The sequence below is a fragment of the Pseudomonas sp. IT-P44 genome, from assembly GCF_949768225.1.
Lineage (GTDB): Bacteria > Pseudomonadota > Gammaproteobacteria > Pseudomonadales > Pseudomonadaceae > Aquipseudomonas > Aquipseudomonas migulae.
Genome location: NZ_CATKQM010000068.1, coordinates 172,396 through 229,765, shown reverse-complemented (window position 1 = coordinate 229,765; position 57,370 = coordinate 172,396). Strand labels below are relative to the sequence as shown.

Annotated in this window: 51 protein-coding genes and 1 pseudogene (1 of these 52 cut by a window edge); 25 read left to right on the top strand and 27 right to left on the bottom strand. The window is 61.3% G+C overall.

Going from position 1 to position 57,370, the window contains the following annotated elements:
• The 23 genes from ACM6IO_RS26525 to gspM form a co-directional block, all read left to right on the top strand.
• Positions 1-474, top strand: the 3' portion of a protein-coding gene (locus ACM6IO_RS26525; protein ID WP_008041859.1) for a PilN domain-containing protein. The gene continues 93 nt to the left of window position 1, outside the view; only the last 474 of its 567 coding nucleotides appear in the window; its start codon lies beyond the left edge, outside the window; the stop codon is at positions 472-474.
• Positions 471-1,094, top strand: a complete 624-nt coding sequence (pilO, locus tag ACM6IO_RS26520; RefSeq protein WP_008041857.1) for a type 4a pilus biogenesis protein PilO — start codon at positions 471-473, stop codon at positions 1,092-1,094. The genes ACM6IO_RS26525 and pilO overlap by 4 nt, the downstream gene beginning before the upstream one ends.
• The gene (locus tag ACM6IO_RS26515) at positions 1,091-1,618 is read left to right on the top strand and encodes a pilus assembly protein PilP (RefSeq protein ID WP_008025197.1); all 528 of its coding nucleotides are present in this window, start codon (positions 1,091-1,093) and stop codon (positions 1,616-1,618) included. The genes pilO and ACM6IO_RS26515 overlap by 4 nt, the downstream gene beginning before the upstream one ends.
• A gap of 13 nt (positions 1,619-1,631) precedes the next feature.
• Positions 1,632-3,716, top strand: coding sequence for a type IV pilus secretin PilQ (gene pilQ, locus ACM6IO_RS26510; protein WP_414912524.1), 2,085 nt, complete (start codon positions 1,632-1,634; stop codon positions 3,714-3,716).
• A 4-nt stretch (positions 3,717-3,720) separates the two neighbouring features.
• Positions 3,721-4,239, top strand: coding sequence for a shikimate kinase AroK (gene aroK, locus ACM6IO_RS26505; protein WP_032828585.1), 519 nt, complete (start codon positions 3,721-3,723; stop codon positions 4,237-4,239).
• Between the two features lie 151 nt (positions 4,240-4,390).
• Complete coding sequence (aroB, locus tag ACM6IO_RS26500; RefSeq protein ID WP_008041853.1) at positions 4,391-5,491, top strand: 3-dehydroquinate synthase; 1,101 nt, start codon at positions 4,391-4,393, stop codon at positions 5,489-5,491.
• 10 nt (positions 5,492-5,501) lie between these two features.
• A complete protein-coding gene (locus ACM6IO_RS26495; RefSeq protein WP_414912523.1) occupies positions 5,502-7,115 on the top strand; it encodes an AAA family ATPase in 1,614 nt (537 codons plus the stop codon).
• Between the two features lie 350 nt (positions 7,116-7,465).
• On the top strand, positions 7,466-11,911 hold the full coding sequence (gene gltB / locus ACM6IO_RS26490; RefSeq protein ID WP_008025189.1) for a glutamate synthase large subunit: 4,446 nt from the start codon (positions 7,466-7,468) through the stop codon (positions 11,909-11,911).
• Between the two features lie 33 nt (positions 11,912-11,944).
• On the top strand, positions 11,945-13,363 hold the full coding sequence (locus tag ACM6IO_RS26485) for an FAD-dependent oxidoreductase (RefSeq protein WP_192226859.1): 1,419 nt from the start codon (positions 11,945-11,947) through the stop codon (positions 13,361-13,363).
• A gap of 241 nt (positions 13,364-13,604) precedes the next feature.
• Positions 13,605-14,672, top strand: coding sequence for a uroporphyrinogen decarboxylase (gene hemE / locus ACM6IO_RS26480; RefSeq protein WP_008025187.1), 1,068 nt, complete (start codon positions 13,605-13,607; stop codon positions 14,670-14,672).
• A gap of 292 nt (positions 14,673-14,964) precedes the next feature.
• Positions 14,965-16,431, top strand: a complete 1,467-nt coding sequence (gene gbpA, locus ACM6IO_RS26475; protein WP_414912522.1) for an N-acetylglucosamine-binding protein GbpA — start codon at positions 14,965-14,967, stop codon at positions 16,429-16,431.
• Positions 16,432-16,508: 77 nt separating this feature from the next.
• On the top strand, positions 16,509-17,051 hold the full coding sequence (locus ACM6IO_RS26470; protein ID WP_192226861.1) for a cytochrome b: 543 nt from the start codon (positions 16,509-16,511) through the stop codon (positions 17,049-17,051).
• Positions 17,052-17,212: 161 nt separating this feature from the next.
• Entirely contained in the window at positions 17,213-17,557 is a 345-nt protein-coding gene (locus tag ACM6IO_RS26465; protein WP_414912521.1) for a hypothetical protein, read from the top strand.
• Between the two features lie 7 nt (positions 17,558-17,564).
• On the top strand, positions 17,565-19,493 hold the full coding sequence (gene gspD, locus ACM6IO_RS26460) for a type II secretion system secretin GspD (RefSeq protein ID WP_414912520.1): 1,929 nt from the start codon (positions 17,565-17,567) through the stop codon (positions 19,491-19,493).
• Positions 19,490-20,971: a type II secretion system ATPase GspE gene (gene gspE / locus ACM6IO_RS26455; RefSeq protein ID WP_414912519.1), complete on the top strand. Its 1,482-nt coding sequence runs from the start codon at positions 19,490-19,492 to the stop codon at positions 20,969-20,971. Before gspD ends, gspE begins: the two co-directional genes overlap by 4 nt.
• Positions 20,972-20,974: 3 nt before the next feature.
• Positions 20,975-22,183: a type II secretion system inner membrane protein GspF gene (gene gspF, locus ACM6IO_RS26450; RefSeq protein ID WP_414912518.1), complete on the top strand. Its 1,209-nt coding sequence runs from the start codon at positions 20,975-20,977 to the stop codon at positions 22,181-22,183.
• A gap of 3 nt (positions 22,184-22,186) precedes the next feature.
• Entirely contained in the window at positions 22,187-22,642 is a 456-nt protein-coding gene (gspG, locus tag ACM6IO_RS26445) for a type II secretion system major pseudopilin GspG (RefSeq protein ID WP_414912517.1), read from the top strand.
• Between the two features lie 3 nt (positions 22,643-22,645).
• Positions 22,646-23,113, top strand: a complete 468-nt coding sequence (gene gspH, locus ACM6IO_RS26440; RefSeq protein ID WP_192226867.1) for a type II secretion system minor pseudopilin GspH — start codon at positions 22,646-22,648, stop codon at positions 23,111-23,113.
• Complete coding sequence (gene gspI, locus ACM6IO_RS26435; RefSeq protein WP_192226868.1) at positions 23,106-23,489, top strand: type II secretion system minor pseudopilin GspI; 384 nt, start codon at positions 23,106-23,108, stop codon at positions 23,487-23,489. The genes gspH and gspI overlap by 8 nt, the downstream gene beginning before the upstream one ends.
• Complete coding sequence (locus tag ACM6IO_RS26430; RefSeq protein ID WP_192226869.1) at positions 23,482-24,024, top strand: type II secretion system protein GspJ; 543 nt, start codon at positions 23,482-23,484, stop codon at positions 24,022-24,024. Before gspI ends, ACM6IO_RS26430 begins: the two co-directional genes overlap by 8 nt.
• Entirely contained in the window at positions 24,021-24,872 is an 852-nt protein-coding gene (locus ACM6IO_RS26425; RefSeq protein WP_192226870.1) for a type II secretion system protein GspK, read from the top strand. The genes ACM6IO_RS26430 and ACM6IO_RS26425 overlap by 4 nt, the downstream gene beginning before the upstream one ends.
• Positions 24,869-25,975, top strand: a complete 1,107-nt coding sequence (gene gspL / locus ACM6IO_RS26420; RefSeq protein WP_414912516.1) for a type II secretion system protein GspL — start codon at positions 24,869-24,871, stop codon at positions 25,973-25,975. Before ACM6IO_RS26425 ends, gspL begins: the two co-directional genes overlap by 4 nt.
• Positions 25,972-26,403 (top strand): type II secretion system protein GspM, encoded by a 432-nt coding sequence (gene gspM, locus ACM6IO_RS26415; protein WP_414912515.1) that lies wholly within the window; start codon positions 25,972-25,974, stop codon positions 26,401-26,403. The genes gspL and gspM overlap by 4 nt, the downstream gene beginning before the upstream one ends.
• On the opposite strand, the gene ACM6IO_RS26410 is transcribed toward gspM, so the two are convergent.
• Complete coding sequence (locus ACM6IO_RS26410) at positions 26,396-27,628, bottom strand: MFS transporter (protein WP_225609813.1); 1,233 nt, start codon at positions 27,626-27,628, stop codon at positions 26,396-26,398. The two genes, gspM and ACM6IO_RS26410, sit on opposite strands and share 8 nt — an antisense overlap.
• A 167-nt stretch (positions 27,629-27,795) precedes the next feature.
• On the opposite strand from ACM6IO_RS26410, the gene ACM6IO_RS26405 reads away from it, so the two are divergent.
• On the top strand, positions 27,796-28,698 hold the full coding sequence (locus ACM6IO_RS26405; protein ID WP_414912514.1) for a LysR substrate-binding domain-containing protein: 903 nt from the start codon (positions 27,796-27,798) through the stop codon (positions 28,696-28,698).
• Positions 28,699-28,810: 112 nt separating this feature from the next.
• Here ACM6IO_RS26405 and ACM6IO_RS26400 read toward each other — a convergent pair whose 3' ends face one another.
• From ACM6IO_RS26400 to ACM6IO_RS26305, 20 genes are all read right to left on the bottom strand, one after another.
• Positions 28,811-30,037, bottom strand: coding sequence for a beta-ketoacyl-ACP synthase (locus ACM6IO_RS26400; protein WP_414912513.1), 1,227 nt, complete (start codon positions 30,035-30,037; stop codon positions 28,811-28,813).
• Complete coding sequence (fabG, locus tag ACM6IO_RS26395) at positions 30,037-30,765, bottom strand: 3-oxoacyl-ACP reductase FabG (protein ID WP_414912512.1); 729 nt, start codon at positions 30,763-30,765, stop codon at positions 30,037-30,039. The genes ACM6IO_RS26400 and fabG overlap by 1 nt, the downstream gene beginning before the upstream one ends.
• Positions 30,762-31,238 (bottom strand): hotdog family protein, encoded by a 477-nt coding sequence (locus ACM6IO_RS26390; protein ID WP_226298446.1) that lies wholly within the window; start codon positions 31,236-31,238, stop codon positions 30,762-30,764. Before ACM6IO_RS26390 ends, fabG begins: the two co-directional genes overlap by 4 nt.
• The gene (locus ACM6IO_RS26385; RefSeq protein WP_223480703.1) at positions 31,235-32,431 is read right to left on the bottom strand and encodes a beta-ketoacyl-[acyl-carrier-protein] synthase family protein; all 1,197 of its coding nucleotides are present in this window, start codon (positions 32,429-32,431) and stop codon (positions 31,235-31,237) included. Before ACM6IO_RS26385 ends, ACM6IO_RS26390 begins: the two co-directional genes overlap by 4 nt.
• The gene (locus ACM6IO_RS26380; protein WP_032828583.1) at positions 32,428-32,910 is read right to left on the bottom strand and encodes a hypothetical protein; all 483 of its coding nucleotides are present in this window, start codon (positions 32,908-32,910) and stop codon (positions 32,428-32,430) included. Before ACM6IO_RS26380 ends, ACM6IO_RS26385 begins: the two co-directional genes overlap by 4 nt.
• 134 nt (positions 32,911-33,044) lie before the next feature.
• The gene (locus ACM6IO_RS26375; protein WP_414912511.1) at positions 33,045-33,770 is read right to left on the bottom strand and encodes a class I SAM-dependent methyltransferase; all 726 of its coding nucleotides are present in this window, start codon (positions 33,768-33,770) and stop codon (positions 33,045-33,047) included.
• Positions 33,767-35,014 (bottom strand): NAD(P)/FAD-dependent oxidoreductase, encoded by a 1,248-nt coding sequence (locus ACM6IO_RS26370; RefSeq protein ID WP_414912510.1) that lies wholly within the window; start codon positions 35,012-35,014, stop codon positions 33,767-33,769. Before ACM6IO_RS26370 ends, ACM6IO_RS26375 begins: the two co-directional genes overlap by 4 nt.
• Positions 35,001-36,158, bottom strand: coding sequence for a sodium:proton antiporter (locus ACM6IO_RS26365; protein WP_414912526.1), 1,158 nt, complete (start codon positions 36,156-36,158; stop codon positions 35,001-35,003). The genes ACM6IO_RS26370 and ACM6IO_RS26365 overlap by 14 nt, the downstream gene beginning before the upstream one ends.
• Positions 36,158-38,497 (bottom strand): MMPL family transporter, encoded by a 2,340-nt coding sequence (locus ACM6IO_RS26360; protein ID WP_414912509.1) that lies wholly within the window; start codon positions 38,495-38,497, stop codon positions 36,158-36,160. The genes ACM6IO_RS26365 and ACM6IO_RS26360 overlap by 1 nt, the downstream gene beginning before the upstream one ends.
• A complete protein-coding gene (locus tag ACM6IO_RS26355) occupies positions 38,481-39,083 on the bottom strand; it encodes an outer membrane lipoprotein carrier protein LolA (protein ID WP_223450412.1) in 603 nt (200 codons plus the stop codon). Before ACM6IO_RS26355 ends, ACM6IO_RS26360 begins: the two co-directional genes overlap by 17 nt.
• Complete coding sequence (locus ACM6IO_RS26350) at positions 39,080-39,505, bottom strand: acyl-CoA thioesterase (protein ID WP_414912508.1); 426 nt, start codon at positions 39,503-39,505, stop codon at positions 39,080-39,082. Before ACM6IO_RS26350 ends, ACM6IO_RS26355 begins: the two co-directional genes overlap by 4 nt.
• Positions 39,498-41,042, bottom strand: coding sequence for an HAL/PAL/TAL family ammonia-lyase (locus ACM6IO_RS26345; RefSeq protein WP_008039899.1), 1,545 nt, complete (start codon positions 41,040-41,042; stop codon positions 39,498-39,500). Before ACM6IO_RS26345 ends, ACM6IO_RS26350 begins: the two co-directional genes overlap by 8 nt.
• Positions 41,023-41,970: a glycosyl transferase gene (locus ACM6IO_RS26340; RefSeq protein WP_192226881.1), complete on the bottom strand. Its 948-nt coding sequence runs from the start codon at positions 41,968-41,970 to the stop codon at positions 41,023-41,025. Before ACM6IO_RS26340 ends, ACM6IO_RS26345 begins: the two co-directional genes overlap by 20 nt.
• Complete coding sequence (locus ACM6IO_RS26335; RefSeq protein ID WP_008025129.1) at positions 41,967-42,701, bottom strand: glycosyltransferase family 2 protein; 735 nt, start codon at positions 42,699-42,701, stop codon at positions 41,967-41,969. The genes ACM6IO_RS26340 and ACM6IO_RS26335 overlap by 4 nt, the downstream gene beginning before the upstream one ends.
• A 131-nt stretch (positions 42,702-42,832) precedes the next feature.
• On the bottom strand, positions 42,833-44,515 hold the full coding sequence (locus ACM6IO_RS26330; RefSeq protein ID WP_414912507.1) for an AMP-binding protein: 1,683 nt from the start codon (positions 44,513-44,515) through the stop codon (positions 42,833-42,835).
• Positions 44,512-45,057 (bottom strand): hypothetical protein, encoded by a 546-nt coding sequence (locus tag ACM6IO_RS26325; RefSeq protein ID WP_008025126.1) that lies wholly within the window; start codon positions 45,055-45,057, stop codon positions 44,512-44,514. Before ACM6IO_RS26325 ends, ACM6IO_RS26330 begins: the two co-directional genes overlap by 4 nt.
• Complete coding sequence (locus tag ACM6IO_RS26320) at positions 45,054-45,308, bottom strand: acyl carrier protein (protein WP_008025124.1); 255 nt, start codon at positions 45,306-45,308, stop codon at positions 45,054-45,056. Before ACM6IO_RS26320 ends, ACM6IO_RS26325 begins: the two co-directional genes overlap by 4 nt.
• A gap of 9 nt (positions 45,309-45,317) precedes the next feature.
• On the bottom strand, positions 45,318-45,578 hold the full coding sequence (locus tag ACM6IO_RS26315) for a phosphopantetheine-binding protein (protein WP_008025122.1): 261 nt from the start codon (positions 45,576-45,578) through the stop codon (positions 45,318-45,320).
• Positions 45,559-46,368 carry a lysophospholipid acyltransferase family protein gene (locus tag ACM6IO_RS26310; protein WP_008025119.1) on the bottom strand — a complete coding sequence of 270 codons (810 nt, stop codon included), beginning with the start codon at positions 46,366-46,368 and terminating at the stop codon, positions 45,559-45,561. Before ACM6IO_RS26310 ends, ACM6IO_RS26315 begins: the two co-directional genes overlap by 20 nt.
• The gene (locus tag ACM6IO_RS26305; protein ID WP_008042032.1) at positions 46,344-47,069 is read right to left on the bottom strand and encodes a beta-ketoacyl synthase chain length factor; all 726 of its coding nucleotides are present in this window, start codon (positions 47,067-47,069) and stop codon (positions 46,344-46,346) included. Before ACM6IO_RS26305 ends, ACM6IO_RS26310 begins: the two co-directional genes overlap by 25 nt.
• Before the next feature lie 355 nt (positions 47,070-47,424).
• Here ACM6IO_RS26305 and ACM6IO_RS26300 point away from each other — a divergent pair, with 355 nt between their 5' ends.
• Positions 47,425-48,195: a ParA family protein gene (locus tag ACM6IO_RS26300; RefSeq protein WP_008025116.1), complete on the top strand. Its 771-nt coding sequence runs from the start codon at positions 47,425-47,427 to the stop codon at positions 48,193-48,195.
• 129 nt (positions 48,196-48,324) lie between these two features.
• Here the strand turns inward: ACM6IO_RS26300 and trxC are convergent, their stop codons facing one another.
• The 6 genes and pseudogenes from trxC to ACM6IO_RS26270 form a co-directional block, all read right to left on the bottom strand.
• Positions 48,325-48,759, bottom strand: a complete 435-nt coding sequence (gene trxC, locus ACM6IO_RS26295; RefSeq protein WP_008042033.1) for a thioredoxin TrxC — start codon at positions 48,757-48,759, stop codon at positions 48,325-48,327.
• An 85-nt stretch (positions 48,760-48,844) separates the two neighbouring features.
• A complete protein-coding gene (selO, locus tag ACM6IO_RS26290; protein WP_414912506.1) occupies positions 48,845-50,308 on the bottom strand; it encodes a protein adenylyltransferase SelO in 1,464 nt (487 codons plus the stop codon).
• 48 nt (positions 50,309-50,356) lie between these two features.
• Entirely contained in the window at positions 50,357-53,707 is a 3,351-nt protein-coding gene (gene mscK, locus ACM6IO_RS26285) for a mechanosensitive channel MscK (RefSeq protein ID WP_223480696.1), read from the bottom strand.
• Between the two features lie 34 nt (positions 53,708-53,741).
• Positions 53,742-55,484 carry a potassium/proton antiporter gene (locus ACM6IO_RS26280; protein ID WP_008025108.1) on the bottom strand — a complete coding sequence of 581 codons (1,743 nt, stop codon included), beginning with the start codon at positions 55,482-55,484 and terminating at the stop codon, positions 53,742-53,744.
• Between the two features lie 263 nt (positions 55,485-55,747).
• Positions 55,748-56,611: a methyl-accepting chemotaxis protein gene (locus ACM6IO_RS26275; protein ID WP_407013414.1), complete on the bottom strand. Its 864-nt coding sequence runs from the start codon at positions 56,609-56,611 to the stop codon at positions 55,748-55,750.
• A pseudogene (locus ACM6IO_RS26270) lies at positions 56,603-57,358 on the bottom strand (MCP four helix bundle domain-containing protein); the annotation flags it as partial. The pseudogene ACM6IO_RS26270 and the gene ACM6IO_RS26275, both read right to left, overlap by 9 nt.
• Positions 57,359-57,370 lie beyond the last annotated feature (12 nt).

Below are 57,370 nucleotides of genomic sequence, written 5' to 3'. Positions count from 1 at the left end.
GCTGTGGCAGTGGTGCTGGTCGCGGATCGGGCCATCAACGGCGCCATCGACCGACAGGTCGCCCGAAACGATTACATCGGTAAACAGATTGCGGTGGTCGACGAGCGGATCAAACAGATCAGCGACCTCAAGGCCCGGCGTCAGCAACTGGTCGAACGCATGCGCATCATTCAGGACCTGCAGGGCAATCGTCCGATCAGCGGGCGGATCTTCGATCAGTTGGCGCGAACCCTGCCGGACGGGGTCTATTTCACCGAGGTGAAAATGGAAGGTAAAACCCTGTCCATCACCGGCGCGGCAGAATCCAATAACCGTGTTTCCGACTTGATGCGCAATCTGGATGCATCGGACTGGTTCGATGCGCCCACCCTGACAGAGGTCAAGGCGACCACCGCAGGCCAACTGGATCAGGCCAACGTCTTTCAGTTGACCGTGCGCCAGACCCAGCCTGCTGCCGTGGAGGCCGTTCAATGAGGCCGGCCGAATGGATCGAAGGGCTGCGCAAGATCGACATCAACGATCTGGACACCAACAACATGGGGTCCTGGCCGCCCGCCATCAAAGCGCTGGCGGGTCTTCTATTGATGATTCTGGTGTTGGCGCTGGGCTACAGCTTTTCCATCAGTGACCTTGAGAGCCAGCTTGAACTCAAGCGCGAGGAAGAGTCGACCCTCAAGGAGCAATTCGCCACCAAGGCCCACATGGCGGCGAATCTTGAGCTGTACACCCAGCAGATGAAGGAAATGGAGAACTCCTTCGGCGTACTCCTGCGGCAATTGCCCAGCGACACCGAAGTGCCCGGTCTGCTGGAGGACATTACCCGTACCGGCCTCGGAAGCGGGCTGGAGTTTGAAGAGATCAAACTGCTGCCAGAGGTGACCCAGCCTTTCTACATCGAACTGCCGATCCAGATCACCGTCACTGGTGCCTATCATGACCTCGCCACGTTCGTCAGTGGCGTGGCGGGGCTGCCACGGATCGTCACCCTGCATGATTTCGACCTTGCCCCGGCCAACCCCGAAGGCGGCGCTAAATTGCGCATGAGCATCCTCGCCAAGACTTACCGCTACAACGACAAGGGGCTGCAAAAATGAGCCCGGTTCGTATTTTTCCGATGATCGGGATGTTGGCCGCCCTGGCCGGTTGTGATGGCAGCAATGACTTCAGTGATCTCGACGCTTACATGAACGAAATGCGTCTGCGTGCGCCCGGCAGGATTGAACCAACGCCGACATTCCGGTCTTACCCAACGTTCACCTACAGCGCGGCTAACTTGCGAAGCCCGTTTTCCCGGCAGCTCAGAGTTGATCTGGCGGGCCAAAAACATGGCGCACGCAATGTCAAACCAGACCCCAGCCGGGTCAAGCAGTACCTCGAAGGTTTCAACATCGAGCAGTTTGAAATGGTCGGCACGATCTCCAATGCGGCGGGCTCCTTTGCGCTGTTGCGCGGGGCGGGCGGTGTGCATCGGCTGAAAGTCGGCGATTACCTGGGGCGCAACGATGGCCGGATCGTCGCCATCAGCGGCTCGCAAGTCGATGTGGTCGAAATCGTTCCTGACGGCGAAGGCGCCTGGCTGGAGCGGCCACGGACTATCCCTTTGAAAGAGCACTCATAGTGGAACTCGAATAATGAACAGGATTTTCGCAACCTTCGGTATTTCGCTATGGATAGCGTTGCTGTCGCCGATGGTACAAGCGGCCAACCTCAAGGCGCTGGATGTTGCCGCGCTGCCGGGAGACCGCGTCGAGTTGAAGTTGTCATTCGATGGCGCGCCGCCGGCGCCCCACGGTTACACGACGGAGCAGCCTGCGCGGATTGCGCTGGATCTGCCTGGCGTGGTCAGTCAGTTGGCGAGCAAGACCCGTGATCTTGGTGGCGGCAACGCCCGCAGCGCCACAGTGGTGGAAGCCAAGGACCGCACACGGCTGATCATCAACCTGACTCAATTGACCCCGTACACCGCACGGGTCGAAGGCAACAACCTGTTTGTTGTGGTCGGGCGGGGAGGCAGTAACGCTGCCGCGCCTGCCGCCAGGCCTTCGCGGGTCGCCACGGCAACTGTGGCGCCGGCCAAGGCTTATGCGCCGGCGAGCAAGGCCATTCGCGGCGTGGATTTCCAGCGTGGAACCCAGGGCGAAGGCAACGTGGTCATCGACCTGTCGGACCCTTCCATCGCCCCGGACATTCAGGAACGCGATGGCAAGATCGTCCTTAATTTTGCCAGAACCCAATTACCAGAACCTCTGCGAGTGCGCCTGGACGTCAAGGATTTCGCCACGCCGGTGCAGTTCGTCAACGCCAGTGCCACCGGGGACCGGGCGACCATCAGCATCGAGCCCAGCGGCACCTTCGATTACTCGACCTACCAGACCGACAACAAGCTGACCGTCAGCATTCGCCCGATGACCGTCGATGACCTGCAAAAGCGCAACGCCGAACGTTTTGCCTACACCGGTGAAAAGCTCTCGCTGAACTTCCAGGACATTGACGTGCGCTCGGTGCTGCAACTGATCGCCGACTTCACCAACCTCAATCTGGTGGCCAGCGACACGGTGCAGGGCGGCATCACCTTGCGCCTGCAAAACGTGCCATGGGATCAGGCGCTGGACCTGGTGCTGAAAACCAAGGGGCTGGATAAGCGCAAGATCGGCAACGTGCTGCTGGTAGCGCCGGCCGACGAGATTGCCGCGCGCGAACGTCAGGAGCTGGAATCGCAGAAGCAGATTGCCGATCTGGCGCCATTGCGTCGTGAGCTGCTGCAGGTCAATTACGCCAAGGCGGCGGATATCGCCAAGTTGTTCACGTCGGTGACCAGTGCCGAGGCAAAAGTGGATGAGCGGGGTTCGATCACTGTCGATGACCGGACCAACAACATCATTGCCTATCAGACCCAGGATCGCCTCGACGAACTTCGCCGGATCGTCGCGCAACTGGACATCCCGGTGCGTCAGGTGATGATCGAGGCGCGAATCGTCGAAGCCAACGTCGACTACGACAAAAGCCTCGGCGTGCGCTGGGGTGGTTCGTTGCAGAACAAGGGCAACTGGAACACGTCCGGGGTCAGCAACGGCGCCGATGCTTCGTCGACCATCGGCACGCCTGGCAGCACCAGTACCAACTCGCCGTTCGTCGATATGGGCGCCGCCGCCAATACCTCGGGGCTCGGCATCGCCTTCATCACCGACAATGTGCTGCTGGATCTTGAACTGACCGCCATGGAGAAAACCGGTAACGGCGAAATCGTCTCACAGCCCAAAGTGGTCACGTCCGACAAGGAAACCGCAAAAATCCTCAAGGGCACCGAGATCCCGTACCAGGAGGCCAGCTCCAGCGGGGCCACATCGGTGTCCTTCAAAGAGGCCTCGTTGTCGCTGGAAGTGACGCCGCAGATCACCCCGGACAACCGGATCATCATGGAGGTCAAGGTCACCAAGGACGAACCGGACTACCTGAACAAGGTCCAGGATGTACCGCCGATCAAGAAAAACGAGGTCAACGCCAAGGTCCTGGTCAATGACGGCGAGACCATCGTAATCGGTGGCGTTTTCTCAAATACTCAGAGCAAGGTTGTAGATAAGGTGCCATTTCTCGGCGATGTGCCGTATCTTGGCCGCCTTTTCCGGCGTGACGTGGTTTCGGAGAAAAAATCCGAGCTGCTGGTATTTCTCACTCCGCGTATCATGAACAACCAGGCGATTGCTGTGAGTCATTGATTCTGTGCGAAATTTGATTCTTGTTGGACCGATGGGGGCTGGAAAAAGCACCATCGGCCGGTTGCTGGCCAAAGAGCTGCGCCTGCCATTCAAAGATTCCGATAAGGAAATTGAATTGCGCACGGGCGCCAATATCCCATGGATTTTTGATAAGGAAGGCGAACCGGGCTTTCGCGACCGCGAGCAGGCGATGATTGCCGAACTGTGCGATTGCGACGGCGTGGTGCTGGCGACTGGTGGCGGTGCAGTCATGCGCGAAGCCAATCGTCGGGCGCTGCGTGCCGGTGGTCGGGTGGTTTATCTGCACGCTTCCGTGGAGCAGCAGGTCGGCCGCACTGCCCGCGACCGCAATCGGCCACTGTTGCGTACTGCCGACCCGGCCAAGACCCTACGGGATCTGCTGGAGTTGCGCGACCCGCTTTATCGGGAAATCGCCGACCTGGTGGTTGAAACGGATGAGCGGCCGCCGCGTATGGTGGTGCTCGATATTCTCGAGCGCTTGCAGCAGCTGCCTCCCCGTTAAAGCGCAGCGCGAAATGCGCTATCCTCGGCGTCCTGCCACGACCGCTCAAGGTTGTGGCGGATGGCTACCGAACGGCGTCACACCATCAGATGCCCTGGATACTCGATAACTCAAGGCGGGATGCCTGATTTCATCTTCACTGTGGGGACACATGCAGACACTCAAGGTCGATCTAGGCGAGCGCAGCTACCCGATTCATATTGGCGAAGGTTTGTTGGATCAGCCTGAGCTGCTGGCCCCGCATATTCGCGGACGGCAAGTGGCGATCATCTCCAACGAAACCGTTGCGCCGCTCTATCTTGAACGTCTGACCCGCAGCCTTGCGCAGTATTCGGTGATTTCCGTGGTGCTGCCCGACGGTGAAGCCTTCAAGACCTGGGAAACCCTGCAACTGATTTTCGACGGCTTGCTGACCGCACGACACGACCGTCGCACGACCGTGATCGCCCTCGGTGGCGGCGTGATTGGCGACATGGCCGGTTTTGCCGCCGCCTGTTACCAGCGTGGCGTCGATTTCATCCAGGTTCCAACCACTCTGCTTTCGCAAGTCGACTCCTCGGTGGGCGGCAAGACCGGGATCAATCATCCGCTGGGCAAAAACATGGTCGGCGCCTTCTATCAGCCGAACGTGGTGCTGATCGATACCGCCTCCCTCAATACCCTGCCGGCCCGCGAGTTGTCCGCCGGGCTTGCTGAAGTCATCAAATACGGCTTGATCTGCGACGAGCCCTTCCTGACCTGGCTCGAAGAAAACGTCGATCGCCTGCGCGCCCTGGACCAGGTCGCCCTGACCTATGCCATCGAGCGCTCCTGCGCGGCGAAGGCGGCGGTGGTCGGCGCCGATGAAAAGGAAACCGGCGTTCGCGCCACGTTGAACCTGGGCCACACGTTCGGCCACGCCATCGAAACCCACATGGGCTATGGTGTCTGGCTGCATGGTGAGGCGGTCGCTGCCGGTACGGTAATGGCGTTGGAAATGTCCACGCGTCTGGGCTGGATCAGTGAGCAAGAGCGTGATCGCGGCATTCGCCTGTTCCAGCGTGCCGGCCTGCCGGTCATCCCGCCTGAAGAGATGACTGAAGCCGATTTTCTCGAACACATGGCAATTGACAAGAAAGTGATCGACGGTCGTTTGCGCCTGGTGCTGCTGCGCCACATGGGCGAAGCAGTGGTGACCGACGATTATCCGAAAGAGGTTCTACAGGCCACGCTGGGAGCGGATTACCGCGCCCTGGCTCAGCTTAAAGGTTAATAAGATCCCGATGACTAGTTTGCACGCCGACGAGGCTTTCCTCGGCCATTACCAGTTGAGTCATGACCCTTTTGCTCCACGGGTGCCTGGCTTCAAATTCTTCCCGGCCCAGCGCAAACCTGTGCTGGGTCAGCTGCACCACCTGGCTCGTTACAGCCAGTTGCTGCTGGTGGTCACCGGCCCGCAAGGCAGTGGCAAGACCCTGTTGCGTCAGGCCCTGGTGGCCAGCACCAATAAACAGTCCGTTCAAAGCGTGGTGGTTTCCGCCCGTGGCGCCGGTGATGCGGCGGGCGTGCTGCGTCAAGTGGCTCAGGCGCTGAACGTCGCCGAGGCCGAGACCGGCGCGATTCTGGCTCAGGTCGTGCAGCTCGCGCTGACCGGTCAGGAAGTCTATTTGCTGGTGGACGACGCCGAGCAGCTCGACGAGTCCGCGCTCGAAGCCTTGATGGAGCTGGCCGCCGGTGCGCCGGAAGGCCGCCCGCACGTGTTCCTGTTCGGCGAATCCTCGCTGATCGCTCAACTTGAGGCGCTGAGCCTTGAAGAAGAGCGCTTCCACGTCATCGAGCTGCAGCCTTACACCGAAGAAGAAACCCGCGAATATCTGGACCAGCGGCTCGAAGGTGCTGGACGGGGTATCGAACTTTTCACCGCAGAACAGATCTCTGATATTCACGAAAGCTCCGACGGCTGGCCTGGCAACATCAACCAGGTTGCCCGCGATGCAATGATCGAAGCCATGATTGCCAGCCGCTCAGCGGTCAAGCGTCCAAGTATGGGGTTCAACATGCCGAAGAAACACGTATTGGCGATTTCCGCCGTCGTCGTGGTCGCGGTAGCCGCCGCCTGGTTGATGCCGGGTCGCAGCAAAGCACCGACCACCGGCGCACCTGCCAACGAACAGGCGCAACTGCCGCTTGGGCAGGGCACGCCACAACCTAACAGCGGCGGCGCACCTGCCGTGGAATTCGCCGGTAATTCGCAACCGATGCCATTGCCGTTGGTCGGCAACTCGCAGCCGGTCATGCGTGGCCCGCTGGCTGAAGCCGCCGGTGGCATCACCGAGGGCGATGATGGCGTGCCGGTAGAGGGTTCCAGCGCTACACCGCCGACCGTAACCACCATCGCGCCTCCTGCGGGCATCCAGGCCGGTCCTGCGCCAACGCCTGCCGCCAAGCCGACGCCAGCGCCTGCACCAGCGCCGACTCAGGTCGCGACGGCCAAACCGGTTCCGACTACGCCTGCAGTGAAGCCGGCACCAGCGCCTGCGCCAGCCAAGCCAGCGGCTGTCGCAACCGCCAAGCCTGCCGAGAAACCAGCGGCTGCGGCCAAGGCTGCCGGCGGCACCTGGTACGCCGGTCAGGCTCCGGGTAACTACGTGGTGCAGATCCTCGGCACCAGCTCCGAGGCGACCGCGCAAAACTTCGTGAAAGAGCAGGGCGGCGAGTACCGTTATTTCAAGAAAGTCCTCAACGGCAAGCCGCTTTACGTCATCACTTACGGTAACTTCGCCAACCGCGATGCAGCCGTTACCGCCATCAAGGCCTTGCCAGCGAAGGTTCAGGCTGGTAAACCTTGGCCTCGCACTGTCGCCAGCGTCCAACAGGAACTGGCAACAACTCGCTGAAGATTCGGCGGCCTTACCCAGGCCGCCTCTCCCGGCACCTCAAAATTTCTACAAGCGCATGCCGCCTCTACAGGCCGCGTGCCTTGTGGTGTCTGCGTCACAGTAGTCTTTGAGTCGTTGCAGTCAAAATTAAAAAAGTTTTGACTAGCACAGCAGATCGCTTTAAACCTTTCACAAATGCGACATAGATTTGCGACATTTCGTCGTCAAATTTGTGAGCCTCTGTGTCGGTGTGTACAATGACCTCCCTTTTGCCCCCGCAAAGCTGGCGTACGTTCGGCGCGGATGGTAAGTGGTTGAATTGAAAAGAAATTTGCCTCGATAAGAGGCAGCCTGGTGAGAAAGTGTCTATGAAAGCAGGTCTGTACCAACCAGATGAATTCAAGGATAACTGCGGTTTCGGCCTGATAGCCCATATGCAGGGCGAGCCCAGTCATACCCTTTTGCAAACGGCCATCGAGGCCCTGACCTGCATGACCCACCGCGGTGGGATCAACGCCGACGGCAAGACCGGTGACGGTTGCGGTCTGCTGATTCAAAAGCCGGACGTGTTCCTGCGAGCCATCGCCCAGGAAACCTTCGGTGTCGAACTGCCCAAGCAATATGCGGTGGGCATGGTCTTCTTCAACCAGGACCCGGTCAAAGCCGAAGCCGCTCGCGAGAACATGAACCGCGAGATCCTGGCCGAAGGCCTGACCCTGGTCGGCTGGCGCAAAGTGCCGATCGACACCAGCGTCCTCGGCCGCCTGGCCCTTGAGCGCCTGCCGCAGATCGAGCAGGTCTACATCGGCGGTGAAGGCCTGAGCGATCAGGACATGGCGATCAAGCTGTTCAGCGCACGTCGTCGCTCGTCCGTGGCCAACGCCGCAGACGTCGATCACTACATCTGCAGCTTTTCGCACAAGACCATCATCTACAAAGGCCTGATGATGCCGGCGGATTTGACCGCCTTCTATCCAGACCTCAGCGATCAGCGCCTGCAAACCTCGATTTGCGTGTTCCACCAGCGCTTTTCCACCAACACCCTGCCGAAATGGCCGCTGGCCCAGCCATTCCGCTTCCTCGCCCACAACGGCGAGATCAACACCATCACCGGCAACCGCAACTGGGCCCAGGCCCGTCGCACCAAGTTCACCAACGATCTGATGGATCTGGAAGAACTCGGCCCGCTGGTGAACCGCGTCGGTTCCGACTCCTCCAGCATGGACAACATGCTCGAGCTGATGGTCACCGGTGGCATCGACCTGTTCCGTGGCGTGCGGATGATCATTCCGCCAGCGTGGCAGAACGTCGAAACCATGGACCCGGATCTGCGAGCGTTCTACGAATACAACTCGATGCACATGGAACCGTGGGACGGCCCGGCCGGCGTGGTAATGACCGACGGTCGTTACGCGGTGTGCCTGCTCGACCGTAACGGTCTGCGTCCGGCGCGTTGGGTCACCACCAAGAACGGTTTCATCACCCTGGCGTCCGAAATCGGTGTCTGGAACTACCAGCCTGAAGACGTGATCGCCAAGGGTCGCGTTGGCCCGGGCCAGATCTTTGCCGTGGACACCGAAACCGGCCAGATCCTCGACACCGACGCGATCGACAACCGTCTGAAATCCCGTCATCCGTACAAGCAATGGCTGCGCAAGAATGCACTGCGCATCCAGGCGACCATGGAAGACAACGACCACGGTTCGGCGTTCTACGACGTCGATCAGCTCAAGCAGTACATGAAGATGTATCAGGTCACGTTCGAAGAACGCGACCAGGTGCTGCGTCCGCTCGGCGAGCAAGGCTACGAAGCCGTTGGCTCGATGGGCGACGATACGCCGATGGCCGTGCTGTCCCAGCGCGTGCGCACGCCGTACGACTATTTCCGCCAGCAGTTCGCGCAGGTGACCAACCCGCCGATCGACCCGCTGCGTGAAGCCATCGTCATGTCGCTGGAGATCTGCCTCGGTGCCGAGCGCAACATCTTCCAGGAGTCGCCGGAACACGCCTCGCGCGTAATCCTCAGCTCGCCGGTCATTTCCCCGGCCAAGTGGCGCTCGCTGATGAACCTCGATCGTCCGGGCTTCGAGCGCGCGATCATCGACCTCAACTACGACGAAAGCGTCGGCCTCGAAGCGGCTGTGCGCAACGTCGCCGATCAGGCTGAAGAAGCCGTTCGCGCCGGTCGCACCCAGATCGTCCTGAGCGACCGTCACATTGCACCGGGCAAGTTGCCGATCCACGCTTCCCTGGCCACCGGCGCGGTACACCACCGCCTGACCGAAAAAGGCCTGCGTTGCGACTCCAACATCCTGGTGGAAACCGCCACCGCACGCGACCCGCACCACTTTGCGGTGTTGATCGGCTTCGGCGCCTCGGCGGTCTATCCGTTCCTGGCTTATGAAGTGCTGGGCGACCTGATCCGTACCGGTGAAGTCCTGGGCGACCTCTATGAGGTGTTCAAGAACTACCGCAAAGGCATCACCAAAGGCCTGCTGAAAATCCTGTCGAAGATGGGTATCTCGACCATCGCTTCTTACCGCGGCGCTCAATTGTTCGAAGCCATCGGCCTGTCCGAGGAAGTCTGCGACCTGAGCTTCCGTGGTGTGCCGAGCCGCATCAAGGGCGCACGTTTCGTCGACATCGAAGCCGAGCAGAAAGCCCTCGCCGCCGAAGCCTGGAGCCCGCGCAAGCCGATCCAGCAAGGCGGTCTGCTGAAGTTTGTCCACGGTGGCGAATATCACGCCTACAACCCGGACGTGGTCAACACCCTGCAAGCCGCTGTGCAGCAGGGCGACTACAGCAAGTTCAAGGAATACACGTCGCTGGTGGACAACCGTCCGGTGTCGATGATCCGCGACCTGTTCAACGTCAAGACGCTGGCCACGCCGCTGGACATCAGCGAGATCGAACCGCTGGAATCGGTGCTCAAGCGCTTTGACTCCGCCGGCATTTCGCTTGGCGCACTGTCGCCGGAAGCTCACGAAGCCCTGGCCGAAGCCATGAACCGCCTCGGTGCGCGTTCCAACTCCGGCGAAGGCGGCGAAGACCCGGCGCGCTACGGCACCATCAAGAGCTCGAAAATCAAGCAAGTCGCGACTGGCCGTTTCGGTGTGACCCCGGAATACCTGGTCAATGCTGAAGTACTGCAGATCAAGGTCGCTCAGGGCGCCAAGCCCGGCGAAGGCGGTCAACTGCCAGGCGGCAAGGTCAACGGTCTGATCGCCAAGCTGCGTTACGCAGTGCCGGGCGTGACCCTGATTTCGCCGCCACCGCACCACGACATCTACTCGATCGAAGACTTGTCGCAGCTGATTTTCGACCTGAAACAAGTCAACCCGAAGGCCCTGGTCTCGGTGAAACTGGTAGCAGAAGCGGGCGTCGGTACCATCGCCGCCGGTGTGGCCAAGGCCTACGCGGACTTGATCACCATCTCCGGCTACGACGGCGGCACCGGTGCATCGCCGCTGACCTCGATCAAATACGCGGGCGCTCCGTGGGAACTCGGCCTGGCCGAAACCCACCAGACCCTGCGTGGCAACGACCTGCGCGGCAAAGTCCGGGTACAGACCGACGGCGGCCTGAAAACCGGCCTCGATGTGATCAAGGCGGCCATCCTCGGCGCTGAAAGCTTCGGTTTCGGCACCGCGCCAATGATTGCCCTGGGTTGCAAATACCTGCGTATCTGCCACCTGAACAACTGCGCCACCGGCGTCGCGACTCAGAACGAGAAGCTGCGTAAGGATCACTACATCGGCACCGTCGACATGGTGGTGAATTTCTTCACCTACGTCGCCGAAGAAACCCGTGAGTGGCTGGCCAAGCTGGGCGTGCGCTCCCTCGAAGAGCTGATCGGTCGCACCGATCTGCTGGAAGTCCTCGAAGGCCAGACCGCCAAGCAGAACCACCTGGACCTGACCCCGTTGCTGGGCAGCGATCACATCCCGGCAGACAAGCCTCAGTTCTGCCAGGTCGACCGCAACCCGCCGTTCGACAAAGGCCTGCTGGCCGAGAAAATGATCGACATGGCCACCTCGGCCATCAACGACATGAGCGGCGCCGAATTCGCGCTGGATATCTGCAACTGCGACCGTTCGATCGGCGCGCGGATCTCCGGTGAAATCGCGCGCAAGCACGGCAACCAAGGCATGGCGAACGCGCCGATCACCTTCCGCTTCAAAGGGACGGCCGGTCAGAGCTTCGGTGTGTGGAACGCCGGCGGTTTGAACATGTACCTGGAAGGCGACGCCAACGACTACGTCGGCAAAGGCATGACCGGTGGCAAACTGGTCATCGTTCCGCCGAAGGGCAGCGCCTACAAGACGCAGGACAGTGCCATCATCGGCAACACCTGCCTGTACGGCGCCACCGGCGGCAAGTTGTTCGCTGCCGGCACTGCGGGCGAGCGTTTCGCAGTGCGTAACTCCGGTGCTCACACCGTGGTGGAAGGCACTGGCGATCACTGCTGCGAGTACATGACCGGTGGTTTCGTCTGCGTCCTGGGCAAAACCGGTTATAACTTCGGCTCGGGCATGACCGGCGGTTTCGCCTACGTGCTCGATCAGGACAACACCTTCGTTGACCGGGTCAACCACGAACTGGTGGAAATCCAGCGGATCAGCGGCGAAGCGATGGAAGCCTACCGTAGCCACCTGCAACGCGTGCTGAACGAGTACGTCGAGGAAACTGACAGCGAGTGGGGTCGTGAACTCGCGGAAAACCTCGATGACTACCTGCGCCGTTTCTGGTTGGTCAAGCCCAAGGCTGCCAGCTTGAAAACGTTGCTTTCCAGCACCCGTGCCAACCCGCAGTGATATGCGCCTGAAGAGTTTGATGAGGTTTTAACAATGGCTGAACGTCTGAATAACGACTTCCAGTTCATCGACGTCGGGCGCAAAGATCCGAAGAAGAAACTGTTGCGTCAACGCAAGAAAGAGTTCGTGGAGATCTACGAACCCTTCAAACCCCAGCATTCGGCCGATCAGGCCCACCGCTGCCTGGGTTGCGGTAACCCGTATTGCGAATGGAAGTGCCCGGTGCACAACTTCATTCCGAACTGGCTGAAACTGGTGGCCGAGGGCAACATCCTCCAGGCCGCCGAGCTGTCACACCAGACCAACACCCTGCCGGAAGTCTGCGGCCGGGTGTGCCCGCAGGATCGTCTGTGCGAGGGTGCCTGCACCCTCAACGACGGCTTCGGCGCGGTGACCATCGGTTCGGTCGAGAAGTACATCACCGACACCGCGTTCGCCATGGGCTGGCGCCCGGACATGTCCAAGGTCAAGCCGACCGGCAAACGTGTCGCGATCATCGGCGCAGGCCCGGCCGGCCTCGGTTGTGCCGACGTGCTGGTACGCGGCGGCGTGACCCCGGTGGTGTTCGACAAGAACCCGGAAATCGGCGGTCTGCTGACCTTCGGCATCCCGGAGTTCAAGCTGGAAAAGACCGTGCTGAGCAATCGCCGCGAAGTCTTCACCGGCATGGGCATCGAGTTCCGCCTGAACACCGAAGTGGGCAAGGACGTGTCCGTCGAGCAACTGCTCGAAGAATACGATGCCGTGTTCATGGGCATGGGCACCTACACCTACATGAAGGGCGGCTTTGCCGGTGAAGACCTGCCGGGCGTGCATGACGCGCTGGACTTCCTGATCGCTAACGTCAACCGCAACCTGGGCTTTGAAAAGTCGCCGGAAGATTTCGTCGACATGAAAGGCAAGAAGGTCGTGGTACTGGGCGGCGGCGACACGGCGATGGACTGCAACCGTACCTCGATCCGCCAGGGCGCCAAGTCGGTGACCTGTGCGTATCGTCGTGACGAAGCGAACATGCCTGGCTCGCGCAAAGAGGTGAAGAACGCCAAGGAAGAAGGCGTGAAATTCCTCTACAACCGCCAGCCGATCGCCATCGTGGGTGAAGACAAGGTTGAAGGCGTGAAGGTGGTCGAGACCCGTCTCGGCGAGCCGGACGCCCGTGGCCGTCGCAGCCCCGAGCCGATCCCGGGCTCCGAAGAGATCATCCCGGCCGACGCCGTGGTCATCGCTTTCGGTTTCCGTCCAAGCCCGGCGCCGTGGTTCGAGCAGTTCAGCATCCAGACCGACAGCCAGGGCCGCGTAGTTGCGCCTGAACAAGGTCAGTTCAAGCACCAGACCAGCAACCCGAAAATCTTCGCCGGTGGCGATATGGTTCGCGGTTCCGACCTGGTGGTGACGGCGATCTTCGAAGGCCGCAATGCGGCGGAAGGGATCCTGGACTACCTGGGCGTCTAAATCTGCTTGATCGGCGTCGCTCCCTTCGCGGGCAAGTCGGATCGCCGCACCGCTCGCTCCTACAGGTGCAATATGACCCTGTAGGAGCGAGGCTTGCCCGCGAAGAGGCCGGTAAATTCAACGCAGATTTAGTTGATGTAACCCGCGACAAATTGACCCGATAGACAAAAGGCTGACCTGCATCCGTGCCTTTTGCGTCGAGCTCTGAGAAAATGCCCGCACTTTTTTTCCGGATGCCGACATGACTGCCCTGAAGAACGACCGTTTCCTTCGCGCCCTGCTCAAGCAACCTGTAGACGTCACCCCTGTGTGGATGATGCGTCAGGCCGGTCGCTACTTGCCTGAATACCGCGCCAGCCGTGCCAAGGCCGGCGACTTCATGAGCCTGTGCATGAACCCGGCGTTCGCTTGCGAAGTCACCATGCAACCGCTCGACCGCTATCCGCAACTGGACGCGGCAATCCTGTTCTCCGACATCCTCACCATCCCGGACGCCATGGGCCAGGGCCTGTACTTCGAAACCGGTGAAGGTCCGCGCTTCAAAAAAGTCGTCAGCACGATGGCCGATATCGAAGCCCTGCCGATTCCTGATCCGCACAAAGACCTCGGTTACGTGATGGACGCGGTCAGCACCATCCGCCGCGAACTGAACGGTCGTGTACCGCTGATCGGTTTCTCCGGCAGCCCATGGACCCTGGCCACCTATATGGTCGAAGGCGGCTCGTCGAAAGACTTCCGCAAGACCAAAGCCATGCTCTACGACAACCCGCAAGCCATGCACCTGCTGCTGGACAAGCTGGCGCAGTCGGTGACCTCGTACCTCAACGGCCAGATCATGGCCGGCGCGCAAGCGGTGCAGATTTTCGACACGTGGGGCGGCAACCTGTCGGCGGCGGCGTACCAGGAATTCTCCCTGGCCTACATGCGCAAAATCGTCAGCGGCCTGATCCGCGAACACGAAGGCCGCAAGGTTCCGGTCATCCTGTTCACCAAGAACGGCGGCCTGTGGCTGGAAAGCATCGCTGATGCCGGTGCTGATGCGCTGGGCCTGGACTGGACGTGCGATATCGGCAATGCCCGGGCTCGCGTTGGCGACAAAGTTGCCTTGCAAGGCAACATGGACCCGACCGTGCTCTACGCCAAACCGGAAGCCATTCGTACCGAAGTCGGACGGATCCTCGCCAGCTATGGCAAGGGTAGCGGCCACGTGTTCAACCTGGGTCATGGCATTACGCCGGAAGTCGATCCGGAACATGCGGGTGCGTTCCTGCGCGCGGTGCATGAGCTGTCGGCGCAGTATCACGAGTAGTTCTCTCAGGTTCCATCAAGCCTGTCCGGCCAACGCCGGGCAGGCTTTTTTTTTGTCTGAAATACCGTGTGCCCGCCTAATCCGTTTCATCCTGTAAGAATGTTTTCCCTCTTTGTCAGACAAGTGAAGAGAGAGAGTAATCCCCATCTAAACGGCGACTTGTCCTACATAGAATTCGTGCCCATCTCCGTAAGGTTTCAGACCTTCGTCCGGTGCCGCCCACCGAACGAGATTACGAACAGCGGCGTCCTTGTGGCGCCTTAATTTTCGATAAGTAGTCTGGAACACACTCATGAAAAAGACCTTCTACAAGGGAGGTGCGCTAAGCGCATGCTCCTCTTCAATGATCCTGTTATCGGCAATGTTGGCGTCTCAAACTGTTTCGGCCCATGGCTATATGGAAGTGCCGCCTTCGCGCGCGTTGCTGTGCCAGAAAGGGGTAAACACCAACTGTGGTTCCGCGCAATACGAGCCTCAAAGTGTTGGCGAAACATTCAAAGGTTTTCCGGCTGGTACAGGCGGTGCGCCTTTGCAAGGGCCGATCGATGGCAAGATTCCAAGTGGCGGTCATCCATCGTTCTCCGCTATGGATGCTCAGTCCGCTACCCGTTGGCAATTAACGGAAATCAAAGACCGCAACATCGATTTCCAATGGCGCTACACCCAGGCTCACCCGGCCACCAAGCATGAGTACTTCATCACTCGCAACGGCTGGAACGTTAACGAATCCCTCAAGCGCACCTCGTTCGAAAGCACCCCGTTCTGCGTTGTCGAGGGGAATCATCAACTGCCGGTGTCCGGCGCCAAACACAACTGCAACATTCCTGACGACAAATCCGGCCAGCACGTCATCCTCGGGATCTGGACCGTCGGTGATACCGACGCGGCGTTTTACAACGCTGTCGATGTGAACATCCTCGGCGAACCGTCGTTGCCCGGTGGCTGGTCTTCCGTTGGCGGCATCACGCCATCGGCCCAATTGATGATCGGCGACAAGGTCAAGGCCCGTGCATTCTCTGCCAACGGTGTCAGCCCGAATTTCGACGTCGAGATCTCCATCGACACTGCCGAGGAAGGCTCGCCGAACAAATGGGCGTTCAAACTCGCAGAAAAAATCAACAGCACCCAATCGCTTATCCGTGCCGGTATTCGTGATGAGAGCGGCAACATCGAACCGGTCCGGGGTAACAACACCCTCTACGCCCAGAAAGAAAGCGGCGTAACCCGATTCGAAGTTCAGCTGGACATGAAGGAAGACACCGCCGCGCGCATGTCGGTGGCCTCCCAGCAAGCCGAATACGTTCTGGACAAAGGCCTGGCCAACGTCCAGTTCAGCATGATCTCGAACCGTGCGATGAACGTCGAAGCGACCCTGTTCGACGAGAACAACAAGCCGGTCGGCTCTGTCGCGAAGCAAGTAGACAGCGGTCCGACCTGGCTGACCATGGATGTTCGCAGCAATCCCGGCAAACACACCCTGACGCTGGTCGGCACCACGCTGGATGGCCGCACCACTCGCCAGGACACCCAACCCACCCACATGACCGGTGAAGGCGCGGGCATCGAGCACGACTTCGTGTTCCCCGAAGGCATCAGCGAGTACACCGCCGGCACCAAAGTGCTGCAACCGAAGACCAATGAAATCTTCGAATGCAAGCCATTCCCCGCGTCCGGTTACTGCAAGCAATACACCCCGACGGCCAACGGCTTTGAGCCTGGTGTAGGGGCGCACTGGCACATGGCGTGGGACAAAATCTAAGTCTCTCGTAACACTTCAGGCGATCCGGAACAGGATTGCCTGAAGGCTTATCTTCCTGTTGAAAAGTCGAGTCGAAAATGACGGTTTCGGGTTACTCCACCCAACGCGTATGGCTGCACTGGGTGTCGGCGGCGGTGATCATCTGGACGCTGGCGTCGGGGTTCTACGTGGCCTTTGTGGACGTGCCAGCCCGCGTCGGTGAGCGGGTTGCCTTTATCAATGTGTCGCTGACGACGGTGTTCATCCCGTTTTTTGTCTGGCGGCTGTTTATTTTTGTCGTTCACGCCCGGCAGACGAGCGTGAACACCTTGTCGCCCATGGAAAAACTCGCGCTGTATGCCCACACACTGATCTACCTGACGGTGAGTGTCGTGTTGGTGACCGGTGTGTTGATGATGGACCGCCCGATTGATGTATTCGGGTGGTTCGATATTGCGCAGCCGCTGAGTGATCCAGCGCTTATCGCGCTGTTTGTCACCATTCACGTTTGGTCGTGCCTGGTGCTTTCACTGCTGATCGCGATGCATGTCGGTGCGGTGATTTTCCATGAACTGTGCGGTCACCGCGTACTGCGGCGAATGTCCTTGTGCAGCAAGTTTGGCAGTGGCCGCGCCGAGTGAACGGGCGACTCTGTTCCCTCTGCCTGCTGCTGGTGACCGTCGCGTACGGATCCTTTCTGGTGTGGCAAGAGTGGGGATTTCGTCAAAGCCGTGTCGCACCGATGCCTGTCGTTTCAACGATAGCGACGCCACCGCCCCGAGCACCTCTGGATACCACCGCGGTGGCGACGGTACTCGGTCTGACGGCGGGAGCCACGTTGTTGGCCAGCGCCGAGCCGCTGACCCTGCAGGCCAGTTTTGTCCTGGCCAGAGGGTTGTCCAGAGCGCTGCTGGCAGACGCTCAAGGCTCGCGGATTTATCAGGTGGGCGATCCGTTGCCGGGCGGCAGCGTCCTGCGCCGCGTCGAGGCGAATCAGGCGGTGTTGTGGAACAAGGGGCGAGAAGAAGTGCTGACGCTGCAGACGTCTGCCACGCAGCTCTTGCGTCGATTCGACCCGCAAACCGAGGCTCCGGCCCCCGCGACTCCTGCGCATTTTCTACGCCCGCTCTCCGGGCCGTCAGAGTGATCAGCCCATGAATTGTTTCATCAGCGCGCAGGCGTTGCGCACCCTGCTTTTTCTCGCCGCGTTGACGCTGTCACTCTTTCACGGCGGGGTACGGGCCGAGGAAGAAAAATGGCAACTGGCGATGAACAATGCCGAGCTGCGCGACATCGTCGAGGAAATCTCCACCATTCTCGGGACCACGGTGGTGCTTGATCCCAGAGTCTCCGGGCGCATCACCGTCATGTCCCGTCAGGCCCTCGACCGCGAAGGTGTTCGCCGATTGTTTTATTCGGTGCTGGATGCCCACAACTTCACGGTCATCGACGAGGGTGACCGGATCCTGATTACGCCGGTCACCGAAGCGAAAACCCGCGCCGGCCAAGGCATTGCAAAAAACGCCACGGCTTCGCAATTCATCACCCGGGTCGTCGAACTGAACACCAGCAGCGCTTCCGACATCGCCGGCCTGGTTCGGCCGCTGGTGTCGGCCAACGGCTATGTCGGTCCTTCGATGTCAGCCAATGCGCTGGTGGTCACCGATACTGCGGCCAATGTGAACCGTATCGCGCAGGTGGTCCGGCAACTGGATTCCGGGCAGAACAACCAGCATGCCGTGGTGCAAATGCAGCACGCACAGGCTGCTGATGTAGCGACTGTCATGGAGTCCTCGCTGGGCAAACGCAGCGCTGATACGGCGATCCAGGTGCTGGCCGACGCCAGAACCAATCGGCTGATTCTCATTGGTCCACCGTCGGTTCGCCAGCGCCTGATCGACCTCGCACGCCGTCTCGATACCCCCGCGACCGCCACCCTCGACAATGCGCGGGTGATTCGCCTGCGTCACAGCGATGCCAGGCAATTGGCCGAAGTCCTCGAAACGATGGGCCAGGGCCGAAAGCCGGCAACGGCCGTCGGTGGCGCCCGGGATAACTCACCCGGCACGACGTTCATGATCAAGGCCGACGAAAGCCAGAATGCGCTGGTGCTGATCGCCGAACCGGCGCAAATCCGCACCATCGAGGACATCGTGCGTCAGTTGGACCAGCCTCGGGCGCAGGTGCTGATCCATGCCGCCATCGTCGAGATTTCCGGGGACATCGCCGAGGCCGTGGGTGTTCAGTGGAGCGTCAGCGGCAGCGATGCAAAAGGCTTCATCAACTTCCCCGGCACCGACATTCCGATCATCGGCGGGCTGAACTTTGACGAGAAAAAATCCGCGCCGGAAGGGGCCGTCCTGCGATTGGGTAGTGACCGCTTCGGCGCGTTGGTTTCGGCGCTGGCCAGCAACACCCGCAGCAACCTGCTGTCCACGCCGAGCCTGCTGACCCTGGACAATCAGGAGGCAGAAATCATCGTCGGCCAAAACGTCCCGTTCAAGACCGGCTCCTACGCCACCAACAGCAACGGCGCGGAAAATCCGTTTACCACGGTCGAGCGCAAGGACGTGGGCATCAGCCTGAAGATCAAGCCGTACATCAACGAAGGTTCGACGTTGCGCCTGGAGGTCGCGCAGGAAGTGTCGGACATCGCGCCTTCGGTATCGGGCATCGATTCTTCGGACCTGATCACCAACAAACGTGCGCTCAAGAGCACGATCCTGGCGGACGATGGCGAAATCATCGTCATCGGCGGGCTGATCAGGGACAGCGTCCGCACCCAACAGAGCGGGGTGCCGTTGCTGCGCGACATTCCCTACCTCGGTGCGCTGTTTCGCTGGACCCGCGACACCCAGACCAAAAGTAACCTGATGGTGTTTTTGCGGCCGACCATCGTGCGCAGCAAGGAAGACCTGTCAGACGTCAGCCAGCAGCGTTACAACGCGCTGCGTGAATTGAGCAAGCCCGGCGCGCGAGGGAACAACTCCTTGCTGCTGCCGGCCGAGGCGCGTCAATTGTTCGACCCCGCGCCCGACGCCCCCGTGTTCGATTTGCGTAAATCAGCGGTGGAATCGCCATGAGCGAATTGCGTGAATCCCTCCAGCAATTGCCCTTCGGTTTCGCCCGGCGTTTCGGCGTATTGCTGGAGCACGACGGGCCGGGATCAAGTCTTGTGCTGAGCGCCAATACGCCACTCACGGCCCTGTCGGAAGCCCGTCGGGCAAGCGCTCGGGATCTGCCGATGCGGGTACTTGAGCCTGATGTGTTCGCCACACGTCTGGCCGTCGCTTATCGCGAAGGTCAGAGCGCGGCCGAGCAAGTTGCCCAAGGGCTGGACGAAGAGCTGGACCTGCTCAGCCTGGTCGATCAAGTCCCGCAAACCGCTGACCTGCTGGAGCAGCAGGGCGACGCGCCGATCATTCGGTTGATCAACGCACTGCTCAGCGAAGCGGTGCGCGAACACGCGTCGGACGTGCACCTGGAAACTTTCGAGCAGTACCTGTCGGTACGCATGCGTGTCGACGGGCAATTGCGCGAAATGCTCAGGCCCCGACGCGAACTGGCCACCTTGCTGGTGTCGCGGATCAAGGTCATGGCACGCCTGGACATTGCTGAAAAACGGGTCCCGCAGGATGGTCGAATGGCCCTGCGACTGGCCGGGCACGAAGTCGATGTGCGGGTCTCCACGCTGCCTTCGGCCCACGGCGAACGGGTGGTGCTGCGCCTGCTCGACAAGCAGGCCGGGCGCCTGGAATTGCCGCGACTCGGTATGCCTGCCGATACCCTCGCCGCGTTGCGCCAGTTGCTCGCAAAACCTCACGGCATTCTGCTGGTGACCGGGCCCACCGGTTCCGGCAAGACCACCAGTCTGTACGCCGCGCTGAGCAGCCTGAACGATCAGACACGCAACATCCTCACGGTCGAAGACCCCATCGAATATCACCTGCCGGGTGTGGGGCAGATGCCGGTCAATCCGAAAGTGGACATGACGTTTGCCCGCGGCTTGCGGGCGATTTTGCGTCAGGATCCGGACGTGGTGATGGTCGGCGAAATCCGTGATCGCGAGACGGCGGAAATCGCCGTCCAGGCATCGCTGACCGGGCACCTGGTGCTCTCGACGTTGCACACCAACAGTGCCGTCGGTGCAGTGACGCGGCTGGTGGACATGGGCGTCGATGCCTACCTGCTGGCATCGTCGCTGGTGGGCATTCTGGCCCAGCGTTTACTGCGCACGTTGTGTCCCCATTGCAAGACGGCGTACAGCGCCGATGAGGCCACGTGCGAGCGCCTCGGGCTCGATTCGGCAGCGCCACCGCAACTGTTCAGGGCCGTGGGATGTGACCAGTGTCAGCACGGTTATCGCGGGCGGATCGGGATCTACGAGCTGATCAGCGTGACGCCCGCCGTCTCGGTTCTGATTCATCAAGGTGCGAGTGAGCAGGCGTTGATAGAAGAGACGCGCAAGGTCTCCCGCAGCCTGTTTCAGGACGGTCGCCAGCGGGTGCTGGAGGGCGTGACCAGCCTCGACGAATTACTGCGCGTGACGCAGGAGGACTAGCGAGTGCCGACGTTCGATTATCGCGCTGACGACGCCCAGGGCCGACGCTGCAGAGGCCGACTGGAGGCAGACGGCCCGCGTCATGCCCGGCAACTGATGCGTGAACGCGGCTTGTGGCCGCGTGAGTTGAGCGAGGTCAGGGCAGGTGGCGACACGGGGGCGCAGCCTCGCAGTGGACGTCTGAGCGCGGCGGATCTGGCGCTGTTGACCTTGCAGCTGTCCACCCTCGTACAGGCGGGGCTGCCTCTGGAGGAAGCCCTCGAAGCGGTGACGAAGCAGAGCGCAAAGCGCAAGGTTGCCGGTCTGTTGTCGGCGGTCAGGAGTCGGGTGATGGAAGGTCATGCCCTGTCGACGGCGCTGGCTCAATTTCCCAAGGCGTTCCCCGAATTGTTCCGTGCCACCGTCGCGGCTGGCGAACGTTCCGGTCACTTGGGGCATGTGCTGGAACAACTGGCCGCTTACACCCAGGCCCGCCAGGCGTCGCGGCAGAAAATCCAGATGGCCCTGGTGTACCCGTTGATCCTGATGTTGGCCAGCGTCGCGATTGTTGGTTTTCTGCTTGGCTACGTGGTGCCCGACGTGGTGAAGATCTTCGTCGACAGTGGCCAGCCGTTGCCCTGGCTGACACAGGCACTGATCGCCCTCAGCAATGGGCTGCGCAATCACTTTCTGTTGTTGATGGGCGTGCTGGCGACGTTGCTCGGCCTCTGGCGCTGGAGCCTGCGCCAGCCGGTCTGGCGCCTGCGCTGGCATCGTCTCGCGTTGAAACTGCCGGTCATGGGCGAGGTGTTGCGGGCGATGGAAGCCGCACGGTTCGCCAGCACGCTGGCAATCCTCGGCAAAAGTGCAGTGCCATTGGTGGACGCGCTAGAGATCGCGGCGGCCGTCATCGGCAACCTGACCATCCGCAGCCGCATGGCCGATGTCGCGCGCTCGGTCCGTGAAGGTGGAACGCTGACCCGCGGCCTGGAACTGAGCGGCGACATCCCGCCGATGATGCTGCACATGATCGCCAGCGGCGAACGCGCCGGTGAGCTCGATCGCATGCTGGTGCGGGCTGCCGAGCAGCAGGAAAGCAGTCTGGCGGCGCGTATCGCACTGGTCGTGAGCCTTTTTGAACCGGCCATGCTGGTGCTGATGGGCGGCGTGGTGCTGCTGATCGTCATGGCCATCCTCCTACCGATTCTCAGCCTCAACCAATTGGTGAATTGACCCATGAATGCAGCACAGAGAAACAGTCCTCGCGCTCAACGCGGTTTTACCCTGATCGAAATCATGGTGGTGGTCGTCATCATCGGCGTGCTGGGGGCCATTGTGGTGCCGCAGTTCATGAGCCGTCCCGACCAGGCCAAAGTCACCGCCAGCAAAATTGATCTCCAGGCCATCGCCACGGCCCTCGAAATGTATCGCCTCGACAACTTCAACTACCCCTCGACGCAACAGGGGCTGGAAGCCTTGAACAAACCACCTTCCGGCCTGCCGGCGGCGAGGAACTGGAACTCTCAGGGTTATCTGAAAAGCCTGCCGGTCGATCCGTGGAACACGCCCTATCAGTACCTCAATCCCGGTGTGCATTCGGTGGACGGCAGCTATGACTTGTACTCCCTCGGTTCCGATGGCGTGAAGGGTGGCGAAGGGCATGCGGCCGATATCGGCAACTGGGGCGACTGAATCATGCGCCAGCGTTGTCGGGGATTCACCTTGCTCGAACTGATGATCGTGATCGTTTTGATCGGCGTGCTGTTGGGCATGGTGAGCTTCGCCACCGGGTCGAATCCGGCGCGTCAGGCCCGGCAGGAAGCGCACGGGATCGTGGGCGTGATTCAACAGTTGCGCGAACGCGCAGTGCTCGATGGCCAGGAGTTCGGCCTGCGGCTGAGTGTCGAGGGTTATCGGGTGATGAGGCTCGATGTTCAGGGCTGGGAACCGATGGCGGCTTTTTATCGATGGCCCGAAAACGTGCGGCTACAGCTTGAGCAGGACGGTCATCCGGTAACCCTTGGCGCCGACGATGGACCTCCTCAGTTGCTGATGTTCAGCAACGATGAAACCAGCGTCTTTACGCTGTCGTTTGGCAGCGACAAAAAGACGTGGCTCAGCCTGTCCAGCGATGGCCTTGGCCAGGTGGTGATCGATGGCTAGCCGGCCGTTTGCTTCACGCATGCGTGGCTTCACCTTGCTGGAAATCATGGTGGCCCTGGCGATCTTTTCGACGCTGGCGGCCGCCGTGCTGTCGGCGAGCCAATACGTGGTCAGGCAAACCGGCGCGGTCGAGGAACGGCTCTTCGCCGCGTGGCTGGCAGACAACCATCTGAATGAACTGCGCCTGCAAACCGGATGGCCCCTCGACCAGCAACAACGGATCGTGTCGATGGATCGCCGCGACTGGTTGCTGCGCCAGCGCATCAGCGTTTCGCCTGATCCGCGCCTGCTCAAGGTCGATGTTGACGTCAGCCTTTCCGGGCGTGAGCAAACCGTACACCGCGCCAGTGGCTGGATACCTCATCGTGATGAATAAGCAGAGCGGTTTCACCTTGCTGGAACTGGTCATCGCCATGGCGATCTTCGCGTTGCTGGGCCTGGCCAGTTGGGGGCTGTTCGATGGCGTGGTGCGCGTGCAACGAGGGACGACGGCGCATGAGCGTGAGTTCCGAAGCCTGCAACGGGCGGTGGCGGTGATCGAACGGGATGTGCTGCACGCCACCGATCAACCTGTCGTGCTCCAGCAATCGGTGTTGCAGTTGCAGCGCAGCCATTGGCGCAACCCTTTGGACCAGCCGCGCAGCGAGCGCCAGTTGCTGACCTATCGACTCGATAACGGCACGCTGTGGCGTGAAAGTCAGGGGGAGGGGGTGCCGATCGTGCAGCGGCAAAAACTGCTGGGCGATGTTCGAGACTTGAGTTGGCGGGTGTTTGACGCACAGTCCGGTTGGAGCAGCGATTGGCCATCCGGGCGGGGCGTGAAGCGGCCGATGGCGGTGGAAGTGCAATTCTCTACGGGCCGTTTCGAGGCGATTCGTCGGGTATTGCTGTTGCCCGGCGCGTTGCCATGAGGAGGCATCAACGCGGCATCGCGTTGATCAGCGTGTTGCTGGTCATGAGTCTGGCGTTGTTGATCACCAGCGGCTTGCTGCGCAGCCATCGCCTGTCGCTGCACAGCAGCGGCCAGGCCCTGCAGCACATTCAAATGCGCCAACTCGCCGTTGCGGGGGAAAGCTGGGCGCTTTTGCGCTTGCGGGACGCGGCGCAGGGCTCGCAAAAAACCGTCGACCTGACCCAGGACTGGGCGCGGATGACTCCCGACTTCGACGTCGAAGACGCGCAGATCCGAGTTGATATCGAAGACCTCGCCGGGCGCTTCAATCTCAACTCATTGTTGACTCAGGGGCAGATCGACCAAGTCACCCTCAACCGCTGGGCGCGCTTGCTCGACGTGCTGAATCTTCCACCGTTGCAACTTGCTCAGGTGGGAGCGTTCCGAGAACTGAGCCAACTGCGCCTGCTGCCGGGGGTTGATGCTCATGTGCTGCGTCAACTTGAGCCTTGGGTGGCGATGTTGCCCGGCCACGCAACGCTGAACGTCAACACGGTCCCGGCGTTGGTGCTGAGGACGCTCGATGACGTGGACGCGACCACGGCTGCGGCGCTGGTTCGTCAGGCTTCGACGACGGGATGGGCCAGCGTACAGGCCTTTACGCAAGACCCGCTGCTCTCCGGTGCAGGCCTGAGCAGTCATGGACTTGGCACCGGCAGCCGCTGGTTCCGCATCACGGTGCAGGTCACTCAGGGACAGCGCCGATTGCGGCTGGCCACGGAGGTCGAACGCGACGCCGACACGCACCAATTCAACGTTCTGCAACGACGCCTTCTTCCTTCGACTGCCCACGAGATGCCGCGATGAATACCTGGCTTTACCTGACAGCCGAGGGCCTGGGCGAACCGTCGGCAGACTGGCCTTGCTGCGTCTGGTCCTCGACTCGGCAACGCCAACTCATGCCCTTGAATCAAGCGGCGCAGCTGCTGAACGGGCAGGCGGTGGACCTGCTGTTGCCCATGGAATTGTGCAGCTGGGTGCGCAGCGATCCGTGGCCTTCCAAGCGCCAGCCCGGCGTGCAAGCCGTCGCGTTTGCCGTGGAAGATCAATTGAGCGAGGCGTTGGAAAAGCTGCACCTGAGCATCGGCGCTCGCGATCAGGAAGGGCGTTATCCGGTCATGGTGATCGACCGCCAGCGGTTTGCCGCGATGCTCGCGTTACTGGCCGAAGAGGGCGTCGAGGTGCGTTCGGTGTTCGTCGATGCCGATGTCTTGCCCCTGGATCAGGCGCTCGGTGTTTGGTGGTTCGGTCGATGTCTGGTCGGCGGAGGGCTGCCGGCCCGCCTGGCGTTGACGGACGACGGGTTGACGTTGCTGGGACCGGCCTTGCCCGCAGGGATTCAATGGGTCGACGAGCGTCAGGGCGCCACCGATGTCGATCAATACCTGGTCCACCGTCCCGCGCAGGGCATCAATCTGCTGCAAGGCGAATTCGCCCTGCGCAACAAACGTCTGCCCTGGCGCCTCGGCGGTTTGACGATCCTGACGTTGCTGTTGCTGACCTGGGGCGCCAGCGCTGCGCGAATCCATTTTCTGGAAAGTGAAACACGCAGGCTCTACAGCCAGAACGAGCAACGGTTCAAGGCGCTTTACCCCGAGCAGAGCCGCATCGTCGATCTGGCAACGCAGCTCAACGCACTACAACAGCAGACCGCCGAGCCGCAGCGTACGCGCGTCGCCGAGCTGGTGACGCTGGTCGAGCAGGTGATCGGCGCAAGCAATGTCGAGGTCCGGCGTATTGAGTTTCGTGCCGGCGATGGCTGGAAAATCCAGCTGAGCGCCAACAGCTTTGCCGAGCTGGAACAACTGCGCGAACGCGGGCGACAACAAAGCGTGCCGCTGCGGCTCGACAGTGCGAGCAAAGAGCGCGACCGCGTACAGGCGACCCTGACAGTGGAGGACCGAACATGAAAGCGGCCTGGCAACGGCTGTCCCTTCGCGAGCAACGACTGTTGCTGGCCATGGGCGCATTTTTATTGGCTGTCGTGGCGTTCAGCCTGTTCTGGCAACCGACACGCCAACGCCTGGAAACCATGGAACGCCAGCACCAACAGCAACTGGCCGTGTCTGCGCAACTGCAACGGGCACAACCGCGAAGCACCCCGCCCGTCGTCAGCCATCAGTCGTTGTCGTTGCGTGTCAGCGAAAGCGCCACAGCGGCGGGGCTTGAGATCCATCAGATGGACACCGACAACGACGTGTTGCGCCTGACCCTCAGCGGCGATGCGCAGGCGTTGTTGCAATGGCTGGACCGCACCGAACGTGACGGCGTCGCCTTGCAATCGCTGACCCTGGAAAAGCGTGACGCGGTGCTTGAGGCGCGGGTGGTGCTCAGGTAGTCGAACCATTCCCCGGCAGCAGCGGCAGGCGGGCCAGTTTCAACGCAACCAGCAACGCCACCACCAGCAGCGCCCCGATGAACACACCAATCCCGTTCCACCCGCCGAGGTGCCAGAACACACCGCCCGCCGTACCGGCGATGCTCGACCCGGCGTAGTAACTGAACAAGTACAACGACGATGCCTGACCCTTGGCCTTCGTGGCGCGGCGGCCGATCCAGCTGCTGGCCACCGAGTGCGCGCCGAAGAAACCGAAGGTGAAAATCAGCATGCCGATGATCACCACGGGCAGCGGCGTGAGCATGGTCAGGGCGAGGCCGGCGAGCATCAGCACGATGGTCGACCAGAGCATTTTGCGGCGTCCGAGTTTGTCGGCCAGCGAACCGATTTTCGCCGAGCTGTAGATGCCCGACAGGTACACCACCGACAGCAGCCCGACAAAGGCCTGGTCCATGTGGTACGGCTCGGCCAGCAGGCGATAGCCGATGTAGTTGAAGAGCGTGACGAACGCGCCCATCAGCACAAACGCTTCTAGGAACAACAGCGGCAAACCGGCGTCGCGAAAATGCATGGTGAAACCGTCGAGCAGGCTGCGCGGGTGCAGCGAACGGGCGCGGAAGTTGCGCGATTCGGGAAGAATTTTCCAGAACACCGCCGCCGCGATCAGCGCCAGGCCGCCGATCACCAGCATCGCCGTGTGCCAGCTGACGAAGTCGATCAACACCCCGGTAATCAAGCGCCCGCACATCCCGCCAATCGCGTTGCCACCGATGTACAGGCCCATCGCCAGGCCGATGTGTTGCGGGTGGATCTCTTCGCTCAGGTAGGTCATCGCGACCGCCGCCAGGCCGCTCAACGACAACCCGATCAACGCACGCATCACCAGCACGCCGTGCCAGCTCGGCATCATGGAACTGGCGATGGTGCACAGCGCCGCGGCAAACAGCGCCGCCACCATCACCGGTTTGCGCCCGACCCGGTCGGAGATCGGCCCGGTGATCAGCAGGCCGATAGCGAGCATGGCCGTGGCCACCGACAGAATCAGGCTGCTCTGCGCCGCGTTGATCGAATATTCGTGGGACAGCAGCGGCATCATCGGTTGCACGCAATACAGCAGCGCGAAGGTCGCAAAGCCGCCGGAGAACAGCGCCAGTACCGTGCGCATGAACATCGGCGTGCCCTTTTCGATGTAGATCTCCTTCAGTTCAGAGACGGCATCGTCCAGCGCGGCGGGCGGAACTTCATGGGCGAGTGGGGCGACAGCAGTTTTCACTTCAGACCTCGGGGGAGCGCAGCCGGTCAGGCAATGAAAAAAGCATATAGCTGCCTAATGATTCAATCCAATATATTGTTCGACCTGTTTGAGAGGTTTTACGACCTAATGGAGTTTTCATGGAATTGCGTCACCTGCGCTACTTCATTGCTGTCGCCGAAGAACTGCACTTCGGCCGCGCCGCTCAGGTGCTGGGCATCTCGCAACCGCCGCTGAGCCAGCAGATTCAGGCGCTGGAACAGGAAGTCGGTGCGCGATTGTTCGAGCGTACCAATCGTCGGGTCGAGCTCAGTGAGGCCGGGCGATTGTTTCTGGAAGAAGCTCGATTGGTGCTGGCGCAGGTCGACAAGGCGGCGGATGTGGCGCGGCGGGCGCAGCTCGGTGAGTTGGGCGAACTCAAAATCGGTTTCACCTCGTCGGCACCGTTCAACTCGACCATTCCCCAGGCGATTTTTTCATTCCGCCAGCGGTTCCCGGCGGTGCACCTGAACCTGCGGGAAATGAGCAGCACCCAGGTGGCCGAAGCGCTGGTGGACGAGTCGATCGAAGTCGGAATCATGCGGCCGTTGGGTTTGGCGGATTCGCTCAGCGTGGTGGAGTTGATGCGCGAGCCGCTGGTGGCCGTGCTCAGTTCCAAGCATCCGCTGGTGCAGGACAGTGAAGAGGGAATATTCCTGTCAGCTCTGGCCCTGGAACCGTTCGTATTTTTCCCACGCAGTTACGGCAGTGGTCTGTACGCACAATTGCTCAGCCTGGCGCGGGATGCCGGTTTCAGCCCGCACTTCGCGCAAGAGGCGGGTGAGGCGATGACCATTATCGGGTTGGTGGCGGCGGGGCTCGGCGTGTCGGTGCTGCCGGCGTCTTATCAGCGGATGCGGATTGATGGCGTTGTGTACCGACCTCTGCTCGACCCTGCAGCGGTTTCGGCGGTGTGGCTGGTACAGCGCAAGGATCAGAAATCCCCCATGGCCAAGGCGTTTGTGGACCTGCTGACGCGTAAGGTCGAACCCCTCAAGTCATGAACGACACAAACCTGTAGGAGCCGGCTTGCTGGCGATCGCGGATTGTCAGTTGGCATTGATGTTGACTGATCCACCGCTATCGCCAGCAAGCCGGCTCCTACAAGGGATTGCGTTACGACCAGCGCTTGAAGATCAGCGAGGTGTTGACGCCGCCAAACGCGAAGTTGTTGTTCATCACATACTGATTACTCATCTGCCGAAACTCGCCGCGCAGGTAATCGAGCTTGCCGCAGTGCGCATCGACCTCATCGAGGTTGAAGGTGTGCGCGTACAAATCGCGGTTCATCATTTCGATGCTGAACCAGGATTCCAGTGCTCCGCAGGCGCCGAGGGTGTGGCCGAGGAAGCTCTTCTGTGAACTGATCGGCATGTGTTCGCCGAACAGGCTGCTGGTTGCCAGTGTTTCAGCGATGTCGCCCTGTTCGGTCGCGGTGCCGTGACCGTTGACGTAGCCGATGTCCGATGGCTGCAAACCGGCGTCTTCCAGGGCCAGCTCCATCGCGCGGCGCATGGTGGCCTGCTCTGGACGGGTGGTGTGCTGGCCGTCGGCGTTGCTGCCGAAGCCGACGAGTTCGGCGTGAATGTGTGCGCCGCGTGCCAGCGCGTGTTCGAGCTCTTCCAACACCAGCATGCCGCCGCCTTCACCGATCACCAGGCCATCGCGAGCGCTGTCGTAAGGGCGTGGTGACGTCTGCGGCGCGTCGTTTTTCAGGCTGGTGGCGTAGAGCGCGTCGAAGACCATGGCTTCGGTGGGGCACAGCTCTTCGGCACCGCCGGCGAGCATCAAGGGCAAGCGGCCGAACTTGATCGATTCGTAGGCGTAACCGATGCCCTGACTGCCGCTGGTGCAAGCACTGGAAGTCGGGATCAATCGGCCGGTGAGGCCGAAGAAGATGCTGATGTTGGCCGCCGTGGTGTGCGGCATCATGCGCACGTAGGAGTTGGCGTTCAGGCCTTCGGCCACCGAGTTGAGCAGCATGTTGCCAAATGCCTTGATTTCGTCGGTGCTGCCGGTGGAAGAGCCGCAGGCGACGCCCATGCGCCCGTCCTTGATCGATGGGTCACCGAGCAAACCGGCATCGGCTAATGCTTGTTCTGCCGCGCCGACGGCCAGGCGCGAGACGCGGCCCATGCTGCGCAGTTGTTTGCGAGTCCAGTGGCTCGGCACTTTGAAATCATCAATGGGACCTGCCAGGCGCGTGTTGAGCTCGGTGAAACGGTCCCACTCGTCCATGCGGCGGATGCCGCTGCGGTTGGCTGCGAAGTTGCCGGCGATGGTTTCCCAGTCGCTGCCCAGTGAGGTGATGCCGGCCATGCCGGTGACGACGACGCGCTTCATCAGCACAGGCCTCCGTTGACGGCCAGAACCTGCCGGGTGATGTACGACGCTTCCGCCGACATCAGGAAATTCACCGCGCCGGCCACCTCTTGCGGGGTGCCCATGCGCTGTGCGGGAATCATTTTCATCAGTTCTTCCACTGGCACGTTTTCGTTGAGCATGGCGGTATCGATCAGGCCGGGTGCGACGCAATTGACGGTGATTTTGCGCTTGCCCAGTTCAATCGCCAACGCTTTTGCCGCGCCGATCAAACCGGCCTTGGAGGCACTGTAATTGACCTGCCCGCGATTGCCGATCAAACCGGAAACCGAAGTGATGCAGACAATTCGCCCGGCGGCGCGACGACGGATCATCGGCATCATCACCGGGTGCAGCACGTTGTAGAAACCGTCGAGGTTGGTGCGCATCACCACATCCCAATCATCCTCGCTCAGCGCCGGAAAAGCACCGTCACGCGTCAGGCCGGCGTTGAGCACCACGCCGTAATAGGCGCCATGGCTTTCCACGTCGGCTTCGAGAATGGCTTTGCAACTGGCGCGGTCGGACACGTCGAATTGCAGGATGCGTGCGTTGCGGCCCAAGGCTTCGATTTCGGCCTTCACCCCTTCGGCGTCAACCAGGCCGCTGCGGCAATGCAGCACGATGTCATGCCCGGCCTGAGCCAGACGCAACGCGATAGCGCGGCCGATGCCACGGCTGGAACCGGTGACCAGTACGGATTCAGTCATGCCTGCGTTCCTTGTGAAAAGCCTTGTGGAGTTTCATGAAGATATTGAGCGGCCTGAGGCGGGCGAAACACGTTCAGACGGGCGGTAGCGTGAATGCCGGGGGCGTTGATGTGGCATTCGAACACGCCCATGCCGTTGTCGTCTTCCAGCGAACGCAGCCCATGGATAGTCAGCTCGGTACCGGCGGGAAAGTGGTCGACATTGCATTCGAATTTGCGGGTGCCGAGCAGGAAGCCCAGCTCCACCGCATCGCCTCGCTGGCGCGCATGGCAGCCGGCGAAGGCGGCGACACTCTGGGCCATCAGTTCGATGCCGACCCACGCCGGCAGGCTGCCGTCGGGACGGTTGAACAGGCCATCGGGCTTGACGGTGAGGCGGGTGTGGATCTGCTCGTCATCGAACGCGAGGATCTGATCGATGAGGATCATGTCGCCAGCGTGCGGCAGCAGTTCGGCGAGCGGCCAGTCAATCATGGGGCGTCTCCGATAATCAGGCTGACGTTATTGCCACCGAAGGCAAAGGAATTGCTCATCAGGTAGCGAGGTGCAATGGACGCCAGGCGATCGGCCGGGGTCACCCAATTCAGGGCTGGCAGTTGCGGGTCAGGCTGGCCGTCCCAGACATGTGGCGGCAACGTATGTGTTTGATTGTCAGCGCTCAGGCTCAGCCAGCAGAACGCCGCTTCCAGCGCGCCGGCCGCGCCGAGGGTATGACCGGTCATCGGTTTGGTCGAAGAACACGGCACGCCGGCCGGGAACAAGGCCGACACCGCGAGGCTTTCCATGGCGTCATTGTGTTGCGTGGCGGTGCCGTGCAGGTTCAGGTAGCCGATCTGTTCGGGTTGCAGGTTCGCGCGGCCCAGGGCTTTGCGCATCGCTTGCAGGGCGCCACGGCCGGTCGGTTCCGGCGCGGAAATGTGGTGCGCATCTGAGCTGGCGCCACTGCCGAGCAGTGCAATCGATGGTTTATCGCCAGCCACTTTGGTCATCAGGAACAGCACCGCCGCTTCACCGATGTTGATGCCGTTGCGGTTGACCGAAAACGGGTTGCAACGTTGTTCGGACACCGCCTCCAGCGCCGAGAAGCCGTTGAGGGTCAATTTGCACAAACTGTCGACGCCGCCGCACAACACCGCGTCGCACAGGCCCAGATCCAACAGGCGCTGGGCACTCATCAGCGCCCGGGCGCTGGAGGTGCAGGCGGTGGAAATCACATAGGCCGGGCCGCTGAGTTGCAGCCAGTCGGCAAGGAAATTCGCCGGTGCGCCGAGTTCCTGTTGCTGATAGTCGTAATAGTCCGGGAACTGATGTTCGCGGATGTAATGGGCCAGGCCGCGGCTGGCTTCATCTATGCCGGACGTGCTGGTGCCGAGGATCACGCCGATGCGGTCGCGGCCGTAGGTCTGGATCGCTTGATCAATGTCGTCGCGGATTTGCAGCGCCGCTTCCAGCAACAACTGATTGTTGCGGGTGCTTTGCTTCACCAGTTCCGCCGGGATCGGCGCCAGATCACCGCGCACTGCGGCCACCGGCAACGAACGTTCCGGCACCCAGCCAGACTCGATGCGCATGCCGGAGCAATCGCCGGCAAACAGGTTGCGCGCGACTTCGTGCTTGTCGCGGCCCAGGGCGCAGATCACCCCGAGGGCGTTGAGGTAGGCGGTCATGGTGTCTCACCGGACAGGGGCGTGACTTGGTACGTCGGACCTTTGGGCAGGTTCAATTCAAAGCTCATCGGTTGTGAATAACGGACTTCCCAGTACTCGGGCAGGGAGCGTTGTGCGCCATGCTGCCAGGCCGTTGGGTAGTTGCCGCGCAATTCATCCTTGGGCGTCAGCGCAAACACCAACGCCGCGAACAGCTCACGGGCTTCCGGGTTGGGCGGCAACAGGCCGTCTGCTTGCCATTGACCGTCGATCAGTTTTTGACGCGCCTGTGGAATGCCCAGCAGGTCCATCATCGACCAGCGAATGCCCGGGCCTTCACGCGCAATCACCAGTACCCAGTCCTGACGCTGGCCGTCCGCCAGACGCTGGATGTGCAATTGCTGCGGCAACGGCAGACTCGGGGTTTGCTCGGGCAGCGGTGCCTTGCTGGCGCAGGCGCTGATCAGCAGGACCGCGCCAATGAGCAAAAATCTCAACACCGCCGCATACCCTGTGGGAGTGAGCCTGCTCGCGATGGCGGCCATACAGTCGACATTTATGCTGACTGACACACCGCTATCGCGAGCAGGCTCGCTCCCACAGGGTGTGCCGTTTAAGCCAATGACAGTGAACATCACACAGCACCTTCAAAGGGTTTGCGCGCCACCACATTGACCAGGGTTTCTTCCCGTTGGCCGAAGGGTTTTGGCTGGCGCAGACCCCAGCGTTCAAGCAGGCCGAAATCCTTGGCGCGACTCCACCACAAGTAAGGATATGACACGTTGTGCGGGCCAAATTCGAAACCCTGGCGACGAATCATTTCAAGGTACCCGGCGGCGCTCTTCTGCACGTGCATCGGATGGCGGAACAACCAGCGGATCACCCAGGTATCAATGTAAGCCTCGGTGGATTCGGCGAACAGCAGATAACCACCGGGCTTGAGCACACGGTAGAACTCGGCGAGCGCTTTGTCCTGTTCCACCAGATGATGGAAGGTCTGGTGGCAGAACAGCAGGTCGACACTGGCATCCGGCACGGCCAGCGTGGCGCAGTCGCTGCCGATCAACTCCACGTCCATGCCCTGACGGGTGGCTTCTGCGCCGCTCAGGTCGAGGCTGTGCGGGTCGGCGTCCACGCCGATCAGGCGCTGCGGGGCAAAGGTCTGGCGCAGGTACTGGAACGACTTGCCCTGGCCGCAACCGGCATCCAGCAACACCGGATGGGCGGGCAACGGTTCGCTGAACAGGCTGCGCAGGTCATTGATCGCCACGCGCAGTACATGGTGCTGCCAGGTGTGGCTGCGCAGGAACCAGAACCCGAAGCGCGTCTCCTCGACGTAGTTGTCGCTCAAATAGCTCATGTGGCATCCCTTGCACAGAGTTCCGACAGCATCCGCAGCCGGCGTTTCGGTTCGGCGACGAACGGATTGCGTTCATCCCAGGCATAACCGGCGAGGATCGAACTGATCATGCGGCGGATGTCCGGCGAGCTGTCCGGATGGAAAATCACGTCCTGGAACGTCCCGGCATACCAGCCTTCAACGTAGCAGCGGAAAGTGTCGACGCCACGCTTGAGCGGTGTGGCGAACTCGGTTTGCCAGTCGACACATTCACCTTGCAGTTGGCGATGCAGAACACCGGCGGCCATGCTCGCCGAACGCATGGCGATGGTCACGCCGGAGGAGAACACCGGGTCAAGAAACTCCGCCGCATTGCCCAGCAGCGCAAAGCCTGGTCCGTGCAAGGTTTTGACGTTGGCCGAATAGCCGCCGATGGTGCGCGCCGGTGTATCCCACGCGGCGTTGTTCAACACGCTGGAGAGGCTTGGCGTTTCGGCAATGAAACCGCGCAGGCAATCGTCCAGATTCTCGGAGCGACCGGCGAAATGCTCCGCCGCCGCGACCACGCCCACCGAGCAACGGCCGTTGCTGAACGGGATGGTCCAGAACCAGACATCGCGTTTGGTTGGATGCGTGGTAACGAGGATTTTCGTGCGGTCGAAACCCGGGTGGTCGATGTGGTCTTCGACGTGGGTGAATACCGCCTGGCGCACCGGGAAATTCGAGGGTGCCTCAAGGTCGAGCAGGCGCGGCAGGACGCGGCCGTAGCCGCTGGCATCGAGCATGAAATCAGCCTCGACGCGGTACTCGCTGCCGTCCTCGCGCTGCACGCCGAGCAGCGGTTTTTCCCGCTCGATATCGACGCTGACGATCGCTTCGCCATAGCGGATTTCCGCGCCTTGCAGCGCGGCTTGATCGGCCAGCAGTTTGTCGAAATCGGCGCGCTGGACTTGAAACGTGGTCGGCTTGCCGTTGCTGAAGGTGTCGCCGAAATCGAAGGCGCTGTACTGCTCGCCCCAGGCGAACGCAGCACCGGTTTTCAGCTGGAAACCAGCCGCATTGACCGCTTCGAGCATGCCGGCTTCTTCGACGAAATCCAGGCAGTGCGACAGCAGGCTTTCGCCGATGGAGAACCGTGGGAAATGCTGGCGTTCGATCACTAACACATCGTGGCCCTTGCGCTTGAGCAGCGCGGCGGCGATGGCGCCCGAAGGGCCGGCGCCGATGATCACTACCTGACGACGTTCCATTTCAACGATTGGCATGGGGGCTCCTTGCCGGGACGGCAGCTTTCAAAGGGATTCGGTGCATGCCGGCCAATGCCGGCAGCAATGTCGCGATAAGACCCATCAGCATCAGCGCAAAGTACAGCGGCGGGCTGATGAGCTGTTGTTGCAGCAGCAGGTTGAGAAAGACGATCTCGCTCAAGCCGCGAATATTGAGCAGCACACTTTCGCGCCAGCGGCTGGCGCCCGCAAACGAAGCGCCGGCCCAGCCAAGTCCCAGCCAGTTGCCCAGCAGTTTGCTGGCAATCGGGAACAGCAGCAGCGCAGCCAGTTGCGCCCAGCTCAGGCTGTCCATGGCGCTGTGGACGTTGATCTGCACGATGCCAAACGTCAGGATCAACGGGATCGCGATCCAGGTCTGCAGGCGATTCATCCACGCCGCCGGCATTGGCAGCACCAGCGGCACCTTCAGCGCGGCCATGCACAACAAATAACCGATGCCGACAATCAGCGCATTGAGCTTGTAGTGCTCGGCCACCACCAGCAACCCGAAGAAACAGCCGCTGTAGAGCCGTGGCTGGCGCAAGCCGAGTACCCGCAGCAGCACGGGCACGCATGCGCAGGCCAAGGGCAGCAGCAAACTGCTCAGGTGCAGGCTGCCTTGGGCGATGGCGAACACGGTCCAGCACGTGAGGTCGATGAGGATCGCGGTTTGTACCAGGCGCCGGGTCGCGGCGACCGGGTAATCGATATGCCGAAGGTACAGGTACAACACCGGAATCGCGGTAATGGCGAACAGCAGCCCGACCGCCAAAGAGCTGATCCACGGTTGTGGCGGCAGCAGCCAGATCGCTGTCGCGAGCCCGCCGGCGAACGGAATGCAGAAACTCGGCAGGGCGATTTTCAGGCTCTGGCGGTCCAGGCGCAGGTCGATCACGTCGCTGAGGATGTAGCCCAGCAACAGTGCGAAACTCAGGCTGTAGAGGTTTTTCAGCCAGATCGGAGCGACCAGCGTTGCGCCGCACAAGTGCCATTGAGGTTCGATCCAGAAGTACATCAGCAGCGGCAAACCGACGGTGGCCAGCAACAACTGGCTGACGATCGGGATCAAACCGAAGTGGCGCCCTACACGCGTGGCCACGGCGAACAGCGCCAGGGCCATTGCCCAGAACAACACGACCATCACGCTGCAGACTCCGCGACCGTGGCCGCTTGCACGTGCCGTCCGGCCCACGGCGCGAGGATGAAGCTGAACGCTAGGCCGAGGCTCACCGACAACCCGAAGTTGCTCACCGCCGGGGTGCTGGACACGGCCAGCAATCCGAACGACAGCCACGTGGTCAACGCCGCCAGGAGGGTGCCCAACAGGCTGACGGCGGCACCGCCGACCTGTTCGCGCATGAGGATCGCGTAATCGACGCTGATCGCCGTCACCAGCAGCAGGCCGAACAGGCTGAACAACGTCAGCGGCTGTCCGAGCCAGCCGAGACTGGCGAGGCTGCACAGCGCCGCCAGCAACGGCAGGGCGACGATGCGCAACGCGCCGCCAAGGCCGAACGGCAGGATCAGCACCAGCACGATCAGCACGCAGGAGGCGAGTTTCAGTTCCGCAGCGCTGATCTGGGTTTTGGCGAACACGTTATTCAATTCGCCCAGACGATCCACCAGTTCCACCCCCGGCAAATCCAGCGCTTGCACCCGCAGCAGTGCAGGGTTGTTCAGGCCTTGCAGGCTGACCATCGCCGCCACGCCGTCCTCGGTCGGGCCCAGCCATAGCGTGCGATAGGGTTCGGCCAGCGGACCAGTCAGTGCGCTGTCGATGTCTTCGACCGGCAGGGCCTGCAACTTCGCCAATTCGGTTTTCAGAGCTTCGACCGGCACGCCGACGTCGAGCAACGGTTGCCAGAACCCCGGCAACTTGTTCAGCGCTTCGCGCACTTGCCGTTGCTCGCTGGGCTGGCTGACCAGTTGGTTCAGCGACAGATAGCCTTGAAGTTTGTTCAGATTGACCAACTGATCCAGACGCTCGCTCAACGCGGTTTGGCGTTCGAGCAATGCTTGTTGATTGGCCGCTCGCACCAGGAAGAACTGGCTGGTGGGTTGGTAGCCGGTGATGCGCGCAATGGTCTGGGCTTCGTCGGTCAATTGCTGCGGTGCGCCGACCCATTGGCGAATATCGTTTTTGGTATCGAGCTGCAACAGACCGCCCACGCAGAAGGCAATCAGCAGCACCAGCAGCACGGGCGTACGGGCGATTTTCAACAGCCTTTCGCGCAGTGCCAGCAAATACTCGGCGACGCGCAATGGCCATTGCGCCGGGCGCAAATCCGAACCCTTGAGCAGCGCAGGCAACAGGCACACCGCCGACAGGTAGGCGCCGAGCAGCCCGGCGGCGGAGAATACGGCGATCTGGGTCAGGGCCGGGAACGGGGTCCAGGCCAGCGCGAGGTAACCGATGCAACTGGTGATCAGGCTCAGCGTCAGCCCCGGCAAGGTCAGGCGCAACGCCGGCCAGCTGTGCCAGGGTTTCAGGCTCCAGCTCTTGGACAAATAGTGCAGCGGGTAATCGACTGCGACGCCGATCAGGCTGGAGCCGAGCACCAGCGTCATCACATGCATATGGCCGAACAGCGCCACGCACGCCACCGCGCCAAACAGCATGCCCACCAGCACCGGGACGAACGCCAGCAATACGCGCAAACGGCGGAAGGCCAGCAACAACAGCAACAGAATGCCGACAGTGGCACCGCCGCCGACCCAGGTTATCTCGCGTGAGGCTTGCCGCTGCCCGTTGGCCGCGTAGAGCAAGCCGCTGGCGGCCAGCAGTTGCACGTCAGCCTGGGCCGCATCTTCACGGCTGTGTTTGAGCAGATCGGCCACTTGCAGCGGCAGGTTCATGTCGAAAGCATTGCCGGTGGTGCGCGCCCGCAGTAACACCCAGCTCTTGCCATCGGCATCGGCGACCAGTGCGCCGCTGCCGATGTCCAGTTGCACCGAACCGTGTTGCGGCTGGCTGTTCTGGATGCGCCCGGTCAGGCCCAGCCAGTCATCCTGGCTCGCCACCAGGCTGAAACCGGTGAATGGGTCGAACAATGCCTGCACCCGTTGCTGGATGAACGCGTCGGGATGCTCAATCAGTTGCTGGCGATCCGCTGCCGAGAGCATCGCCAACCTGCCTTGCAGCAGTTGCGTGCGCAGCGCCGGCAAGTCGGCTTGCAGGGTCCACTGGACCTTTTCGAACAAACCGCTGGCCTGCCATTGCTCGCCCAGTTTCTGCGCCATGGCGACGGCTTGCTGGCGATCGGTGTGACCGACCAGCACCAGCATTTCGCGGTTCAGCGGTTCTTGCATGCGTTGTTCGGCGCGCAGTTCCAGCGCGTCCGGCGCCGTGCCCGGCACCAGTTCCATCAGGTTGGCCGACAGCGGCGCACCGTCCCGCCATTGCCAACCGGCGAGCGCGAGCACCGCCAGCAGCAGGATCAGAAACAGCCGTGGAAGCGTGCGTTCACTCGGCAAAGTCATGTTGCTCCGCGTCGCTCAACGGTTGGGTGCTGGTGCTGTCCTGCATCCGCAGCAAGGTGCTGTCACCCTGGGTTTCAAGCAGTTCGATGGTGTTCACCAATTCGCCGCCGGTGATGTTGATCTGATTGAACACCTGCTTGAGCAGCAGCGAACGAGGGGTCAGCGTCAGTTTCCAGTTCTGCGCCTCACCGCTCAGCGACAGTTCGAAGTCCCGTTGCAGCCCGCTGCTGTCGCCTTGCAGCACGGCGAGGAACAAGCGGTTCTGCTCGGCGCCGGCACTCTTGCCGGGCAGCATTTGCCAGCCGCTGGCGTCACGTCGCGCAATGCCTTTGCCGGTGATGCGGTAATCCTGTTGCAGCGGCGTTTTCAGCAACCACAGCAGACCGTGGTTTTTCGCGAGAACGAAGGTGCCTTTGCTGGTCAGCGGCTGGGGCAGGGCGCGCAGGTGTTTTTCCTGGATGAAGTGGCCGTGGATCACGTCGGGTTTGGCCAGTTGATCGCTGAGCTGTTGCAGATCGAAGGAGTGGGCCATCGATGACAGGCCGAGCAGCGCCAAAGCGCCGAGGCATCTGAAAAACGGCTTCATGCGAGCATCCTTTCAACAGCGTCGGTGAAGATTTTGGGCGAGGCCAATTGCATCTCTCGGCTGCCCATGTCGACTGCAACCTGCACGGAGACGGCGCGGGTCAAGCGTTCGCCGGTTTCCAGGTCGCTGATCAGGTAGTTGATCTTCAGCCGGTTCTCCCACTCCACCAGATTGGCGCGCACGTTCAGCTTTTGGCCGAACACCGCACCACGCACATAGCGCAATTGCAGGTCGATCACCGGCCAGGCGTAACCCGACTCGGACATGGCCGTGTAGTTGTGGCCGATTTTATCCAGCAGCGCACAACGGGCGATTTCCAGGTATTTGATGTAATGGCCGTGCCAGACCACGTTCATGCTGTCGACGTCAAAGAACGGCACGAGGATTTCCGTATCGGTGTGAAGCACTCCCTTGCTACGCATGCAGCCTCCAGTGTTGCTCGGCAATCCGTTTCAGGCACAGGCGCAATTCACCTTCCAGCGCGCGGTCTTCGATGACCGGCGGGAAGTCCTTGGCCAGCTCTTCATGCATGGCAGCAAGGGCCGGTGGCAACGGGCGCGCGTCCTCGGCCTTGCTGCGCAGCCACACGCCCTGATTGGCGGCGAGTAGCGTGGCGGCGGCGACCTGTTCGGTCAGCTCCAGCACACGAATGGCATCGCGGGCAGCGATGGTGCCCATGCTCACCTTGTCCTGGTTGTGGCATTCGGTGGAACGTGAAAACACGCTGGCCGGCATGGTGTTTTTCAGCGCCTCGGCGGTCCAGGCGCTGGTGCCGATCTGCACGGCTTTGAAGCCGTGGTTGAGCATCGCTCGATCTGCCGTGGCGCCGGAAAGGTTGCTCGGCAAGCCATGGTTGTAACGCTCGTCCACCAGCAACGCGAGTTGACGGTCGAGCAGGTCGGCCACGTTGGCCACCAGGTTTTTCAGGCTGTCCATGGCGAACGCGATGTGGCCGCCGTAGAAATGCCCGCCGTGCAGCACGCGCTCGGCTTCGGCATCGATGATCGGGTTGTCGTTGGCGCTGTTGAGTTCGATCTCGATGAACGAACGCAGCCAGTTCAGGCTGTCGGCCAAGACGCCAAGTACGTGCGGCGCGCAGCGCAGGGAATAGCGGTCTTGCAGGCGATGCAGCGGCGCGGTCGGCGCGTCGATCGCCAGGTCCTTGCGCAGCCACGCGGCGACCTGCATTTGCCCCGGATGCGGTTTGGTGGCGAACAGGCGCTCGTCGAAGTGCTCGGGATTGCCTTGCAGCGCAACCACGTTCAGCGCGGTGATGCGCGTTGCCAGTTGCAGCAGGTAATCGGCGCGGGCATAGGCCAGGCAAGCGAGGCCGGTCATGACGGCGGTGCCGTTCATCAGCGCGAGGGCTTCTTTGGGGCGCAGCACCAGCGGCTCCCAACCGAGTTCGCGGTGCACATCGGCGGCCTGGCGGCGTTCGCCACGGAACATCACTTCGCGTTCGCCGGACAAGGTCGCGGCGACATAGGACAGCGGCGTCAGATCACCACTGGCGCCCACTGAACCTTCTTCCGGGATCAGCGGCAAAATGTCGTGTTCAAGGAATGCTTGCAGGCGTTCCAGCAGCTCGATGCGAACCCCCGACACGCCGTGGCACAGCGACTGCAAGCGTGCAGCCAGCACCGCGCGGGTGGCTTGGGCGTCGAGCAGTTTGCCCAGGCCGCAACCGTGGAACGTGTACAGATGACGCGGCAACGCTTCGACGTGATGCAGCGGCACCGCGACCACGCAGGAATCGCCGTAACCGGTGGTCACGCCATAAATCACGCCTTCCTTGTCCAACAGGGAATCGAGGAATCGTGCGCCCTTGGCGATGCGCTCGCGGTACGCAGGGTCAGCCTGCAACTGCGTCGGCACCTGACGGTTGGCCAGGGCCAGCACGTCTTCGATGCGCAAAGGGAGTTCGCCGAAGGTTACCGGCTCAAGCGTTGGCGTCGTCATCGGTCTTCCAGAAAGGGTAAAAGTTGAACCATTGTTGAGGTGCTTCGAGGCAATAGTGGCCCAGGCGCTCGGCGTAGCGGGTCGCCCACTGATGAATGACCTGCTCGCGGTCGCTGCGCTTCCAGGTGATCGCATCGGCGAACGGTTCGAGAGTCAGTCGATAATCGCCGTCGGGTTTTTTCAGGCACAGCATCAGGTTGACCGGGCATTTCAACAGGCCGGCCAACAACCACGGGCCCTGCGGAAATTTTGCCGGATGGCCAAGGAAATCCACGGTCACGCTGCGACCGCCGTGCAACGGCACGCGATCACCGGCAATCGCCAGCCATTCGCCGCGCTCCAGGCGCTCGTGCAGTTGCAGCATGATCACCGGGTCCAGTTCGCTGACCTGAATCAGCCGCAGATTGGTGGCCCCGGCTTCGCCCAGCAAACGGTTGAACTGCTCGGCGTGCTTGGTGTGCACCAGCACGTTCATCGTGACCTTTTCGCCGATCTCCGCCAGCGCGCGGCAGACTTCGAGATTGCCCAGGTGTGCGCCCACCAGCAGTTGCCCGCGGCTGCCACGCAACTGATTGCGCAGCAACGCCGGGTCGACGATTTCGATCTGCTCGATGCTCAGCTTGCCGTTCCACACGTCGAGTTTGTCGAGCATCGAATCAGCGAAGGCCATGAACTGACCGAATACCCGCCAATGGGTCGGGCGCAATTCAGTGCGAGCGCTCCAGTCGGCGAGGCGTTGCTGGTATTGCCAGGCACTGCGGCGGGCGCTGCGGCCGAACAGGAAAAAGTACAGAACGATGCCGTACAACAGCGGGCTCAACAGTCGGCGGCCAAGGACTTTGGCGCCGAACGCAGTGAGCTTCATCAGCCAGAAACTGCCGCGCTCCTCGCGGTCGGCCCAATGCTTTTTGTCGACGTTGCTGCTCATGCTCGCCACCGCCGCCAGAGGATCACCGGCGCCCGCAGCAACATGCCGAAGAACAACCGGGTGTGCATGCTCGAAATCAGCACATTGTCGTGGAACATGCGGAAATGCGAGACGCCGTCCAGCGGGTAATGCACCTTGGTGGGCAGCCACTGCATCGGCTGATTGCGCCAGGACAGGCGCACCAGAATGTCCGAGTCGAAGTCCATGCGCTTGCCGACTTTGGCCGATTCGATCACGGCGAGGGTCGGTGACAATGGATAGACGCGGAAACCGCACATGGAATCGCGAATCTGCAACGACAAGGTGTTGATCCACACCATCACGTGCGTCAGGTAGCGGGCGTACAACCGACCTTTCGGCACACTGGCGTCGTATTGCGGATAGCCGCAGATCACCTCGCGCGGATGGGTGCGTGAGTGCTCGATGAACGTCGCGACGTCTTGCAGGTCGTGCTGGCCGTCGGCGTCCACCTGCAAGGCGTGGCTGAAGCCCAGGCGTGAGGCTTCGCGCAGACCGGTCATGACCGCGCCACCCTTGCCCTGGTTGGCGGCGAGGCGGATCAGGTAGACCATCTCGCGCTCAGCCAGGCGATCGAGCACCTTTGCGCAGGCCGGGCTGCTGGCATCGTCCACCAGAATGCATGGCAGGCCGCAGGTAATCAGGGCGTCGACCACTGTGGTGATGGCGGTTTCGTGGTTGTAGACGGGCACGACGGCGCAGGGGTTATGCATGTTGGCGTACACCTGGGAGACCGCGTTGATTCCATCGCGAGCAGGCTCGCTCCCACACTAGATTCGTGCGCGACGCAGACACCCTGTGGGAGCGAGCCTGCTCGCGATTGAGTGCGTAGCACTCACCAAATTTATGCATCACTCGAAGCCTCCAGCAAAATCCGCCCGCTGGAACACGTGGCGGTCTCGTTGCGATAGGCGAAATACAACTTGCTGCGTACCGGATCGAAACGCAGGTGTAACTGGATTTCATCGCCGGGGCGCACCAGTTGCTGGAACTTCAGCACTTCCATGCCGGCGAATTTTTCCGGCAGGTTCATCAGTTGCTGGCCAAGGCTCAACGCCCAATCCACTTGCACCACGCCGGGCAATACCGGCGCCTGAGGGAAATGGCCGCTGAAGTAGGCGAGGTCCGGTGGCACCGCCAGTTGCAGGCTCCATTCGCCATCGGCTTCGACCTGCTCCAGCACTTGCGGTGCCTTTGGACGCGGCGCGAGCAGCTGCGCTTCGACGTCGGCCTGAGGCAGTTTGCCCTGAGCGTTCAGCGGCAACTGCCGCAGTAAACGCCAGCGTCGAGGCAAGGCAAGGGCTTCGCAATGCTGGCTCAGGTGTTGGCGCAATGCCTGAGTGAGGGTGCGTCGCCCTTGATTGCGCAAGGCATGCAAACCTTGCTCGCTCAGCACCAGCAACGCACCCAGTGATGCGCGATTTTCCTGAACCACGCCCAGGCGCGCTTCGGCGACCCAGTCGTGGGCCATCAGCGCGTGTTCCAGCATCGGCAGGGAGATACGTTTTTCTTCCAGTTTGACGATCCGGTCCAGACGGCCCAGCAATTCGAAGCGGCCATCGGCAGCGATTCGCGCGGCATCCGCGGTGTGTTCAATATGGCCGGGTGGCAGGTACGGCGAGGCAATGAGCAGCGCGCCATCGCTGTCCTGGCTCAATTCGATGCCGGCAAACGGCTGCCACAAATCAAGTCCCTGGCGCCAGGCAATGCCGCCGGTTTCCGAGCTGCCGAAGATTTCCGTCGGCCACTGTTGCAGGCGTTGCTGCAGGCTTTGCGCCGCCTCGGCCGGCAATGCGCCGCCCGAGGAAAACACCCGACGAACCGCGCTCAAGGCCGGCCAGTCGAGGTTGTCGCCCATGCGTTTGAGCAGCGCCGGGCTGGCGACCCAGGCGAAGGCCGGGTGTTCGCGGCTGGCGCGCTGCAAATCTTCCGGAAAGGCCAGTTGCTTGCGCACGAACGAGCGCCCGGCACACAGCGGCCACAACACCCGAAACAGCAAACCGTAGATGTGTTGGGTGGCGACGCTGCCGATGATGCAGGCTTCAGCCAGATCGGCGCCCCAGAGGTGTTCCAGAGCTTCGACTTCATTGGCCAGTTGGCGCAGGTTTTTGTCGATGCGTTTGGGCGCGCCACTGGAGCCGGAGGTGCACAGGCTAAGCGAGCAGCGATCCAGGTCCAGTGCTGCTGCACTTAGCGGCGCATGGCGATAGTCGCTCAACTGAGCGTCATCGGCCTGATCTGTCAGCCACAGATCGACTTCGCTCGACCAGCGCTGGCGCGTCTGGGGTTGCAGGTCGGCAGGCAGCAATACGCTGATCCCGGCACGCCAGGCGCCAAGCAGGGCAATCGCCAGGTCGGCGGCGTCTTCCAGATGCACGGCAATGCGCTGCACACCCTGCGCTTGCAGGCCGGCGGCCAGGCTCAGGGCCTGTTCGCACAATTGTGCGTGATTCAGCACCGGCCCGGCCGTTACGGCGCGTTCCGGCTGAGCCTTGAGCAACAGGTGCTCAAGTTTTATCCAATTCATGGGTGGCCTCGTACCCGTTGTCGTATGAGCCATTCAATGGCAAACATCAGGCCGATCAATCCATAGGAGATCAGGCCGGTGTACAACATCCACCAACTCAGCGGCGCCCAGAGGGTCAGGGCGGCGGCGCACAAACCGTTGCAAAGAAAAAACCAGCACCAGGCAATGGTGACCTGGCGGGTGTAACGAATGGCCTTGGCCGGCAAGCGTGGCTCACGCAGGCGGGCCAGACGCTCGATCATCGGCGGGCCGAATTTCAGGCTCAACCCGAACAGCACCAGCATGAAGCCGCTGATCAGCACGGGGTACCAGCGCAGCATGGCAGGGCTGTCGAACAGGGCGAGCAACAGGCAAAACACGATGGCGACGATGGCCATCCACAGGCTTCCTGGTCGCCGCACGCCCGTCACCGCTCGCGCCAGCCACAGGCTGCCCAGCAGCAGGCCGAACTGCCACGGGGCGAAATGCTCCATGCCGAAATACACCGCGAAAGGGTACAGCAGCCCCGCGAGCAGCAGGCCGAGGCCGATCAGTCGACTCATGCGGCCGGCTGAACCAGACGGTAGACCGCCTCGACGACGTCGCTGACGGTACGCACCGATTTGAATTCTTCGGCGGCGATTTTCTTGCCGGTCTGGCGTTTGATGTGATCGATCAGGTCGACCGCGTCAATGCTGTCGATTTCCAGGTCCTGATACAGGTTGGAGTCGAGGCTGACACGTTCTGGATCCAGCTCGAAGAGTTCGACCAAGGCATCGCGCAAGGTGTTGAAAATGTCGTCACGAGTTTGCATGGTCCGGTCTCAAGCTGCCTGTTTTGCAGTGACGAACGCCGCAAGGCTCGCCACGTTGCTGAAGTGATTGCGGGTGTCCTTGGCGTCGGCATCGATTTTGATGCCGTACTTTTTCTGGATCGCCAGGCCGAGTTCCAGGGCGTCGACGGAGTCCAGGCCCAGACCTTCACCGAACAGCGTCTGGTCATTGCCGATGTCTTCGACGCTGATGTCTTCGAGGCCAAGGGCGTCGATGATCAACAGTTTTATTTCACGGTGCAGATCGCTCATCTTCGGCGAGCTCCTTAATAAAGTAGTGATGCAGGTAATCATTGAGCTTGCGCGAGGCTTGAGGCGCCGGGCCTTGTGCAGCGAAGGCCTGTGGGTCTATATCGGCCCCGACACGGAAACTGAAGTGCACGCGACGTTTAGGGATCCGATACCAGGGTTCAGCCTTGGTCAAAGTGGTCGGGCTGACCTTGATGACCACCGGTGTGAGAATTTTCGCACCGCGCAGTGCGATCGACGCCGCACCCCGATGGAAGGCGGGTGCTTCGCCGGGCTGGGTGCGGGTGCCTTCGGGGAAAATGATCAGGGTCTGGCCGCTTTTCAGCGCGTCGGCCGCGGCGTCGAGCATGTCCATGCTGCCATCGTTGCTGATGTATTCGGTGCAGCGTAACGGGCCACGGGTGAAGGGGTTTTCCCACAGGCTGCTTTTGACCACGCAGTTGGAATGGCGCACCAGGCCGATCAGGAACACCACGTCGATCAGCGACGGGTGATTGGCGATGATCATTTGCCCGGGGCGGCCGAGTTTTTCCGCGCCCTCGATGTCGTAGGTCAGCACGCCGGTGCGGGCCATGAACCGGACGAAAAACCAGAAACAGCGGCTGACGGTTTGCCGCGCACGCAAGCGGTGCGTCTGCGCATCGCCGGGCAGACAGCCCAGCACCGGGAATACCACCAGGCGCAGGCAAAGCCCGCCCAATCCGAAGAGGGTGAAGCTTGCGGCGGTGGCCAGCAAACGCCAGTAATAGGCGTCGCGGTTTTTTTCGGTTACCGATTGCGTTGCCAGTTCCATACACGATTTTTCCAGGCATGTTGGCAGGTGGTCTGCTGGCCCAGCAGGGTACGCAAGAGATTCAGGGCATGGGGCCAGTGGGCTTTGGACAACTCATCCGAAGTGCTGTTCAAGGACAGTTGCCAGTCATTGCCCGGTGTGAGCAACAAAGCCACCGCGTAGGGAAACGGCACGTCGTCGATCCAGGTCGAATAGGCTTCGGGTGGCTGCTCTTCGGTGACCACCAGCAGGACGGCGGGCGCTCCTTCGCCAAGCAGCGCCGCAGCCTCTAGCATGCCGTGTTCAAGGCCATCGCCGGCCGCAGCCAGCGCGGTCATTTCGCTGGTTTCGCCGCGCATGATCGACCACAGGCCGATGACTGCGTTGTGCACAGACAGGCTGAACTGAGTCGGCGACAGGGGCTGATCGGCGGCCAGATCGCTGAGGATTTCGAAGGTGCGCGGGGTTTCGCCGTGGCGGGAAATAAAGACCAACGGTAGGTCAGGGCGACCATCGGCCAATGGCCAGCCGACACTGAACGCCATCCGCGCCAGGCGGCTGAGCCGCCGCCGTTGCATGGCCGGCAGAAACGAGACGTCGGGGGCGGCATCGCAGCTTGGCAGCACGACCGGTTGTCGGCTCCAGGCCTGCCAATCGTCCACGCTTTCGAGCCCAGGGGCCCACGCGCGCCATTGGGCGATGTTGAAGTTGATCACAGATATTCATCCCGCCCCTGCGGGCTTTCTTGACGCGGCAAGTCGCAAAATCGGCGATTCACCTGACGTGACGCTGAGCGTCGAGTGGCGCGCATTATCCCGTTGCGGCGGGCGCGTAGCAAATGCTGGTTACATTTTGCTCAACGAAATGTACCGATTGGTTCGTGAAAAGCTGTCGTTTGGCCATTATCCACATCGAGTCGCGTATGTCTGTCGGCTACGGGCGCATTTTTCCGGACGAGAAGGCGGCTTTTTCGGTGAGTGTTTGCACCTGACTGCGTAGTCCCTGTGCCGGCGAGGTAGCTAAGCGACGCCGTGGACTACTACACTCGGTCATTCTTTGATACACGGAGGTTTTGACATGCGGCGCGTGGTATTCAATCAGAAAGGCGGCGTAGGCAAATCCAGCATTGCCTGCAATCTGGCGGCGGTCAGTGCCAGCGAGGGCTATCGCACCCTGTTGGTGGATCTTGATGCTCAGGCCAATTCGACCCAGTACCTCACCGGGCTCACCGGTAATGACATTCCGATGGGGATTGCCGACTTCTTCAAGCAAACGCTGTCTTCAGGCCCGTTCTCGAAGAAAAACCAGGTCGATATCTACGAAACCCCGTTCGACAACCTCCACGTCATCACCGCCACCGCCGAACTGGCGGACTTACAGCCCAAGCTTGAGGCGAAACACAAGATCAACAAGCTGCGCAAACTGCTCGACGAGTTGGCCGAAGATTACGACCGGATCTACCTCGATACGCCGCCAGCGCTAAATTTTTATGCGGTTTCTGCCTTGATTGCCGCCGATCGTGTGCTGATCCCCTTCGACTGCGACAGTTTCTCGCGCCAGGCACTGTACGGTCTGCTGGCGGAAATCGAAGAATTGAAGGACGACCACAACGAAGGGCTGGAAGTGGAAGGCATCGTCGTCAACCAGTTCCAGGCCCGCGCCAGCCTGCCTCAGCAAATCCTCGACGAGTTGATTGCCGAAGGGCTGCCCGTGCTGCCGGTGTACCTGGGCACTTCGGTGCGCATGCGCGAATCACACCAGGCCAACACGCCGCTGATCCACCTCGACCCACGGCACAAGCTGACCCAGCAATTCGTCGAGCTGCATAGCCTGCTCGAAAACGCCTGATCTCGCGAAGACACCGAACACCTGTGGGAGCGGGCTTGCTCGCGAATGCGGTGTGTCAGCCGACATCAACATTGGCTGACACTCCGCATTCGCGAGCAAGCCCGCTCCCACATTTGATTTGGGGTGGCTTCAGATCCCCTGACTACGTAACCAGCTCATCAACTGCGGCAACGGAAACGCCCCGCTCTGGCGTGCCACTTCCCGGCCGTTCTTGAACAGAATCAGGCTCGGAATCGAGCGAATCCCCAACTGCGCCGACAACTGCTGATTCGCCTCGCTGTCCAGCTTGGCCAGCCTGCATTTGCCCGCCAACTGACTGGCTGCCTGCTCAAACACCGGCGCAAACGACTTGCACGGCCCGCACCAGTCCGCCCACACGTCCACCAGCAACGGCAGATCGCCCTTGATCTGACTGGCGTAATCACCTTGTTTCAATTCGAAAGGCTTGCTCAGCAAGACCTCGGCTTTGCAGCGCCCGCATTTCGGTTGATCGCCGAGGCGCTCGGCGGGGATGCGGTTGAGGCCGTTGCAGTGGGGGCAGGGGATGAGGAGTGGTTCGGACATAATCGGGCTCTGAATAAATGGGTAATCAGTGAAGCTGATCTGGAGTCGAAGTCGGTGGTTATCAAGGCGACATTCCGTAAGTCACTCAAGAGGAACAACTGATCTCCAAATGCTTCCCCCACTCCGGTGGCCGTTCGGCGTAACCCTCCATCCCCGGCTGCTCATCGAACGGCCGGCTCAGCACCGCATGCAGCCGGCGAACCTCTGAATAGTCGCCGCTTTCCGCCGCGTCGATGGCTTTCTGTGCCAGGTAGTTGCGCAGGATGTAGAGCGGATTGACCGCGTGCATCCGTTGGCGGCGTTGTGGCTGGTCCACTTCACCTTCGCGGGCAACACGGGCGACATAACGTTCTGCCCAGGCATCGAAGCCCTTGATGTCGACGAAGTCGTCGCGCAAGCGGACGACGGCCAGCTCGGGTGACTCGTCGCCGAGGCGGCGGAAGAACAGGCTGTAATCGACGCCGCTGTTCTGCATCAGTTGCAGCAATTGCTCCAGCAGTTTCTGGTCATCGTCTTCGGCGGTGGTGAGGCCGAGGCGGCGGCGCATCAGGTCCAGGTAATGGGCCTGGAACAGTGGCAGGTACAGCCCGAGGGTTTCGCGCAGGGCTTCGACGCTGATGAACGGCGTCAGCGCCTGGGCCAGGGCGCTGAGGTTCCACTGGCCTATCGGCACCTGGTTGCTGAAGGAATAACGGCCCTGATCATCGGAGTGGTTGCAGATGAAGTTGGCGTCGAAGTCATCGAGGAAGGCGAACGGGCCGAAGTCGAAGGTGATGCCGAGGATCGACATGTTGTCGGTGTTCATCACGCCGTGGCAGAAGCCATAAGCCTGCCATTTGGCGATCAGCTCGGCATTGCGCTCGACGATTTCGCGGAACATCGCCAGGTACGGTTCTGACTGTTCGAGGCATTCCGGGAAGTGCATGGCCAGCACGTGCTCGCCGAGCTCTTTCTGCTTTTCGGGGCGTTTGGTGTAGTAGAAATATTCGAAATGCCCGAAGCGCACATGGCTCGGTGACAGGCGCAGGATCATGGCTGCGCGTTCCTGTTTTTCGCGCCACACCGGCGTGTCGGAGCCGATCACGCACAACGCACGGGTGGTCGGGATGTTCAGGGCATGCAGCGCTTCGGACGCAAGAAACTCACGGATCGACGAACGCAGCACCGCACGGCCATCGCCCATGCGCGAAAAAGGCGTCTGGCCGGCGCCCTTGAGGTGCAGGTCCCAATGCTCGCCGGCTTCGTTGTAGACCTCGCCCAGCAGCAGTCCGCGACCGTCGCCCAGTTGTGGGTTGTAGGAGCCGAACTGATGCCCGGAATAGACCATCGCCCGCGGAATCGCATCGGCCCACAGCTTGTGGCCGCTGAACAGCTCGGCGAACTCCGGGGTTTCGGCCACGGCCGGATCAAGGTCGAGCAGCGCCATGGCGGCAGGGCTCGCGACGACCAGGCGCGGATTGTCGATGGGCTCGGGCAGTACGTGGGCAGAAAACGTATCGCCCAGGCGATCGAAGCGATTATCGAAGGTCAGTTCGTCGAGGGCTTTCACCGGCCATCTCCAGCAGAATGTCCGAGCATTCTGCTAGGGATAGGGCGGTTAGTCGAGTTTGGCGGGCGGCGGCTCTTGCAGCGGTTTGCCGTCGGCCATCGGCACGATGGTTTTGGCTTCCGGCTCGATGGGCACCATTTTGTATTCCTGGCCGTGCAGGTTCTTCAGGTAAACCTCCATCTGCCGGAACGAAATGTTGATGTGCTGCTTCTTGAACTCGCGGTTGATGAAGCGGTTGACCTCATCGAGTACCGGGTTGCGGTCACCGAGGTCGCGCACATGCATGCGCAGCTCGTGGTCGAGGGTGCTTTCGCCGAAGTTCAGGAAGTACACGTGCGGTTCCGGATCCTTCAGCACGCGCGGGTTGTCCCGGGCGGCTTTGAGCAGCAGTTCTTTCACCAGGTCCAGGTCCGAACCGTAATCGACGCCGAGCTTCAAGGTCACCCGGGTAATGGTGTCGGTCAGTGACCAGTTGATTAGTTGCCCGGTGATGAACGTCTTGTTCGGGACGATGATGTCCTTGCGGTCGAAGTCGGTGATGGTCGTGGCGCGGATGCGGATCTTGCTGACCGTGCCCGACAGGTTGCCGATGGTGATCGTGTCGCCGATCCGCACCGGGCGTTCGAACAGGATCATGATCCCGGAGATGAAGTTCGCGAAAATCTCCTGCATCCCGAAACCAAGTCCCACCGAAAGCGCCGCCACCAGCCACTGCAACTTGTCCCAGCTCACGCCGAGCGTGGACAGGGTCGAGACGAAACCGATACCGGCAATCACGTAAGACAGCAGCGTGGTCGTGGCGTAGGCGCTGCCCTGCGCCAGGTTCAGCTTCGACAATACAAACACTTCCAGCAGCCCTGGCAAGTTGCGCGCGAGGGCGAAGGTGATGCCGATGATGATCAGCGCCCCCAGCATGTCGCCGATGCTGATCGGCACCATGCTCATGTTGGCGCCGGTGCCGCTGGTGTATTCGTAGAGGGTGATGTTGTCGAGGTACGAGAACACCGAAATCAGATCGGACCAGACCCAGTACAGCGCAGCGATGAAGCCGCCGAGCAGCGCCAGGCGAATCAGGCGCAACGACTGCTCGTTGACCTTCTCGATGTCCAGGGTCGGCTCTTCGATCACTGCTTCGCCATCGCCGGCCTCTTTCGCTGCCTGACGTTTGGCCAGGGCGCGCTGGTACGCGAGACGGCGTGCCGCAACGCTCAGGCCGCGGACGAACGTGGCTTCGATCACCAGCCAGAACATCAGCAGGTAAAGCGTGTTGATCAAGCGGTCGCTGAGCTTCAGCGCGGTGTAGTAGTAGCCGAAGCACACCGCCACGAACAACGCGACAGGCAGGACGGTGAACATGACCCCGACCGCTTTGCGGAACAACGAGGCGTTTTCGTGCGTCGGGCTGCTGATCAGCAATCGGCTGAGCAGCCAGGTCATCAAGGCGTAGCAGATCAGTACGACCGGCATGCCCAGCACGTCATCGGCCAGCCCCGCCGGTTGCAGCTCGGCAACGGCCACCACCGCGACCAACGCCATGACCACCAGCCCGAGACGACGGACCCAGCCCTGGAGGAATTCGACCTGAGGCTTTTCCCAGCGGAAATGCAGTTCGGCGACGCCGCCCGGCGCGAGGATCCGGTAGGCGGTGTAGAACACCAGCCAGGCCTGAGCCATTTGCAGCAGCGCCGCGCCCATGTTGGCGTTCTGCCCCCGAGCGTCGATTTGCAGGGCCAGGCCACACAGGGCCAGGCCCAGCGCAACCGGCAATGCCAGCAGAATATTGACCAGAATCGCCTGCGGCGTGTGCAACTGGCTGTCACGCTTGAAGTGGCCGATGTCCTGGTGAACCTTGTTCAGTCGGGCATACAGGCTTTTGCGCCGCCACAGCAGGGCGCCGATCACCAGTACCAACGGGAGAAACAGCAGCGGTCGCTGAGTCAGGCCGTCAATCAATTCACTCACGCTCGACGCCAGCGGCAGGGTCGCCACCTGGCGTTGCAGACGTTCCGGCACGCCGCGCATCCATTCAAGATCGAGCGGCTTGTTGCTGGGGATCCAGAACATCTGTTCGTCGAGGGTCGCCCGCAGGCTTTGCGCGGTGCTGAGCAGTTGTTTCTGATTGAGTTGCAGCGTGATCGATTCGTTGAGCACCGCACTGAGTTCGCGGTTCAGCCGCTCCAGCAGGTCGGCGCGGGTCGTGGCCAGTTCCAGCAGGCTCTTGCGCAGTTGCGGGGTGACTTGCTCGGGCGGCTGAGTCGATAGCAGGTTGTCGACATAGGTCGCCGGGTTGCTGAGCAATTCCCGTTGCTGGCTGACTTCGAACTGATACAGGCGAATGTCGGCGATCTGGTCGGCCAGGTCGCGGTCGACTTTGAGGCGCGGCAGGCCCTGTTTCTGTTTGTAGAGGATTTTCGACAGCAGCAGGCTGCCCTTGAGCACACTGATTTGCTCGTCGAGGGCCGAATCGCTCTGGGTTACGTTGTCGAGTTGCTGCTTGGTTTGCAGGTTCTGCTGGGTGACTTCGTTGAGACGGTCGGTGCTCTTGAGCAAGTAGTCCGAAAGCTTCAGGTTTGCCGCACTTTCGGTGGCCAGCAGGGCGCTGCCGCCGGACTTCTGCGCTTCGATAGACTGCTGCGTCACCGTCTCCTGGGACTGGGCCAGGCGTTTCTGGTTGATCAGGTTTTGCAGCTCCTGGATTTCGCGATCCAGGCGGTCGGATTTTTCCGAGAGCAAGTCATGCTGGCTGTTGCCCAGGTCCTGCAACTGGCTGTTGCCGGCCAGTTCCTGGCGACGCAGCGGGATCAGCGCGTTCAGTGCCGCGAGTTCGGCATTGAGCAGGTCGCGTTGTTCGCTGCTCAAGGTCTTGCCGTTGTCTTTGCCGGCCTTGAGGATGTTATTGATCTGCTGGATGCGCGTCTGGCTGGTGGAAATTTCAGCCTGGGCGCGCTCAGGGCGGGTCTGGGCGGTAATGACCAGGCTGTTCGCATCAGCGAGGGCTTTTTGCAGATCACTTTGCTGGGTCGCGCGCTCGGTCAGCATCTGCTCGAGCTGCTGCACGGATTCTTTGCCATAGCGTTGCGCCACGGGGATGGCGCTGCTGGCTTTGAGGCGCGTCAGTTCGCGCTGGTTCTCGATGTTCTGCTTGGGCGCTGTAGCGAGTTGCTGCTTGAGATCGGCCAGCTTGCGCTCGTAATCACGCTTGTTGTTGAGCTGGGTCAGCGTGCTTTGCAGCAACGTTTGCAGGGCTTTCTGATCGGCTTCCGGCAGTTTGCGGTCGGCGATCTTGTCCAGGCTCGCCTGCACGGCTTCGCTGGACGGTGGTTCCGCCGCTTGCAGTGTGCCGACAGACAGACTCAAGCCCAGCAGGGCCATGATGAAAAAGGTGCGCAGGGTTGACATAGAGACCGATCGAAAACGAGACGAAGAATGAAGTTTAGAGGAAGAGTCCCGGACCCGGGCGACTTCCTTCGGGGAATCTGACGCCCACTTTGCCGATCTTGTTCCCTTCCATGACCGCGACGGTCCAGATGGTGTTGTTCCATTCCACCTGGTCACCCACGACTGGCGCACCGCCCACTTTGTGAGCAATGAAGCTGGCCAGAGTCATATCTGGATCGATGCCTTCGACTTTCAACCCGTACAGGGCAGCAACCGCCGCCAGCTGGGCATCTCCTTCGAGTACGAAGTCGCCGAAGAAACGCAAATCGAGGCCTCGTTGAGGCGCCTGGCTAAACAGTTTTCCAAGGGCCGGCAGGTTGTGTTCGTGGCCGATGACGCAGAGCAAATCATCGACTTCGAGCACCGTACTACCCGACGGATGGAGCAGTTGCTGGCCACGAAACAGTGCGGCGATGCGTGTGCCTTCGGGCATTTTCAGTTCGCGAAGGGGCGAACCGATGCACCATTTTTCGGCACCGAGGCGATAAACGAACAACTCCCACTCGCTGGTGACATGCACTTCCAGGGCTGAGCGCGAGATCGGCGCAGGTTCCGGTGGCACCGTCACCTTTAACAGTTTGGCGATCCACGGCAGGCTCGTCCCTTGTACCAGCAGCGACACCAGCACAATAAAGAAGGCAAGGTTGAAGTAGAGCTGGGCGTTGGGCAGGCCGGCCATCAGCGGGAACACCGCCAGAATGATCGGGACCGCGCCGCGCAGGCCGACCCAGGAAATGAAGGCTTTCTCTCGACCGTGGAAGGCCTTGAAGGGCAGCAGGCCGACCAACACCGACAGTGGCCGTGCAAACAGAATCATCCACAGCGCCAGGCCCAGCGCAGGCAAGGCGATCGGCAGCAAGTCGTGCGGCGTGACCAGCAGGCCCAGCACCAGGAACATGCCGATCTGCGCCAGCCACGCCATGCCGTCGAGCATGTGCAGAATGCCGTGGCGGCTGCGTACCGGACGGTTGCCGATCACCAGGCCGCACAGGTAAACCGCGAGGAAACCGCTGCCGTGCAGGGCGTTGGTCAGGGCGAACACCACCAGGCCGCCGGCGATCACCAGAATCGGATAGAGGCCGGTGGCCAGATTGATCCGGTTGACCAGTTGCAGCATCAGCCAGCCGCCACCGAGCCCGATCACGCCGCCGATGCCGAACTCGCGCAGCAGGTGGGTCAGCAGGCTCCAGTGCAGGCCGGTCTGGCCGCTGGCGAGCATGTCGATCAGGGTGACGGTGAGGAACACCGCCATCGGGTCGTTGCTGCCGGATTCGATTTCGAGACTGGCGGTGACCCGTTCGTTCAGGCCTTTGCCGCCGAGCAGCGAGAACACCGCCGCAGCATCCGTGGAGCCGACGATGGCGCCGATCAGCAGGCCCTGGATCAGGTTCAGATCGAACAGCCAGGCCGCGGCCATGCCGGTCAGCCCGGTGGTGATCAACACCCCGACCGTGGCCAGCGACAGCGCCGGCCATAACGCGACACGAAAACTCGACACCCTGGTGCGCAAACCGCCGTCGAGCAGGATCACCGCCAGTGCGAGGTTGCCGACCAGATAGGCCGTTGGGTAGTTATCGAAAATAATCCCGCCGCCATCGACGCCGGCGGCCATGCCCACGGCCAGGATGATCACCAGAATCGGGATGCCGAGGCGGGACGAAAGTGAGCTCACCAGAATGCTCGCACCTACCAGCAACGCGCCGATCAAGAACAGGCTGTTGATGGTCGTCGCATTCAAAGGCAATACTCCAGAAAGCTGAAAGGCGGGCACACACTGACCATGCAGTCTGCGTGCCAGCGATTCTAACCTGTTGAAATGTGATGCTGTCAAAAAGCTTTTGCAGATCAAAAGCCCTACGCATGTTCCGTCTACACGCGATCCCTTGTAGGAGCCGGCTTGCTGGCGATGGCGTCTGTGAAATCGCCATCGCCAGCAAGCCGGCTCCTACAGATCGGGGGATGTTCCGGATCGACGTATCACGAGCATCTGGTGTTAGCGGGTTAGAGGCTGAACCGTCCAACCATCGTGTTCAGGTCCACTGCCAGTCGCGACAGTTCGTTGCTCGCTGCGCTGGTCTGATTGGCGCCGGTGGCCGATTGCACCGACAGATCACGAATGTTCACCAGGTTACGGTCCACTTCACGGGCCACTTGGGCCTGTTCTTCGGCCGCGCTGGCGATCACCAGGTTGCGTTCGTTGATTTCGACGATGGCGCTGTTGATCGTGTCCAGCGACATCCCTGCACCGCGAGCGATGTTCAAGGTCGACTCGGCGCGCTCGGTGCTGTTGCGCATCGAATCCACCGCGTGCTCGGTGCCGGTCTGAATGCTGCCGATCATGCGTTCGATTTCGCTGGTCGATTGCTGAGTGCGGTGCGCCAGTGCACGCACTTCGTCCGCCACCACCGCAAAACCGCGCCCGGCTTCACCGGCACGGGCCGCTTCGATGGCGGCGTTCAAGGCCAGTAGGTTGGTCTGGTCCGCCAGGCCACGGATCACGTCCAGTACCTTGCCGATGTCGCGGGATTCATTGGCCAGATCGCCGATCAGTGTCGCCGTGCTCTGCACATCGGCGCTCATGCGTTCGATGGCGCTGACGGTTTCCTGCACCAGATCACGGCCGTCACCGGCCGACGTGGTGGCGTTCTTCGATGCTTCCGAGGTGCTCACCGCGTTGCGCGCGACTTCTTCCACGGCGCTGGTCATTTCATTGACGGCGGTGGCGGCCTGTTCGATTTCATTGTTCTGTTGGGTCAGGCCACGGGCGCTTTCGTCGGTGACACTGTTGAGCTCTTCAGCGGCGGAGGCCAGTTGCGTGGCCGAGCCGGAAATCCGTTGCAGGGTGTCACGCAGCTTGTCTTGCATCTTCGACATGGCCAGCAGCAAACGGCCGGCTTCGTCTTCGCCATCAACGGTGATCGGGCGAGTCAGGTTGCCTTCGGCGATTTGTTCGGCAGCGCTCAAGGCATTGGCGATTGGCTTGGTGATGCTGTTGGTCAGCAGCCAGGCAAACAGCACGGTCAGGCCGGTGGCTATGACCAGCAAGGTGATCACCAGACTGAAGGCCGAATCGTATTGATCGGCGGCGCGCTGATTGGTGTCGAGGGACTGCTGGGTGTTGATCTCCAGCAAGCGATTGAGCACTGCGTTGACCGCTTCGGAGTTGGTCAGCAGATCGGTGTTGAGCAAGGTGCGCAGTTCATCGACCTGATTGTTGCGCGACAGGGTTTTCATCCGGTCTTCGATCTGGCGGTACTGCCCCAGCAACTGTACGTATTGATCGTAGGCTGCACGTTCCTGCGGGCTGCTGATCAGCTTTTCGTAGGTCGCCTGAGCCGCGCGAATCTGTTGGTTGCGCGATTCCAGCAGCTCCATGGTTTTCTGCTGAACGTCGGGCTCGCGGTTCACCAGCAAACGGTAGGACAGCACCCGCAGGCGCAAGGTGAGTTGAGTGAACTCGTCGAGGCTTTTGATACTCGGCACGCTGCTCAAGGTGATTTCCTCGGCAGCACCGCGAATCTTGCTCATCTGGTTCAAGGCAAACACCCCCAGAACCAGCATCAGACCGCCAATCAGGGCGAAACCGAGGAACGCCCGCGGAGCGATATTCATATTACGAAGGGA

What these genes read in the sequence shown, in the direction of transcription:
- gspI (WP_192226868.1), top strand. Translation starts at nt 23,106, where the DNA reads ATGGCTAGCCGGCCGTTTGCTTCACGCATGCGTGGCTTCACCTTGCTG.
- trxC (WP_008042033.1), bottom strand. Translation starts at nt 48,759, where the DNA reads ATGTCCGAACCACTCCTCATCCCCTGCCCCCACTGCAACGGCCTCAAC.
- ACM6IO_RS26430 (WP_192226869.1), top strand. Translation starts at nt 23,482, where the DNA reads ATGAATAAGCAGAGCGGTTTCACCTTGCTGGAACTGGTCATCGCCATG.
- gbpA (WP_414912522.1), top strand. Translation starts at nt 14,965, where the DNA reads ATGAAAAAGACCTTCTACAAGGGAGGTGCGCTAAGCGCATGCTCCTCT.
- gltB (WP_008025189.1), top strand. Translation starts at nt 7,466, where the DNA reads ATGAAAGCAGGTCTGTACCAACCAGATGAATTCAAGGATAACTGCGGT.
- ACM6IO_RS26350 (WP_414912508.1), bottom strand. Translation starts at nt 39,505, where the DNA reads ATGCGTAGCAAGGGAGTGCTTCACACCGATACGGAAATCCTCGTGCCG.
- gspG (WP_414912517.1), top strand. Translation starts at nt 22,187, where the DNA reads ATGAATGCAGCACAGAGAAACAGTCCTCGCGCTCAACGCGGTTTTACC.
- ACM6IO_RS26360 (WP_414912509.1), bottom strand. Translation starts at nt 38,497, where the DNA reads ATGACTTTGCCGAGTGAACGCACGCTTCCACGGCTGTTTCTGATCCTG.
- ACM6IO_RS26485 (WP_192226859.1), top strand. Translation starts at nt 11,945, where the DNA reads ATGGCTGAACGTCTGAATAACGACTTCCAGTTCATCGACGTCGGGCGC.
- ACM6IO_RS26310 (WP_008025119.1), bottom strand. Translation starts at nt 46,368, where the DNA reads ATGGAACTGGCAACGCAATCGGTAACCGAAAAAAACCGCGACGCCTAT.
- ACM6IO_RS26345 (WP_008039899.1), bottom strand. Translation starts at nt 41,042, where the DNA reads ATGACGACGCCAACGCTTGAGCCGGTAACCTTCGGCGAACTCCCTTTG.
- ACM6IO_RS26325 (WP_008025126.1), bottom strand. Translation starts at nt 45,057, where the DNA reads ATGAGTCGACTGATCGGCCTCGGCCTGCTGCTCGCGGGGCTGCTGTAC.
- ACM6IO_RS26320 (WP_008025124.1), bottom strand. Translation starts at nt 45,308, where the DNA reads ATGCAAACTCGTGACGACATTTTCAACACCTTGCGCGATGCCTTGGTC.
- pilO (WP_008041857.1), top strand. Translation starts at nt 471, where the DNA reads ATGAGGCCGGCCGAATGGATCGAAGGGCTGCGCAAGATCGACATCAAC.
- gspM (WP_414912515.1), top strand. Translation starts at nt 25,972, where the DNA reads ATGAAAGCGGCCTGGCAACGGCTGTCCCTTCGCGAGCAACGACTGTTG.
- ACM6IO_RS26385 (WP_223480703.1), bottom strand. Translation starts at nt 32,431, where the DNA reads ATGACCGCCTACCTCAACGCCCTCGGGGTGATCTGCGCCCTGGGCCGC.
- ACM6IO_RS26275 (WP_407013414.1), bottom strand. Translation starts at nt 56,611, where the DNA reads ATGCAAGACAAGCTGCGTGACACCCTGCAACGGATTTCCGGCTCGGCC.
- gspH (WP_192226867.1), top strand. Translation starts at nt 22,646, where the DNA reads ATGCGCCAGCGTTGTCGGGGATTCACCTTGCTCGAACTGATGATCGTG.
- ACM6IO_RS26370 (WP_414912510.1), bottom strand. Translation starts at nt 35,014, where the DNA reads ATGCCAATCGTTGAAATGGAACGTCGTCAGGTAGTGATCATCGGCGCC.
- hemE (WP_008025187.1), top strand. Translation starts at nt 13,605, where the DNA reads ATGACTGCCCTGAAGAACGACCGTTTCCTTCGCGCCCTGCTCAAGCAA.
- ACM6IO_RS26390 (WP_226298446.1), bottom strand. Translation starts at nt 31,238, where the DNA reads ATGATTGACTGGCCGCTCGCCGAACTGCTGCCGCACGCTGGCGACATG.
- ACM6IO_RS26355 (WP_223450412.1), bottom strand. Translation starts at nt 39,083, where the DNA reads ATGAAGCCGTTTTTCAGATGCCTCGGCGCTTTGGCGCTGCTCGGCCTG.
- gspL (WP_414912516.1), top strand. Translation starts at nt 24,869, where the DNA reads ATGAATACCTGGCTTTACCTGACAGCCGAGGGCCTGGGCGAACCGTCG.
- ACM6IO_RS26495 (WP_414912523.1), top strand. Translation starts at nt 5,502, where the DNA reads ATGACTAGTTTGCACGCCGACGAGGCTTTCCTCGGCCATTACCAGTTG.
- fabG (WP_414912512.1), bottom strand. Translation starts at nt 30,765, where the DNA reads ATGACTGAATCCGTACTGGTCACCGGTTCCAGCCGTGGCATCGGCCGC.
- ACM6IO_RS26515 (WP_008025197.1), top strand. Translation starts at nt 1,091, where the DNA reads ATGAGCCCGGTTCGTATTTTTCCGATGATCGGGATGTTGGCCGCCCTG.
- ACM6IO_RS26330 (WP_414912507.1), bottom strand. Translation starts at nt 44,515, where the DNA reads ATGAATTGGATAAAACTTGAGCACCTGTTGCTCAAGGCTCAGCCGGAA.
- ACM6IO_RS26470 (WP_192226861.1), top strand. Translation starts at nt 16,509, where the DNA reads ATGACGGTTTCGGGTTACTCCACCCAACGCGTATGGCTGCACTGGGTG.
- ACM6IO_RS26335 (WP_008025129.1), bottom strand. Translation starts at nt 42,701, where the DNA reads ATGCATAACCCCTGCGCCGTCGTGCCCGTCTACAACCACGAAACCGCC.
- ACM6IO_RS26340 (WP_192226881.1), bottom strand. Translation starts at nt 41,970, where the DNA reads ATGAGCAGCAACGTCGACAAAAAGCATTGGGCCGACCGCGAGGAGCGC.
- gspD (WP_414912520.1), top strand. Translation starts at nt 17,565, where the DNA reads ATGAATTGTTTCATCAGCGCGCAGGCGTTGCGCACCCTGCTTTTTCTC.
- gspE (WP_414912519.1), top strand. Translation starts at nt 19,490, where the DNA reads ATGAGCGAATTGCGTGAATCCCTCCAGCAATTGCCCTTCGGTTTCGCC.
- ACM6IO_RS26315 (WP_008025122.1), bottom strand. Translation starts at nt 45,578, where the DNA reads ATGAGCGATCTGCACCGTGAAATAAAACTGTTGATCATCGACGCCCTT.
- ACM6IO_RS26425 (WP_192226870.1), top strand. Translation starts at nt 24,021, where the DNA reads ATGAGGAGGCATCAACGCGGCATCGCGTTGATCAGCGTGTTGCTGGTC.
- ACM6IO_RS26365 (WP_414912526.1), bottom strand. Translation starts at nt 36,158, where the DNA reads ATGGTCGTGTTGTTCTGGGCAATGGCCCTGGCGCTGTTCGCCGTGGCC.
- ACM6IO_RS26375 (WP_414912511.1), bottom strand. Translation starts at nt 33,770, where the DNA reads ATGAGCTATTTGAGCGACAACTACGTCGAGGAGACGCGCTTCGGGTTC.
- ACM6IO_RS26400 (WP_414912513.1), bottom strand. Translation starts at nt 30,037, where the DNA reads ATGAAGCGCGTCGTCGTCACCGGCATGGCCGGCATCACCTCACTGGGC.
- ACM6IO_RS26300 (WP_008025116.1), top strand. Translation starts at nt 47,425, where the DNA reads ATGCGGCGCGTGGTATTCAATCAGAAAGGCGGCGTAGGCAAATCCAGC.
- mscK (WP_223480696.1), bottom strand. Translation starts at nt 53,707, where the DNA reads ATGTCAACCCTGCGCACCTTTTTCATCATGGCCCTGCTGGGCTTGAGT.
- pilQ (WP_414912524.1), top strand. Translation starts at nt 1,632, where the DNA reads ATGAACAGGATTTTCGCAACCTTCGGTATTTCGCTATGGATAGCGTTG.
- aroB (WP_008041853.1), top strand. Translation starts at nt 4,391, where the DNA reads ATGCAGACACTCAAGGTCGATCTAGGCGAGCGCAGCTACCCGATTCAT.
- ACM6IO_RS26405 (WP_414912514.1), top strand. Translation starts at nt 27,796, where the DNA reads ATGGAATTGCGTCACCTGCGCTACTTCATTGCTGTCGCCGAAGAACTG.